A 57,671-nucleotide genomic window follows, 5' to 3' on the forward strand; every position below is an offset into this window, starting at 1 on the left:
GCAACCAAGGCCGTTGCCAACTAAGCGCGGCAACCGTCATGCGCCGCTGGGGAACTGAACGCATCGTTGGTCTGCATCACCCGCGGGTCAACGAGCATCATCTGGAATCGACGGGGCTCCCCGTGGACAGCCGTCTGCGTTTGCTCAGTTTCAATATCCAGGTCGGCATCAGTACCGAGCGATATCGGCACTATCTGACCCGCGGCTGGCAGCATCTGCTGCCACACACCGGGCGTGCCGACAATCTGCAAAAAATCGGTAATCTGCTGGGCGACTTCGATCTGGTCGCCTTGCAGGAAGCCGATGGCGGCAGCTTGCGATCAGGCTACGTCAATCAGGTTGAACACCTGGCGCAACTCGGCGCCTTCCCTTACTGGTATCAACAACTCAATCGCAATCTCGGTCGTCTCGGCCAGCACAGCAATGGCGTGCTCAGCCGCCTGCGCCCGTGGGCGATCGAGGATCATCCGCTGCCGGGGCCCAAGGGGCGCGGGGCCATTCTGGTGCGCTTCGGCGAAGGTCCGGAGGCGCTCGTGGTGGTGATGATGCACCTGGCGCTGGGTGCTCGGGCCCGCAGCATGCAACTGGCCTATATCCGCGAGTTGATCGGCGGCTATAAACACCAGGTGTTGATGGGCGACATGAATACCCATGCCAGTGACCTGCTGCAAAATTCCCCGTTGCGTGATTTGGGCCTGCTGGCGCCGCAACTGGAAGCCACCTTCCCCAGCTGGCGCCCACAGCGTTGCCTGGACCATATTCTGCTCAGCCCCACTCTGACCCTTGAAAAAGTCGAGGTGCTGGCACAACCCATTTCCGATCACCTGCCGGTCGCGGTAGAAATTCGTCTGCCGGGTTCGCTCACGGCCGATGTATTGCCCGCGTTGAGTCCTGCCTGAATGAGCGACGAAGCACAGCGCTGGAAAGAGAAATACCTCAAAAGCATCGAACAGCAGGAAAAGCTCGAACGTCGATGGGACGCCCGGCTCGACCTGCTGCGTCGCGGGCTGGTGCGCAGCACCTTGGCCGCAGAAGGCACCGATCGCGCCGTTGACCAATGCATGAAGGAAATGCGCGAAGTCGTACGTACCGATAACATGGACGCCGGTCTGGCCGCCTTGCTGCCGCGCCTGGAAAAAGCGGTGCTCGACTCCGAGCAACGCCGGGAAACCCGGGTCGATCAAGTCAGCGCCGCACTGACGGCGCTGGTCGCTCAGTTGCAAGCATTGCCGCTGCCCCGGGAAGTGAGCCGGCCACTGAAAAAATTCGCCAAACAGCTGGACGGGCGCGTAAGCCAGGCTCGCGAAATCCCGTTGCTGCTCAGCGAACTGAGCGGCTTGCAAGGCAAAGCCTTGAGCCTGCTGGAGAATCCTGTAGAGCCGGGTCGACCGGGTTTGCTGCATCGCCTGTTCGGTAAGGACGTGGATGGGCTCGCGCCGCAGATCGCGGCTTGCAAAGTGCAAATGCCTGCCCGGCAACCTGTCGAACCGGTTGCAGCACCGCCGACCAAGCCCCCACAAGCAACGGGCAATCTCGCGTCAGCTGCCGATAATCCGCATGTGGTGCGACCAATAGAAGCCGCCCTGCCCGCTGCCACCCTCCCTGAGCCACTGGAAATTCAGGCACCACCCACAATGGCGCTGGCACCTGCAGTCACGCCCGTCCTTGATCCAGAAACCACGAGCAGCCCGGCCCCAGAATCTCCAACCCGATCGAGCATCGAACAACCAAAAAAACCGGTTCCATCGATCGCTCTACCGGCCACTCAGGCTCCATCACCAATCAACCCCGATGAACTGACCCCGCAAGCCATCGATCCGGAGCCGTCCGGGCACGATATTGTGTATGCCCTGCCGGACTCACCGGAACCGTCCTACAGCTCTGTCGCCCAGCACATCGAAGACACACTGCTGGGGCTCCTCGACGACCTGACACTGCCCGAGCGCTATCGTCCGCAAGCCGAAGCAATGCGCAATCGCCTTCAAAACGGCTTGAATTGGTATGAATTGCTACCAATCCTCGACGATCTGGCAACATTGATGCTGGCGATCACCGACAGCGGCCAGCACGAATTCGAAGCCTATCTGCAGCAACTTAACGAGCGACTCGAGTCATTCCAGAGCAATCTGCAAGCAGCCAGCGAAGGCCACGCCGACAACCGCTCTGCCGCGCGGGAGATGGACACACAGATTCGCGAGCAAGTCGACGGCCTGCAGAGCAGCATGCAGGAGGCGGCGGATCTTGATGATCTCAAGCTCGTGCTGGAAAACCATCTCGAAGGCCTGCTTGGCACTATGGACCAGCACCAGAAGCAGCGCGACGAGCGTGAGCAGGAAGTAGCGGCTCGTCTGCAAAGCCTGGCCGAACGGGTTGCCCATATGGAACAGGAAGCGCTGGGTTACCGCGAGCATCTCGAAGAGCAGCGCCAGAAGGCCTTGATCGATCCATTGACCGGCCTGCCGAATCGAGCGGCCTGGAGCGAACGCCTGGAGCACGAAATCGGCCAATGGCAACAACGTGGCAATACCTTGTTATTGGCAATGCTGGACCTCGATCACTTCAAGCGCATCAACGATAACTACGGCCATCTGGCGGGCGACAAGGTGCTGAAAATTATCGCCAGCGTGCTGCGCAAACGTCTGCGCGGGACGGATTTCATTGCCAGGTTCGGCGGTGAGGAGTTTGTGCTGTTGATGCCGGCCACGGCGCCTATGGTCGGCGCGAAACTGCTGGAAACCTTGCGCGCATCGATCGAAGCCTGCCCGTTCCACTTCAAGGGCGAGCGAGTCACCATCACCATTTCAATGGGACTGACTGCATTCAGACCAGGAGAACATAGCGATCTTGTGCTTAAAAGAGCCGATGAGGCGCTATATCGTGCGAAAAATTCCGGCCGCAACCGGGTAGAACTGAACTGACAGGCAATTGTTCCATTTTGTTTAAAGGGGACGCTTTGGCCGTCGGCGCGCAAGGCAATACGTTACACTGTTGCATTATTTTCTCGCGTGCATTGCCTCCTGCCATGAAATTTTTTGCTCTTATTGCGTCACTGCTTCTATTAGCCGGTTGCGCCAGCGGTCCCCGGATTGACACCAGCCACCCTTCCGCCAATCACGACAGTCGTGTCCAGTTCGTAGTGATGCATTACACCTCCGCATCTCTGGAGGATTCGCTGCAATTGCTGACCCATGGCGAGGTCAGCAGCCATTACCTGATTGGCGACGACAAACGCGCCACTATTTATAAGCTGATGGATGAAAATCTCCGGGCCTGGCACGCAGGCGAAAGCGAATGGCAAGGCCGGACCTGGCTGAACTCCAGTTCCATTGGCATCGAAATCGTCAATCCGGGCTTCCAGGACACCCCGACCGGGCGCCTCTGGTATCCCTACAGCGAAGCCCAGGTTCAGTCGTTGATCTTCCTGCTCAAGGACATCAGCAAGCGACAAGGCATCAGCCCTCGCCACATCATCGGCCATAGCGACATCGCCCCCATGCGCAAGCTCGACCCCGGCCCGCTGTTCCCCTGGAAACGCCTGGCTGCCGAAGGCCTGGGGATCTGGCCAGACGAGCAGGTCGTGGCGCGGCAGCAAGCGCAGTTCGCCGTGCAATTACCCAGCATCAGTTGGTTTCAGGGGCAGCTTGCCCGCTTGGGCTATGCCACGCCGCAAACAGGCGAACTGGATGTAGAGACACGTAATGTACTGGCGGCCTTTCAGCTGCATTTTCGCCCTTCCCGTTTCGACGGTACGCCGGACGCACAAACCGCAGCGCTTCTGCAGGTGTTGAACCAGACAAAATAATGACGCCCGCCCGACGGTCAGGGCTTTTTCCCAATCAGCAGCTATAACTCATTGGTAATCCTTCGGATATTCCATGATGACGGCTGCTCGAGAGAGACTGCGTAGCTGGTTTTATCGCCCTTGGTTTTTGGCGACGCTGGCGGCTGCCTTGAGTGCCACACTGCTGATGACCGGCAGTCTGTTCGTGGCGATGCATCAGGTCGAGGACAACGAAAGCCAGGAAATGAACGCTCAGGGGGAGCGCTTCCTGGTCCGCCTGGAGCAGCTGTTCGGACAACTGCGCGAAAGCCTCGATGACCTGGAAGCCCAACCGCTGCGAGGCTGCGATGATGAAATGATCGCCACCTTGCAGCAGGTCAGCTTCAATTACCGCTTCGTTTACGAAGCCGCTTACATGGATGCTTCACGCATCTGCTCCAACCGCCCCCGCCAGGAAGGCCTATCGCTGATCCGGCCGCCGGACATCAAGGGCCCCACCTACAGCTATTGGCTGAACACCACCACCGAGCCCGATGAGAACCGCGCCGCACTGATGCTGGGGCGTGGCAATTTCCGGGTGGCGACGTCCCGCGGACACTTGACCGACATGGTTGATCTGTCGCCGGGAAGCAGCCTGTTGGTGGTACTCGACCACGACAGCCGGGCAATTCCCGTGCTCGGTGTCACGCAGGCCTGGCCCCCGACGGAACCCTGGCCTCCGAAAAACCGCGATGCGCTGCAAGTCACCCCTACCCGCCTGATTTACCGAATGGCGACCAACACCCCTGATTACCAACTGGTACTGATCACACCGCGCACCGGGATGCATGTACCAGCGGTATGGTGGTGGCTTCTGCCGGCCAGTCTGGCACTGAGCGCCAGCGTAGGCATTCTGGTGTTCCTGCTGGTGCGCCAGCGTCAATCGCTGGACGCCGAACTGCACGGCGCCATACAGCGAGGCGAGTTGCAGGTATTGTATCAACCGATCTTCGACCTCGACAGCCGCAACTGTGTCGGTGCCGAGGCCTTGCTGCGCTGGCGAAGGCCGGATGGCACCCTGACCAGCCCCGACCTGTTCATTCCGATGGCGGAAAACACCGGCCAGATCCGCCAGATGACTGACTTTGTATTGCAGCGACTGCTGGAACAGCTCGGGCAACTGTTGCGCGCCAATCCGCAGCTGTACATCTCGGTCAACCTCGCGGCCTGCGACGTCATGGTGCCGCGTATCGGCCAGGTGATTGCACGCCTGCTGAGCTTGCACCGGGTGGCGGCCAGGCAGATTGCCTTTGAGGTGACCGAGCGCGGCCTGGTGGATGTGTTGGTGGCCAGAGACAACCTGCAAGCCCTGCGCGATGTCGGGCATCAGGTGCTGATCGATGACTTTGGCACTGGCTATTGCAGTCTCGCCTACCTGCAAACCCTACCGGTGGACTGCCTGAAGATAGACAAGGCGTTTATCGACGCACTGGGCCATGACGCCGCCAGCAGCGGCGTGGCACCACATATCATTCGCATGGCCCAGGCCCTGCAACTCAAGGTGATTGCAGAAGGCATCGAACATGAATCCCAGGCGGAGTTTCTGAGCAGCGAAGGGGTGAAGTACGGTCAGGGCTGGCTGTTCGCCCACGCATTGAGCGCTGTGCAATTCATCGAATTGATTACCCGTGGCCGCCGACAGGCGACGCGGCGCCTGAATGACGATGCCTGAAATGGCGGCGGCTTAGATCGTCAGCGCCATGTAGAACTGCGTACCCTGCCCCGGCCGCGAGTAAACACCCATCCGCCCGCCGTGCAGTTGCACGATTTCCTTGCACAACGCCAGACCGAGCCCGGCCCCGCCCTTCTTGCGGCCGACCTGAACAAAGGGCTCGAAGATCCGTCCTTGCTGGCCGTAGGCAATGCCTTCGCCATTGTCCTCGACACTGATAATCATCCGCTCCCCATGGCGCCGGGCCTGTAAACGTATCAGTCCGTCGCGGGAGGTATGGCGCAAGGCGTTATCGATCAAGTTGTCGAGTACCCGTTCCAGTTGCGCCTGATCGGCTTGCAGCCGCGGCAACGGACCCTGCACTTCGATCCGCAGCTCAATACCCTTCTCCTGCGCCGGGCCGGCAAAACGTATCTGGGCCTGCTCCAGCAAATCCTCGATGGAGCATGGCGCCAGCGTGAGTTTTTGCAGGCCATTCTGATAGCGAGAGAAGTTCAGCAGGTCGTTGATCAACTGCATCAAGCGCTGCATTTCTTCATTCACGGTGTCCAGCAGGTCGGCTTCGCGGGAGTCCTCGGCAAAATGCGTCCGCTCGCGAAACAGGCCGAAGGCCATGTGCATCCCGGTGACCGGCGTGCGCAACTCATGGGAAGCACGCAAGACGAACTCGCTGCGCACCCGTTCGAAGGCACGCTGCTCCGTGACGTCATGCAACACCATCACGGCGCCGAGAATATGCCCCTGGGTATGGCTGACCGGCGTCAGGCTGAACGCCAACAGTCGCAACTCCCCATCGACCTCGATGCTCAAGTCGTCCGGCGCTCGTTCCAGCGTGCCGCCGCGCAGCACCAGTTGCAGCTGTTTATCCAGTTCGGGACGCTCAAGTGCCGTGCCCAGCCCTTGGCCGAGACGATCGGTGTCCCAGCCCAGCTGACGCTGAGCCACCGGGTTGAGGTGCTCGAGATGACCTTGGCGATCGATGATCAGCAAACCGTCGTCGATACTGTCGAGCACCGCTTGCAGCCGCTGCTGGCCAGCGAGCAGCTCATCGATATTGGTCGCCTGGTGTTCACGCAGGGCCTCGGCCATGACCCCGAAACGCCGGGTCAGCCGGTTCATTTCCACCGCCGAGGAAATCGGCAGGGTCACTTCGAAATTGCCCTGACCAATTTTGTCAGCCGCCGCGGCCAGCGCCTCGATCGGAGCCCCGAAACGCCGAGCGATCCCATGGGCGGTAAGGAACCCGATGAACAGCACCCCCACCCCGACCAGCCCAAGCAGGCCGGCAATCAGCAGTGCCCGTTCCCGGGCCAGGCGTTCGGTCTCGTTGACCCTATCCAGCGCGCGCTTCTGTTCGGCGATCAAACCGTTACGCAACACGTTGAATTTTTCCGTAAGATCCCCGCTGCCGCGCATTACCTGCGCCGGATCGCGGGAAAGATCGATGGCCTGCAGAAAGCTCAGATAATCAGCCTTGGCCCTTCTGAAACCGTACTCGGTACCCTCGCTGGACGGCTCGTGAGCAATGCCTTCGTCAAGCAACTCGAGGTAATGCTGCCTGGATGCCTCGAATGCCGCCGTATCAGGTTTTTCACCGAGCATGATGATCAGTTGATCGCCCAGGGTCTGGCGCAGTTTCAACTCCAGGTCCAGCCTGACGAAATTGTCACGGATCAGCGCCTCCTGCGTCCCTGCCATCTGCATCACGCTGACCAGCCCGAGCAGGAGCCCGAGCAGCGCCACCGTAATCAGCGCGGAAATACTCAGAAACAGCCGGGTGCGCAACGTCATCGCCAGTTTCATCGGGTACGGCTCACAGGTTGTACTGTTTGCGTTTGCGGTACAGGGTCGAGGCGTCGATACCCAGGGTCTTGGCCGCCTGATCCAGTGTGTCGGCGGTAGCGAGGACCGCACCGATGTGGGCTTTCTCAAGCTCATCCAGGCTCAACGCAGCGCCAATGCGCGGCGCGCTGGCGGTCGGGGTTTCAGCCATGCCCAGGTGACTGATCTCAACCCGCTCCTGCGGACAGATAATGCTCGCGCGCTCCACCACATTACGCAGCTCGCGGATATTGCCGGGCCAGCGATAACTGAGCAGCGCTTCGAGGGCCTCATCGCTGAAACATCGGGCCGGACGCGAGTACTCCTTGACGAAGCGCGCCAGGAAACGCTCGGCCAGGTTCAGAATGTCCTCCCTGCGTTCGCGAAGCGGTGGCAGGTGCAAGGTGATGACGTTCAGCCGATAGAGCAAGTCTTCACGAAAACGGCCGTCTCGGACCATGTCTTCAAGGTTGAGGTTGGTGGCTGCGAGGATTCGTACATCGGCGCGACGGGTCACCGGGTCACCTACGCGCTCGTATTCTTTATCCTGGATAAAACGCAGCAACTTGGGCTGCAAGGTCAAAGGAAAATCGCCGATTTCGTCGAGAAACAACGTTCCGCCGTCGGCCTGATTGACACGACCCAAAGTGTTTTCGCTGGCACCGGTGAACGCGCCACGGCTGTGGCCGAAGAGTTCGCTGTCCATTAATTCTGCTGTCAGGGAGGGGCAATTGATGGTGATGCAGGATTTCTTCTGGCGTTTGCTCCAACCGTGAATGGCCTGTGCCAGCTCACCTTTACCGGTGCCGGACTCTCCGAGAATCAGAATATTTGCGTCTGTACTGGCGACCTGGCGCGCGGTTTCAAGCACCACTTTCATGGCCGGGCTATGGGAATCCAGACCCTCCTTGGGTTTACGCACTTCCCCTTCGAGGGCTTCCAGGCGCGCCGAGAGTTGCCGCACTTCCAGTTGCTTGGCGGTAGCCAGACGCAGCTGGTCGGGGCTGCAAGGTTTGACCAGGTAGTCGGCGGCACCGGCCTGAATCGCGTCGACGGCAGTGTCCACGGCCGAGTGAGCGGTGACGATCACTACCCGCATCCAGGGCGCCTGAATACGCATCTGGGCCAACACATCGAGGCCGTTGTCTTCACCCAGGCGTAAATCGAGGAAGCACAGATCGAACACCTGACGCTGCAACAAGGCTTCGGCCTGAGCAGCGCTGGTCGCAGTGGCCACGCTGTAGCCTTCGTCTTCAAGGCAATAGCGAAAGGTTCGAAGGATGGCGGACTCATCGTCCACCAGCAGAATACGGCCTTGATGCTCAGCGGCTGATTCCATGTTCCTGCGCTCCTTGAGTTGATGACTTTGGTTAATCCCGGGAGAAATCGGGCAAGTTGCATGATTGATTCTGGTCGATTCCAGCCACAAGAGGGAAGCTATCTGCTAAGAACCCTACTAATTCGCTGATTTATTTGATTTTTTATTAATAGACCATTCTTTCGGCAATTGCCTGCGTCCCTTTCTGACATCTGCGCCCTCCCCTCAATTCAAAAATATTGAAAGTGGCCGGTGAACTCATCGTGCATTGCGCACGATCGCGGAGGGATCATCGTGCAGGATGCGTCCAAAACGATTTTCACCATCTCGGTAACTTATTGTTTTTAATAATATTTTTACTGATAAAAAACTGGCATGCAGGCTGCAACGGGTCTAAATGAACGGGCCATCAATAGAACCAGCGCCCGCCCAGGATCACGACCAGTATGGGAGGAGCTCCAGGATGAATCGCCAAGGTGCCGCCCGATTGCGTATCTCGTCACTGCATATCCAGCAAGGCTTGTTTGCCCTGCTGGCGCTGCTGATCACCTTGGTCGGTGGCCAGCAGCTCATGCGTTGGGAACAGAGTCAGCAGCCAGAACCTGTGCACCAGTCGATTCCACACGCCCCCCAAACCCACTTCAGCGCTTTGGGTGACAACCTGACTGACAGCGCCGCGATTCGAATGATGGATGTCGACCAGACCCAACCTGTGGATGAGACGCCTGCTCAGGAGCGTTGGGTGTTTTAAGCAAACGAAACTGGTGCGCTCGACGCGCCGGGAAAGGCATCACAAGCGAAATCTTTAAACAGACGCGTAAGGAGAATCACCATGTTGAGCTGGGCAATCACATTCCTGATCATTGCCATCATCGCTGCAGTATTGGGCTTTGGTGGTATCGCGGGCACCGCCACGGGTATCGCCAAGATTCTCTTTGTCGTATTCCTGGTGATGTTCATTGCTTCCTTCTTCTTTGGCCGTCGCGGTCCAGGTTAACTATCAGCGTTTCGAAGACACGAAAGAGGCCCAGCGCTTCTTTCCACAGCGCTACCCGAGGACGGTAGACGCATGACCAAGGGGTCGGGATGTTCTGACCGCTTCAGGGTCGGAGTGACCTACGGGTACAGGGAGTACCCGCGCAAGGGCCGGGTCAGGTAAAGCTGCGACGCAAGTTCGTCGACCCCCAGCGGCACGACGGACTTGCGGAGAGCTTCAATGTGCAAAACATTGATCTAGAGCATTCTGCTCATCTGCTCTTGCTTCATATTCCCCCGCAAACCATTTCGCGGTGTTTCTTCGTGACCGTATATCGAGAAAGCTCTGACTTTCACGAGAAGAAAAATCGCAGTCAAGCGTAGGCTTTTTCCTAAGTTTTCATCTGTTCAAAAACCATCAACCTGCGCTGAAATGGCCGGTTCACGGCACTTATGCTTGCCGAAATGTCGTATTCGAACCGGTTGGGACGCGGGTTTCAGTTAAAAGATCTCATGCCGATTCGGCATAGGGTAGGCGCTTACGGCATTAGACGGCGCTCCCCGGCATCGGAATAGTTGCGCCTTTTTTCGCTGCCTGAGAGCCGTAAATGCTCGCTCGCGGGGACCTTATACGGGGGCCGATGCAAAACTTTTTCGCCACTGAGCGTTCCAGTTCATGCATCAGCCTGAGTCAAACGCAAGTAAGGGATAAAGATATGAAGAAGGCAAAGCTTAGCCTCGCCTGGCAGATCCTCATCGGTCTGGTTCTGGGGATAGCAATAGGTGCACTGCTCAACCACTTCAGTGCCGAAAAAGCCTGGTGGATCAGCAACGTTCTGCAACCGGCAGGCGATATCTTTATCCGTCTGATCAAGATGATTGTGATCCCGATCGTGATTTCCTCGCTGATCGTCGGCATCGCTGGCGTTGGGGATGCGAAAAAACTCGGGCGTATCGGTCTCAAGACCATCATCTACTTCGAGATCGTCACCACCATCGCCATTCTGGTCGGTCTGGTGCTGGCCAACGTGGTCCATCCGGGCAGCGGCATCGACATGAGCACCCTGGGTACGGTGGATATTTCCAAGTACAAGGCCACTGCCGCCGAGGTTCAGCATGAACACGCATTCATCCAGACCATCCTCAACCTGATCCCGTCGAACATCTTTGCGGCCATGGCCCGCGGCGAGATGCTGCCGATCATCTTCTTCTCCGTGTTGTTCGGTCTCGGTCTGTCGAGCCTGCAATCGGACCTGCGCGAACCGCTGGTGAAGATGTTCCAGGGCGTGTCGGAAAGCATGTTCAAAGTCACCCACATGATCATGAACTACGCCCCGATCGGCGTGTTCGCACTGATCGCGGTGACCGTGGCCAACTTCGGCTTCGCCTCCCTGCTGCCGCTGGCCAAACTGGTCGTCCTGGTTTACTTCGCCGTCGCCTTCTTTGCCTTCGTGGTGTTGGGCCTGATCGCTCGCCTGTTCGGTTTCTCGGTGATCAAGCTGATGCGCATCTTCAAGGATGAGCTGGTACTGGCCTACTCCACCGCCAGCTCCGAAACCGTGCTGCCGCGCGTGATCGAGAAAATGGAAGCCTACGGCGCGCCGAAAGCCATTTGCAGCTTCGTGGTGCCGACCGGCTACTCGTTCAACCTCGACGGTTCGACCTTGTACCAGAGCATCGCGGCGATCTTCATTGCCCAGCTTTACGGCATCGACTTGTCCATCAGCCAGCAACTGCTGCTGGTGCTGACGTTGATGGTTACCTCAAAAGGTATCGCCGGTGTACCGGGCGTGTCCTTCGTGGTCCTGCTGGCCACCCTGGGCAGCGTCGGTATTCCGCTGGAAGGCCTGGCGTTCATCGCCGGTGTCGACCGCATCATGGACATGGCCCGTACCGCGCTGAACGTGATCGGCAACGCCCTCGCCGTGCTGGTCATCGCGCGCTGGGAAGGCATGTACGACGACGCCAAGGGCCAGCGCTACTGGAACTCCCTGCCGCACTGGCGCAGCAAGGAAAAGCTGCCGGTTGGCGAGATTTCCAGCAACTAATGCACAACCCTGTGGGGGCTTGTGGCTCACCACACAAGCCAGCTCCCACAAGAGCCCCAAACAAACCCCGGAGAAATCCGGGGTTTGTCGTTTCTGACTACCCCGCTATCATTCGCCGCATCTTCCGGGGGATTTGACTGATGCTTAACGGCCTGTGGCTTGGCTTCTTCATCGTGGCAGCCGTATCGGCGCTGGCGCAGTGGCTGATCGGCGGTAATGCCGGGATCTGGGCGGCGATGGTGGAAAGCATTTTCGCCATGGCCAAACTGTCGGTCGAGGTCATGGTCCTGCTGTTCGGCACCCTTACCCTCTGGCTGGGCTTTCTGCGGATCGCCGAGAAGGCCGGGATCGTCGAGTGGCTGGCCAAGGCGCTGGGCCCGCTGTTCCTGCGCCTGATGCCGGAAGTGCCGGCCGGGCATCCGGCCATCGGTCTGATCACCCTCAACTTCGCCGCCAATGGCCTGGGCCTGGACAACGCCGCCACGCCCATCGGCCTTAAAGCCATGAAGGCGCTGCAAGAGCTCAATCCCAGCGACACGATCGCCAGTAACGCGCAGATCCTCTTCCTGGTGCTCAACGCCTCCTCCCTGACCCTGCTGCCAGTGACGATCTTCATGTACCGCGCCCAGCAAGGCGCGCCCGATCCGACGCTGGTGTTCCTGCCGATTCTGCTTGCCACCAGTTGCTCGACCATGGTCGGCTTCCTGACCGTGGCGTTCATGCAACGCCTGCGCGTCTGGGACCCGGTGGTGCTGGCCTATCTGATTCCCGGTGCCCTCGCCCTCGGCGGCTTCATGGCGCTGCTGGCAACGCTCTCGGCGACCGCGCTGGCGAGCCTGTCATCGGTCCTCGGCAACGTGACACTGTTCGGCTTGATCATGCTGTTTCTGATCATCGGCGCGTTACGCAAGGTGAAGGTCTACGAGGCATTCGTCGAAGGTGCCAAAGAAGGTTTCGACGTTGCCAAGAACCTGCTGCCGTATTTGGTGGCGATGCTCTGCGCCGTGGGGGTACTGCGGGCGTCCGGGGCGCTGGACTTCGGTCTGGACGGGATTCGCCATCTGGTGGAATGGGCCGGTTGGGACACGCGCTTCGTCGATGCGCTGCCGACGGCCCTGGTCAAACCGTTTTCCGGCAGTGCCGCCCGGGCCATGCTGATCGAAACCATGAAGACCGAGGGGGTAGACAGCTTCCCGGCGCTGGTGGCGGCGACGATCCAGGGCAGTACCGAAACGACCTTCTATGTACTGGCGGTGTACTTCGGCTCCGTGGGCATCCAGCGCGCGCGGCATGCGGTGGGTTGCGCGCTGCTGGCGGAGCTTGGCGGGGTGCTGGGGGCCATCGGGGTTTGCTACTGGTTCTTCGGCTAGACCAAGAACCCCTGTAGGAGCGAGCTTGCTTGCGAACGCGGTGTGTGTCAGTCAGCATTTAAATCGACTGTCATACCGCCTTCGCGAGCAAGCTCGCTCCTACAGAGGTCAGCGGTGGCTTCAGGGTCTCTTCGGCGCGACTTTCTGACCTTGCTCCACCGTCCAGGCCACCACCTGCGCCGTCAACTGGTCGCTGGCCTGGCCAAAACCGGCGACAACCGCCGGCACCTTCACATCGCTCAATGGCTGACGCACTTCAAAGCGCCGACTGGCGAGGATGCGCTGGTCATATCCACGCACCAGCAAGGCATCCAGCCGCACGACCACACTCGCCGACGTGCCCTGATATTCCGTCTGGAACGCTTGCAGGTTGCCGCCCAGCTCCAGGTCCGCCTGGAGATTGCTGTCGTCAGTGCTGAGCAACGGCACCCGACCGTCACGCTGGAAACCATCGAGCAGACGATTGCGCAACAGCACCGGCGCCGGGTCGCTCCAGCGGGAAGCCTTGTAGCTGCTGATCAGGTCGCCCTGGGGGATCACGGCGATCTTCGGGTTGTTCAAGGCTTCGCTGGTCTGCGGCTTGGCCAGTCGCAACGACCAGTGCAGCGTCGTGCTGTGATTGGCCGGTGCGCCGCTCTGGGCCGAGGGCAACCGGTACACATCCGATGGCTCGGACTTGGGCAGAATCGAGCAAGCACTGGTCAGTGCAAAACCGGCAGCCAAGGCTAACGGGATCAGCTTCATGGCGTGAACTCCTTGTTCTTGTCACTGCCCAGCAGGTAACCACTGGGGTTGGCTTCAAGCCGCTGGGAAATGGTGCGCAGCGAACTCAAGGTATCGCGCAACTCACGCACCGCCGGTGCCAGGCCATTGAGGCCCTGCATGCCGTTGTTGAGGGAATCCTGATTGGTGGTGAGCAGTGTGTTGATCGTCGCGCTGCTCTGTTCCAGGGACTTCATGGCTTGTTCGGCACTGCCGAACATCTGCTTGCCCTGATCGTTGAGCAGGCCATTGGCGTTGCGCATCAGCGCAGCGGTTTGTTCAAGTGTGGCGGAGGCCTGTTTCCCGATCGACGCCAATTGCTGCATGGCTTGACCAATGTCGCTGCGCTGGTCGGCGATGGTGCCGGTGGTTTGCTCCAGATGCACAAGGGTCTTGCTGATGCGCTCGACGTTCTCCGACGAAAACATCTGATTAGCGTTGTGCATCAACACGTTCACGCCCGCCATCAGATCGTTACTGTCGCTCAGCAATTGGGCGATGGGCGAGGGCGATGCGACGATGGTCGGCAAATTTCCATCCTTGCCCTTGAGCGTCGGACTTTGCGGCGTGCCGCCACTGAGCTGGATGATCGAGGTGCCGGTGATCCCGGTCAGCGCCAGTTTGGCCTGGGTGTCTTCCTTGATCGGCGTGTCTCCGCCCAGGCGGATCCGCGCCAACACCCGGCGCGGGTCGTTCGGGTCCAGGCGCAGCATCACTACGTCGCCGACCTTGATCCCGCTGTACTGCACGGCACTGCCGTTGGACAAACCGCTGACCGCCTCGTTGAAGACGATTTCGTAATCCTTGAATTCGGTGTCGACGCTGGACTTGGCCAGCCACAGACCGAAGAGCAGGGCGCCTGTTACCACGATGACGGTGAACAGGCCGATCAATACGTGATGGGCTCGGGTTTCCATGTCAGACCTCATTAAGCTGGTTAGCGGCCGTCAGCGCCGCGCGGCCACGAGGGCCATGGAAGTATTCGTGAATCCACGCATCATCGGTTTCCGACACCTTATCGATGGCATCCGCCACCAACACTTTCTTCTGCGCCAGCACCGCCACCCGGTCGGTGATGGTGTAGAGCGTGTCGAGGTCGTGGGTCACCAGAAACACACTCAAACCCAACGCATCGCGCAGGGTCAGGATCAATTGATCGAACGCCGCCGCGCCAATCGGGTCGAGGCCGGCGGTGGGTTCGTCAAGAAACAGGATGTCCGGGTCCAGTGCCAGCGCCCGGGCCAGAGCGGCGCGTTTGATCATGCCGCCGGACAGCGAAGCAGGGTACTTGTCGGCCGCCGACAACGGCAGCCCGGCCAACGCCAGTTTCACCGCCGCCAGATGCTCGGCGTCGGTACGGCTCAGGCCGGCGTGTTCGATCAGGGGCAGGGCGACGTTCTCGGTCACGGTCAGCGAAGAGAACAGGGCGCCTTTCTGGAACAACACACCGAACCGTCGCTCGACCAGCGAACGCTCGTGCTCCGACAGGCTCGGCAAGTTCTTGCCGAAGACCTTCACCAGCCCTTCGCTGGGCTGGCGCAAGCCGACGATGCTGCGCAACAACACCGATTTGCCGCTGCCGGAACCACCGACCACGGCGAGGATTTCGCCCTTGTACAAGTCCAGGTCGAGGTTCTCGTGCACGCTCTGGCGACCAAAGCGGTTGCACAACCCGCGAACCTCAATCACCGCCTCGGAGGGCGCTCGGGGTAGACGACTCACCAGCCCATCTCCATGAAAAACAACGCGGCCATGGCGTCGAGCACGATCACCACGAAGATTGATTGCACCACACTCGACGTGGTGTGCGCGCCGACGGACTCGGCACTGCCGCTGACTTTGAAGCCTTCAAGGCAACCAATGGCGGCGATCAGGAACGCAAATATCGGCGCTTTGACGATCCCCACCAGGAAGTGCTGAACGCCAATGTCCGATTGCAGCAGCGACAGGAACATCGCCGGCGAGATATCCAGCGACAACGCACACACCACGCCACCGCCGACAATCCCCGACACCATCGCCAGAAAGGTCAGCATCGGCAGTGCCACCAGCAATGCCAATACTCGCGGCACCACCAGCAACTCCATCGGGTCGAGGCCGAGGGTGCGGATCGCGTCGATTTCTTCGTTGGCCTTCATCGAACCGATCTGCGCGGTGAATGCGCTGGCGGTGCGGCCGGCCATCAGGATCGCGGTGAGCAACACGCCGAACTCCCGCAGAAAAGAGAACGCCACCAGGTCCACGGTAAAAATGCTCGCGCCGAAGCTCGCCAGCACGGTCGCGCCGAGAAACGCTACCACGGCGCCCACCATAAAAGTCAGCAGGGCGACGATGGGGGCGGCATCGAGGCCGGTCTGCTCGATGTGGGCGACCATCGGCGTGAGGCGCCAGCGTTTGGGGCGCAGCAGTCCGCGTGCGATGGTTTCCAGGATCAGGCCGACGAAACCCAGCACCTGCAGGGTGTCCTGCCAGACCGCATCGACCGCGCGGCCGATACGGGTCAGCAGTTGAATGCCGACACTGATTTCCGGCTCTTTGATCGGCACGCAGAAATCGGTCAGTGAGCAGTACACCGTCTGCAGCAAGGCGCGATCGGCGGAGGAAAGGGTGCAATCAGGGTGTTCGGCGAACTTGCCCAGACGCTCGGAACCCAGCAACTCCACCAGCAGCGATGCACCCGCCGTGTCCAGGGCTCCGAGGCCGTTGAGGTCGATGGGGGTGTTGTTGTCGTATTGGCCACGGAGCTTTGCGCTCAGGTGGCTGAGATCGGCGTAATGGGCGAGCGTCCAGTCACCCGTGACCCGCAGCAGGGCTGGGATGTGTGAGGTGTCCAGTCGGGCACTGCCGGGCGTTGTGCTGCTGGTCATAAGCTCCTGCTTGTTCGGCAATTGCGCAGACCCGATTAATAGCACGAACCGCGTTACTTATCTTTGACGGGTGTGCTGTCTGTGATCTTGAAGCGCAGCACGCCGATCACCTGGCCGTCTTCGGTCAGTACCCGGACCTGCCATTTGCCCCCGGGGTTACCGGGGAAGTTCTGCTTGTGGGTCCAGGCGCGGTAGCCTTCCTTGCGCCCGCCGTGGATATCCAGCGGGATTCGGTCGACCTCTTTACCGTTGAACATCCACACGTGATAAATCCGCTCGTCCAGGCCTCGCGGGGCGTTGATCGCGGTGTAGGCGTACAAACCGTCGCCACGAATCTGCTCGGCGTTGACCTCTTCCAGACTCTTGCCGGGGGTACGGTCCTGCATTTGGGTGCTGATTGCCACATCAGTCATCCACAGGGTGGCCGGCGGAACCCAGGAACGCAGCACCCAACCGACAGCGCCGATGCCCACGGTGATGCTGAGGATCGCCAACGCATTGCGCACGGTCCGAATCGGGAAGATCGACGCCAGGCTCGGGAATGACAGCAACATCGCGATGCCCAGCGCCAGTTTGAAGCTCTGGGCGGTGGTCAGGTGCAGGATGACGGGCAGGGCGGTCAGCAGGGCCGCGAACAGGGTCAGAGTGTGCAGCGCCAGAAACGCCCAACGGCGCGGCGCCAGCCACTTGTAGTAGAGCGGGTCGATGATTGAAATCAGCGCCGCCATGCTCAACAACCCCGTGAACAACAGTTGGCCGCTGTTCCAGGTGGTGGTGATGAAAAAGAACGGCAGGACGAAGAACAGGCTTTCCTGATGGATCATCTGCGTCGCGTAACGCAGCAGGGGCTGGGGTATTTCGCGTTTGAAGACCTTGGCGAACAACTGGGTGAGGCTGTTTTCCAGCATCAGCCAGACCCAGCTGACCAGCATGATGGTGGTGATCCAGCTCGCCAGACCCTGTTGGCGATCCACCAGCATGAAACTGCCGACCCCGGAAATGAAACCGCCGAGCGCGATGACCCCGGGATAGCGCTTCATCAATTCCAGGATGCGCTGTACGTAGAGGGTCAGAGTCGGCATTCGGCGATTCACAATAGTCGTGGGAAAAATCCCCGACAGGGTACCGTTGGCCGCACGGTGTGGCGAGGGCCGTAGTCCGATTGCGAGTTTTTTTGTAGCAGCTGGCGCAGCCTGCGTTCGGCTGCGCAGCAGTCGCAAATCCGTAATGTCACATGTACCTGACGGACCGAGGTGAATGGTTTACGACTGCTTCGCAGCCGAACGCAGCCTTCGGCAGCTGCTACAGGGTTCTGTGGCGTAGGCGCCAACCCAGCAACATCAACACGATAAGCCCCAGCACCCCGGCAATCGCCCACATCAACTGGTCATAGCTCATCAACGGCTTCTCGATCCGCAAATACCCCGGCTGCAACAACAACGCACGCATCGCCTTGTTCGCCTCGGCCAGCGTCACTTCTTGCAGCGCCTCGGCCGGGTTGGTGAAATGGCCGTCCTCGTAGTCCCCAAGGGCGCTCCAGTAGTAATCCGCCAGCGCGCTGTTGCCTTGCACGGCCCAGGTCTGGCGAGCGATGGCGGCCTGCTTGAGGCGGGCGAAGGTGGTGGCGTCGAGGCCGTTCTTGAGCAGATTGGCCTTGAGCTCATCCAGCACCTGTTCTGCCGCAGGCACGTCCTCGCGTTCAAGGTCGGCGTTCAGGCTCATGAAGCCCACCCCGCCAAACACCTCGCGCTCGGCCGAGGGACCGTAGGACAGCCCATGGGCCAGGCGCAATTGGCGATAGAGCGCCCAGTCCAGATAGTCCTTGAGTACGTCGAAGGCTTCATCGTGCTGGTCTTCCAGCGCCGGTTCCGGCACCAGCCAGTGCAACTTGGCACCGCCACCGACGAAACCGTGGCTCAGCGTGCGCTCGTGGGCCGCGCTGGCCTGGATTTGCGGCAGGGGCAGGTGCTCCGTCGGCTCAACCGCTACGAGCGCGCCATAAGCCCGTTCCAGATAAGCCGGCAGCAGGCGATCGAGCTCGCCGACCACGATCAGGGTCATGTTGTTGGGCGCGTACCAGGCCTTGCGCACCTTATCCAGTTGCTCTCGGGTCAGGTGATCGACTTGTGCGCGCTCGGGGCATTTGAGGCCCAGTTCCACCGCCAACTGATTACTGGCGGTGTGGCCCAGGTCCTGGCGATCCAGCCAACGTTGCAAGTGCGAATAATGGCCGCCGTCTTCGCGCTCGACCACTTGCTTGGCGACGTTGATAGCGTTGTCGTCGATACGGGTCTGGGTCAGCAGCGCCAACAATAGATCGAGAACCTTGCGCTGGTTTTTTGCCGGGGCCTCGATGACGAAGGTCGTGTCGGCGTTGCTGGTGTAGGCATTCCACTCACCACCCAGAGCCTGCATGCGCTCTTCCAGACCGCCTTCACCGGTGGCGTCGATGCCGCTGAACAGCAAGTGTTCGAGCAGATGCGGCAGCTCCTTGTCGGCGCAACTGAAATCATCCAGACCCACGCCAACCACCAACCGGATCGCCACATGCCCACGCTCGGAGCCCGGCTTGAGGACCAATTGCAGGCCGTTGGGCAGCGTATAGCCCTCGACGTGAAAGCGATCCAGGGCAAATGAAGGCAGGGCGCCGAGCAACAGACAAGCGAACAACAGACAACGCATAACGAGTTTCCGTACGACCAGCGTAAGTACAACAGACTTCAGGCAACTGTGGACGTTCAGGGTGAATGAGTGATGTCAGCTACATCGTCGACCGCCAGAGCGCCGGTATCCGAAGTGCCCAACACCGCATAGGCACTGCCGCAAAACAGCGAATTGAGGCGCCTCATGTCAGCGATCAGCTCCAGATGCAGCGAACTGGTCTCGATGCTTTGCACAATCTTACGGTGCAAACGACTGACATGAGCGTGGGCCAGGCGGCGTTCCTGTGCGCGAAAGCGACGTTTCTCACGCAGCAACTGGCGAGCACTTTCCGGGTCGGAACTGAGGAATACCGACAACCCCAGGCGCAGGTTGGCAATCAGTTGGCTATGCAGCCCCGCCAACTCCTCCAGACCGACCTCGGAGAACGACCGCCGTTGCGAGGTTTTCTGCTCCTGGACCTTGCGCAGCATGCGTTCGATCAGGTCGCTGGCCAGTTTCAGGTTGATCGCCAGCTCGATGGTTTCCGCCCAACGCCGGCTGTCCTGTTCGCTGAGGTCTTCCCGGGGCATTTGCGCCAGATAGAGTTTGATGGCGCTGTAGAGCGCTTCGACATCATCGGTCAAGCGACGGATTTCCTGGGTGACGGCAGTCTGTTTGCCACGTAGCACGGCGAGCATGGCTTCGAGCATGCTGTCGACCAGATCGCCGATGCGCAGGGTTTCCCGGGCGGCATTGGCCAGCGCCAGGCTGGGGGTGACCAATGCCGTCGGGTCAAGATGCCGCGGTTTGGCCGTGCCGTTGATGTCTGGTCGCTCCGGCAGCAGCCATGCACAGAGCCTGGCCATCAGCCCGACGCTGGGCAACAGGATCAGGCAGCGCGTGGTGTTGTAGAGCAGGTGGAAGCCGATGACCATTTCCTGAGCACTGAAGTCGAAGCTGTCGATCCAGTGCGCCAGTGGATCGAGCACCGGAATGATCAGCAGCAGACCGATCAGTTTGTACAACAGGCTGCCAAGCGCCACCTGACGACCGGCCGCGTTCTGCATGCTGGTGCTGAGGAAGGCGAGAACGCCGCTGCCAATGTTGGCGCCGATCACCAGGCCGATGGCCACTGGCAGACTGATCACACTGGCACCGGCGAGGGTCGCGGTCAGCAACACGGCGGCGAGGCTGGAGTAGGAAATCATCGCGAACAGCGCGCCGACCAGGGCATCGAGCAGGATATCGCCGGTCAGGGAGGCGAAAATGACCTTCACCCCCTGAGCATGCGTGATCGGCGTGGCGGCCTCGACGATCAGTTGCAGCGCCAGAATGATCAGGCCCAGACCGATACCGACCCGGCCCATCTGCCCGACCCGGGTCTGCTTGCGCGACAGAAAGAAAATCACCCCAAGGAAAATCAGCAACGGCGACAACCACGACAGGTCGAGGGTCAGCACCCGTGCCATCAGTGCCGTACCGACGTCGGCACCGAGCATGGTCGCCAGGGCCGGTGTCAGCACCATCAGGCCCTGACCGACAAAAGAAGTGACGAGCATGGCGGTGGCGTTGCTGCTCTGGACCATGGCGGTCACCATGATCCCGGCGACAAACGCCAGCCAGCGCCTGGACATGTTCTGGGCGATCACGTGGCGCAGGTTGGAACCGTAGACACGCAGGATGCCGGTTCGGACGATGTGCGTGCCCCAGATCAACAAGGCCACGGCCGATAACAGATTGAGCAGGGTGAGCATACAGGCCCCCTGTGGTGGTAGCGCCCCAGTGGGGCAAGTTGACGGTGCCGCGCGTTTTTCTACGTTCTGTACTTAAGCTGTAGTTGGCTAACGGTCTGGACGCCAGCATCGCATAGCTAAAGAAACGATTGAAACAAAACTGTCACAGAAACAGTTTGCTGCACAACCGAACGCAGGCTTCGTCAGCTGCCACCTATTGCTTTAGGGCTTAACTGATAGGCAATAGTCCTATCAGCTGAGTTTTAATCCGATGTTTCAAACCTTGACGCGCGCCATGAACATCAGCCCGATCCGTTTTGTGCTTGGGAAGCATCCTTCTCCAACGCAAGAAATGGTCGGTGGTTGTGAGTACTAATTAAACACCCACGAAATGTATGGTCAGGCCGGGCTTTTGCGGGGTAGAGCGGGGAAGCGAATGCTTCAGGCGACGGTGTTGCCTTGCAGACGGTCGGAGCCATCGGCAGCGACTTCGTTGCCTTGCAAACGATCCGAACCATCAGCAGCAACAGCTCGTTTTTCAAGCAGGCGATCAGCGCCACCTTCAGCCACACGGCTTTCGATCAGACGATCCGAACCACCTTCAGTGACCATAGGCTGAGCAGAGGTCAAACTTTGACAGTGCTCTAAATTGGGATGGAGCGCTTCCGACGGTTACTGTGGCTCACCGTATTGAAACTGTCGATAAAGAGCGCGACGCATATTCAAAGTTGGTAGCTATAGCACTTTCGGTGCACGATCAGATAGGAAGTGCTTTTTCGAATAGCCCGGCTGGTGTGCGAAATGAAATAGAGGGGCGAATAAGTTCAGCTGTTGATACCCCCCCATTCAATAAGCTGGAAGGCGCCTTAAAAAAGAAATTTATTATTGTCGAGCTCCTGCAGCGAATTAGATTGAATAGGAGCTGGTATGAAGCGGATGCATTTTTTGGCATAGATGCATTATCGTTAGACAGTATGGAAAGTGCCGAGCTCTTCGCGGCTTATGTGGATTCAGTAGAACACGATGCAGAACGCCTAGGCCTTTATGAAAGCTTCCTGATATCTCTGACAGCCGCCTACGTTAAACGAATACTTGTCGAGGCTGTTCCCATTTTAGACGACGCATCTCTATCTACAGATGCTGAAATCCATTCTGCCTTGGCTAGAGGTGAAACTGCCTACAGCTTCAATTTAACCCTTAGTCAATCCGCACAGCTGGTAACTGTGGCGGGTGCCGCTACTCTCCAAAACGCGGACGGTTGGACCTTCGAGGCAGCAATCCGTAAAGGCATTCTGTTGTTGACAGGTTTGGGAGAAGCACTTCTCAGTCGAGCGACGGCGATTGGGATCGGGACTTTGCTCTATTCACCCGCTCTGGGTAACGGCGAGCGTTATCCTCAAACGGTTCTCAAACTATCTGGCAGTGCAGTCTTGCCAGATGCACCGACTAACCTGAATGAAATCGCCGCTGTCGAAGGAACCATCGATCTTCCCTATCGGATTTATGGTGACCTTGGCCAATACACACTCGTTGCAACACCGTCGGGAGGGAGCATTTCGCCAGCGGTGCCAGTTCGGGCGCTGGAGTTCGACCAGAAGACTAACAGCTACAGTTTCACCTCCGCCGACACACCGCCCATCACCCTCGGTTCTCCCATTATCCACTGGGATAACAGTTCGACAACTTCACCTGCTAGACCCGTGGAAGTACCGCATTACACTGGTGTTGAGCTGTTGCCACTACTCGTGCAGCCCGAACCATTGCCTGCGTTCGAGTCATCGGACTTCAGGGATTGTATTTACTGCTTTCCGATCAACAGCGGCTTGCCGCCGATTTACGTTGTTTTCAATAGCCCTTATGAAGGGGCTACCACGAGAGGAAAGTACAGCGGTCGATTTTTCAATCCTGCCAAAGCTGGAGGCCCAATCCTGGATCTGGATTGGACCAATGCTACCGTGACTCAAGCGGGCATTGACCTTGTTAAATTGCATACGGGTCGCTTCGACCCTTCGGACGCCAATGCCATCATGGTTGACCGATTGGAAAAAATTCTGCGGGGTGAATTGATACCTACGGCTATCGACAAGCGTTTCTATACTCATGAACTCAGAGAGCTTGAACGTTTCAGAGCATTAGGGGTGGCTGACGGCGTAAATCCGAAGGATGAAGGTGTCATTTGGAATAATACTCATGCCGCGACACTAGAAGACTACAAACTAAAGGGTGAATTTGAGTTGCTCTACACGCCTGAAGCTATAGAGGCAGATAACAAGCAGACAGATAGAGAATACAAACAATTGGGAGGGGCAAAGCAATGAGTGTCATAACAACCATCGTGCTCAACGAGAAACCTGAAGAGGTAATTCTATTTCTTACCAAAAATGAACTAGGTATCTCTCTTCCTCGGCTTGATGGGCTTTATAATCGGGCTAACTGGGCGCATGTGAAGGACAACATGGGATTATTGCATCTCGTTTGGAAAATGCGTGACGCCGGATTTATAAAATTGAGTGGAACCGGAATTAGGCGGGGCCCTAACTGGAGAGAACCTATATTTATGGTAGAGGGAAAATATACTTTGGATTGATATTGCTAAACGGCTGTCACCTTTAGGGGGCGATAAGCAATATCTATTGTTTGGAAGACGTCCGATTCCCTGATGCTGGTGATTTGATTCTGTCTAGTCTAGAGATAGGTTTACGATTGTTTCAGGGTTAGACAATTAACCAGAAGCGGGCGCTTGGCGTGATGCCAGTCAGTTAAGCTGACTGGCATTTTTATTTTTGATCGGATACTTCGGGATTTCAGCCGGATGGCCCGGGGATAAATGCGCTCCTCTCGTCGGTGAGGCAGGACATAGTGCGGGGCTGAGGCATGCAGCTCGGCCAGGTACTTGGGGATGTTCCCGGAGCGGTCGGCCGAAACACTGTTGATAAACCCTAAAATCGCCCAGGTACAGGCGCTAAAGCTCATTTCGCACGGATAAATACCTGGACAGTGGCGGCTCATTTCCACCATCTGGTAGCGCAATAAGTTATTGCCCGGCTACACGCCCCACAGTTCCTGCTCGATCATCTCGGACGTTTTGCTACGCAACGTATAGCTGCTGTTGAGCAGCGTCTGTTTCATCTTCAAAAGCACTGCCGATCAGCAAATGACTGGTTAATTCCATTTGGCAGACGATGTGTACCTGAGGAACACCGGTGTCGCCGTTCTGGTTGCTGGCCGAGTAGTAGCGCGCTCGATTTCGGCGGTGTCAGGCCTCACACACCAGGGCATCATTTGCAGCGGTAGACGGCGTTTGCACAACGTCGCTACGCCGGCCTGTTCGAGGGCTGTCGACCAATGAAGGATTGAGCAAGGAATCCAGTCCTTCGATTGAGTTTGGAGTGGAAGCAAAGTTGTGGGTCAGTTCCAGTGCCCGAGCGAGACGCATAAAAAAATCCGATGCCAGTACAGGCATCGGATTTTGATTTCTTGCGGCCAAAGGTCAAGCGAGAGGGCTTAACTGATCGGCATTAGGCCCGAAGGCCCCTTTGTCATGGCAGGGTGTTCGGGTTATTGGCCCGGAATATCCTTGCGCAGTTTCACTGGCTCTTGCTGTGTACGTTTTTTCGCAATCGCTGTGCGCATCCTGATGTTGATTGCTTCCACTGCCAGCGAGAACGCCATGGCGAAGTAGACGTAGCCTTTGGGCACATGCACATCAAAGGACTCGGCAATCAGCACGGTACCGACGATCAACAGGAAAGACAGCGCCAGCATTTTCAGTGACGGGTGCCTGTCGATGAACTCGCTGATGGTGCCAGAAGCCCACATCATCACCAGCACAGCAACGATGATTGCCGCGACCATGACCGGTACGTGGGACACCATACCAACGGCAGTGATGACAGAGTCCAGCGAGAACACAATGTCGATGATCGCGATCTGAACAATGGTGTAGAGGAAGTTGCCGCCCTTGCCACCTGGCTCGTCGCTGGTTTCATCCTCGCCTTCCAGCGCGTGGTACATCTCTTGCGAGCTCTTCCACAGCAGGAACAGACCACCGAAGAACAGGATCAGGTCACGCCCGGAAATACCCTGGCCGAACAGTACGAACAGGTCTGCGGTGAGGCGCATGACCCAGGTGATCGACAGCAGCAACAGGATCCGCGTGATCATGGCCAGCGCCAGGCCGAATATCCGGGTGCGCGCCTGCATGTGCTTGGGCATGCGGCTGACCAGGATCGAGATCATGATGATGTTGTCGATGCCCAGGACGATCTCCAGGGCAGTCAGGGTGAAGAAGGCAACCCAGATTTCAGGGTTGGTCAGCCATTCCATGTGTATTCCTTTGAGCGAGTGTTTAAACCACAAAGGGCCCAGGCTTCAAACAAAGCCTGGACCCCTTATGGTGAGTCTTGGGCTTATAGCGTGCTGAACAGCGGAAAAATCCCCATCAGCAATGCAGCGACCAGTATGCACAGGCAAACCAGCACTGCCCACTTCAAGGTGAACCGCTGATGGTCACCGAACTCGATACCGGCCAGGGCCACCAACAGGTAGGTCGATGGTACCAGCGGGCTCAACAAGTGGACGGGCTGACCGACGATCGAGGCACGTGCCATTTCTACCGCGGTTATACCGTAATGACTGGCGGCTTCGGCAAGCACTGGTAACACGCCGTAATAAAATGCATCGTTCGACATGAAGAACGTGAACGGCATGCTCACCAGCGCGGTGATCACGGCCAGGTACGGGCCGAGGAAATCCGGGATGACTGCCAGCAAGCTCTTGGACATGGCGTCGACCATGCCAGTGCCCGTCAGGATACCGGTGAAGATACCCGCGGCAAAGATCAAACCGACCACCGCCAGCACGCTACCGGCGTGGGCCGCAACGCGGTCCTTCTGCTGTTGCAGGCAAGGGTAGTTGACGATCATCGCGATACTGAACGCCACCATGAACAATACCGGCAGCGGCAACAGGCCGGCGATCAAGGTGCCCATCAGTGCCAGGGTCAGCGCGCCGTTGAACCAGATCAGCTTTGGACGACGGGCGTCCGGGAACTGCGAAACGCTGATTTCGCTGTGGTCGATTTCATCACCGACCAAATGCAACTCACCCAGACGTGCACGCTCGCGTTTACCGTAAAAGTAGGCAATCGCCAGAATCGCCACCACACCGGCCAGCATCGCCGGAATCATCGGTACGAAGATCGCGGACGGGTCCACATGCAGCGCACTGGCTGCACGAGCAGTCGGACCGCCCCAAGGGGTCATGTTCATCACGCCACCGGCGAGGATGATCAGACCGGCCATAATTCGCGGGCTCATGCCGATGCGGCTGTAGAGCGGCAGCATGGCGGCCACGCAGATCATGTAAGTGGTGGCGCCATCACCGTCCATGGACACGATCAAAGCCAGCACGGCGGTACCGACCGACACTTTCAACGGGTCGCCCTTGACCAGTTTGAGGATCTTGCGCACGGCCGGGTCAAACAGGCCGGAGTCGATCATCAGGGCGAAGTAAAGGATGGCGAACATCAGCATCACGCCGGTCGGCGCGAGCTTGGTGATGCCTTCGAGCATCATCGGGCCGATTTTCGGCGAGAAACCGCCGAACAGGGCGAAGATGATCGGGATGATGATCAGGGCGATCAGCGCGGACAGGCGCTTGGTCATGATCAGGAACATGAACGTGATGACCATGGCAAAGCCAAGGAAAGTCAGCATGGGAATACTCCAGGCGTAGCGTGGCTAGGGAATGGGCGAACCGGTGGGTCAGCGCAGAACGGGAGGCACGAAACGTACGGGCGGAGTTGCGGCGAAGAGGCGGACAGGAGCGGACATCAGAATCACCATTGTTGTTGTTAAATGGACCGGGCGAGCGATAAAACACTCGCGTTGGCCAACCGGTCTGTTGCCGGCAGTGAGGCGATCCTAATGGGGGAAGCTTTCAGCCAGCTTTCGCGGATGAAAGCATTGACCGAATGTACGACCGGTCGTCGGCCGGGTTTAGAGTCCGTAAACACGGGCTCAGGAGGAAAAAACATGGGCGAACTTCACACCGGCGGCTGCCACTGCGGACAAATTCGCTATCAGTTCAGCGGGCCATTGCATGACATCGCCCACTGCCATTGCTCGATTTGCCGACGGGTCAGCGGCGGGATCGTGACCACCTGGATCACCGTCCCTGCCTCGGCATTTGCCTGGGTGGTGGGTACGCCGACCCGGTACGACTCTTCATCCACTTGCGCGCGGTATTTCTGCCCCAACTGTGGGGCGCAGCTGGCGCTGGTGACCAAACTCAGCCCCGAAAGCATCGATGTGACCATCGCCACCCTCGACCACCCTGAGCAGGCGCCGGCCGAGCGGCATATCTGGACGGACAATCGGTTGCCCTGGCTGCATCTGGACGAACATTTGCCTGGCGAGGCAGAAGAACAACTCTGATCAGAAAACAGACAGATCCAGCGGCCGGATCGCCCCCATCCAGATCGCATGTTCGGTGTGATCGAGCAGATCGTTGCCGGTGTCCGGGTGCAGGAACACCACCAACCCCTTGCGATTGAGCGCCAGCCACGGCAACACCTCACCAATGTATTGCGGCTCGAAAGCCAATTGGCAGCTCCAGTCCGGGTGCGGGCCGACCGGGCGCTCATGCACGCGGCCCATCTTCAGTGGAAACAATTGCGCGGCCTGCTCACACAAGGCCCGGGCCTGCGGGAGGGTGTTGGCGTCGAAATAGACATGGGCGTGGTAGCCCTTGATCGGTTGCATCTGAAACCCCTTTTAACCTGGTCGAACCCACACCGTTCCCCGCAGGTCTTACGTTATATAGGCAGGACGTTCGGAGCACAGCCATGAAAAATGCCGAAACCCCGGTAGTCAAGGTAGTGCTTTATGGTGCCATGAGTAGCCTGGGCAGTGCGCTGATGGCTGAGATGCTGCGGCGTCAGCATGAAGTGATCGCGATTCTCGATGACCTGACAGCACTCGCGCCACGCCCCGGATTGCGCACCAAGACCGGCAACCTGTTCGATGCCAAGCGGGTCAAGCAAAGCGTGGCCGGCTGTTCGGCGGTGATCTGCCTACTGGATGCGCCGGGGTTGCCGATGAACAGCGAACACGTCGAAAAATCCATCGTGCCCGGCCCGGTCGAGCAGGTGCTGGCCGTGGATGCACTGATTGACGGCATGCAGGCCGCGGGCATCGCGCGGTTGTTTGTGGTGGGCGATTTCGAGGTGCTGGACGATCCGGAGATAGAAGACGAACTGCAACGCCACGCCGCCGAAGAAATCCGCGAAGCCCTGCAAAGCAGCACATTGCACTGGACCCTGGTGAATGCCCCGCGCGGCGTGCCCGGGCTGACCCTTGAGCATTTCAGCCACGTCAGCACGAGCCTGGAACCCGGCTTGGCCGAACCACTGGAACGGTTGAACCGCGTTGCCGTGGGGATTGCCGATGAGCTATGGCTGAATCTGCATGTCGGGGAACATGTGAATTTTGTCGCGACTTCGGAACCGTAAAACCCTCATACCGCAATGGATGGCAAAGGAAGACCATTAAGCGATTGCGCACTGCTGGCCTGTTCCGCCATCAACCACTCTACAAACGTTTGAATCAACGCCCCACGCCGTTTGCGCTGGGGCAGGACCACGTAATAACCCAGCCTGGAAATCACCGTGTCGGCAATCGGCCGACACAATAGGCCTTGCGCCAGCAAGTTATCCACAAGGTGTCGCCAACCGATCGCGACGCCCTGACCGCCAATCGCCGCCTGAATCAGCAAGGTGTAATTGTCGAAGCGCAGTTGCCCCGGCGCGGGTGCCGATGTAATCCCTAGCTCGCGAAACACACCGCTCCAGTCGAACCAGTTGCTGCTGTGTTCGCCCCGCAGGTGCAACAACGGAAACTCCAGCAATGACTGAGCCGGCAAGGGCAGGGGACGGTCCTTCAAGAGCAGCGGGCTGCACACCGGAAACACTTCTTCGCTGAACAGCCAGTGGCTCTCGCCTTGCTTGAACCGCCCATCGCCGAACAGCACCGCCACATCGATATCGGTGCGCAGCATGTTGTGGCTGCGCTCACTGGTGACCAGGCTGACGTCCACTTGAGGGTTGGCGGTATGGAAGCGGTGCAGCCGCGGCATCAGCCAATACGCGGCGAAGGCGAAGTCGGTGGCCACCTGCAACACTTCGTGTTGTTGCTGTGCGCTGATTGCGCTCAATCCGGCGTCGATATTCTGCAAACCTAGCTGAACTTGCTCAAACAGAATGGTTCCGGCCTCGGTCAGTTCGATACCGCGATAAATGCGGTCGAACAACCGTGTGGCGAGCTGTTCTTCCAAGCGCTTGATCTGCTGACTGATGGCCGGTTGCGTGGTGCCGAGCTCCACTGCAGCGGCAGTGAAACTGCGCTGCCGGGCCGCGGCTTCAAAGGCACGCAGCAGATCCAGAGACAAATCACCGAGGGCGTCATACATAAGCTGTGCTTATCCTAGTCATTGCCTGGCATGGGCTTTACCACAAATTTAATGGGTCGCATGCTCGATCACAGCACTCTCGCATAAATATCCACTATGGAATGCCGCGATCACATGAAGCGCAAAAATATTCTTTTCATCATGGCCGATCAAATGGCCGCGCCAATGTTGCCGTTCTACGGTCCTTCGCCCATCAAACTGCCGAATCTGAGTCGCCTCGCCGCCGAAGGCGTGGTATTCGACGCCGCGTACTGCAATAGCCCGCTCTGCGCACCGTCGCGTTTTACGTTGGTTAGCGGTCAGTTGCCGAGCAAGATCGGCGCCTACGACAACGCGGCCGATTTCCCCGCCGACGTACCGACCTATGCCCACTACCTGCGGCGCCTCGGTTACCGCACCGCGCTATCGGGCAAGATGCACTTCTGCGGTCCGGATCAGTTGCACGGCTATGAAGAACGCCTGACCAGTGACATTTACCCGGCCGACTACGGTTGGGCGGTGAACTGGGACGAGCCGGACGTGCGGCCGACCTGGTACCACAACATGTCGTCGGTCCTGCAAGCCGGGCCGTGCGTACGTACTAATCAGCTGGATTTCGACGAAGAGGTGGTGTTCAAGGCCCAGCAATACCTGTTCGATCACATCCGCGAGGATGGCGATCAGCCGTTCTGCCTGACCGTGTCGATGACTCACCCACACGACCCGTACACGATTCCCAAGGCTTTTTGGGATCTGTACGACGACGCCGACATCCCATTACCCGAAACACCCAGTCAGCAAGACCTCGATCCACACTCTAAGCGCCTGCTCAAAGTCTATGATCTTTGGGACAAGCCGCTGCCTGTGGATAAGATTCGCGACGCACGACGCGCCTACTTCGGTGCATGCAGCTATATCGATAGCAACGTCGGCAAACTCCTGCAAACACTCGAGGATACCGGGTTGATCGACGACACCATCATCGTGTTCTCCGGCGACCACGGCGACATGCTCGGCGAGCGCGGGCTCTGGTACAAAATGCACTGGTACGAAATGGCCGCCCGCGTGCCGCTGCTGATCAGTGCGCCGGGGCAATTCGGGGCCGGGCGGGTCAGCGCGGCGGTGTCCACCGCCGACCTGCTGCCGACCTTTGTGGAATTGGCCGGCGGCTCATTGGAGCCAGGCCTGCCGCTGGACGGCCGCTCGCTGGTTTCGCACCTGCAAGGGCAGGGCGGTCACGACGAAGTGTTCGGCGAATACATGGCCGAAGGCACCATCAGTCCGTTGATGATGATTCGTCGCGGCGCCTACAAGTTCATCTACAGCGAAGACGACCCTTGCCTGCTCTTCGACGTACACAACGATCCGCGTGAACAGGAAGAACTCAGCCATTCGCCGCAACATCGTCAGCTATTCGAGGATTTTCTCGCCGAAGCACGGGCCAAATGGAATATCCCGGCGATCCACCAACAGGTGCTCGCCAGCCAGCGACGCCGGCGTTTCGTCGCCGACGCCCTGACCATCGGCAAGCTCAAGAGCTGGGATCACCAGCCGCTGGTGGACGCCAGTCAGCAGTACATGCGCAACCACATCGACCTCGACGATCTGGAGCGTAAAGCCCGTTATCCACAACCCTGCCAAAACCAATAATGTTAAGGGGACGTCCATGCAAAAGTTATCCACATTACTGACAGTCGGGCTTCTGGCTCTGGGCAGCGCCTCGGCCTACGCCGAGCAAAGCTGCGAGACGGTGAAGATGGCCGACCCTGGCTGGAGCGACATCGCTGCAACCAACGCCATCACCGGGTTTCTGCTGGACGGCATGGGCTACAAGGCCAAGGTCGACACGCTGGCGGTGCCGATCACCTTTGGCGGTCTGAAGGATGGCCAGGTGGACGTCTTCCTCGGTAACTGGATGCCGGCACAACAAGGCTTCTACGACAAGTTCGTGGCCAACGGCGACGTGACTCAACTGGCGAAGAACCTCGACGGCACCGAGTTCACCTTGGCGGTCCCGGATTACGTTTGGGACGCGGGTGTGCATAACTTTAATGACTTGAATAAATTCGCCGACAAGTTCGACAAGAAAATTTATGGCATCGGCTCCGGCGCTCCGGCGAACATTTCGCTGCAAGAGATCATCAAGAAGAACGACTTCGACCTGGGCCAGTGGAAGCTGATCGAATCCAGCGAGCAGGCGATGCTGGCCGAAGTGTCTCGCGCGGTGAAGAAACAGAAGTTCGTAACCTTCCTCGGCTGGACACCACACCCGATGAACGTGCAGCTGAAAATGCATTACCTGAAGGGCGGTGAAAAGTACTTCGGTGACACCGGCAGCGTTTATACACTGACCCGCAAAGGTTATGCACAGGCCTGCCCCAACGTCGGCAAACTGCTCACCAACCTGAGTTTTACCCAGGACATGGAGAACAGCATCATGGCCGAGGTGGTGAACAAAAAGCTCAGCAATGCCGACGCGGCCAAAGCGTGGATCAAAGCCAACCCGGCGGTGCTGGATAAATGGCTGGAGGGCGTGAAGACCGTGGACGGCAAGGATGCGTTGCCGGCCGTGAAAGCCAAACTATAAGGTTCGATTGATCGTTCCCACGCTTCGCGTGGGAATGCATCCCGTGACGCTCCGCGTCACATATCCCGAAGGGGCGGCATTCCCACGCAGAGCGTGGGAACGATCAGCGTCGGTCCTGATACTCTTTCGTAAAACCCTGCCCGAGAGGACCCATGGCCTTCCCCAGCCGCCATTCACTCTTTCCCTTCCTGACCTGGTTGCCCCGGCAAACCCGCGCCAGCGTCGGTCGTGACCTGATCGTCGGCCTGAGCGGCGCGATTCTCGCGTTGCCACAATCGATTGCCTACGCGCTGATCGCCGGTCTCCCACCGGAATATGGTTTGTACGCCGCCATCATCCCGGTGCTGATCGCCTGCCTCTGGGGGTCGTCATGGCATTTGATCTGCGGTCCCACGGCGGCCATTTCCATTGTCCTGTACGCCAGCGTCAGTCCTCTGGCCGTCCCCGCGTCGCAGGACTACGTCACGCTGATCCTGCTTCTGACACTCCTGGCGGGCATTTTCCAGTGGTTGTTGGGTTTGCTGCGTTTCGGCGCCTTGGTGAATTTCGTCTCGCACTCGGTGGTATTGGGTTTCACCCTTGGCGCGGCGGTGGTGATTGCCATCGGGCAACTGCCGAACCTGCTGGGGCTGGATGTGCCCAACCAGGCCACGGCACTGAACAGCCTGATGCTGCTGTTCAGTCACCTCGGCGAAGTGGACAAACCCTCGCTGCTGCTGGGCCTGGCAACGGTCGTGGTGGGCATCGTGCTGAAACTGCTGGTGCCGCGCTGGCCGACGCTGTTGATCGCTCTGGCCCTGAGCGGTTTGCTGGTGTGGTTGTGGCCAGCGATGTTCGGCCATGTGAAGTTGGTCAGCGCGTTTGTCGGGCGGCTGCCGCCCTTCAGTGCGCTGCCGCTGGATCTGGACCTGATATTGCGCCTGCTGCCCAGTGCGGTGGCGGTCGGCATGCTCGGGCTGGTGACGAGCCTGTCGATTGCCCGCGCCTTGTCGGCTCGCTCGCAGCAGTTGCTCGACGCCAATCAGGAAGTCCGTGCCCAGGGTTTCTCGAACATGGTCGGTGCGTTTTTTTCCGGCTCACTGTCAGCCGGCTCCTTCACCCGCTCGGCCCTGAGCTACGACGCCGGTGCCTGCTCACCGCTGGCCGGCGTTTTTTCGGCGTTGTGGGTGGCGCTGTTCGCGATCTTCGGTGCGGCGTTGATCGCGCACATCCCGATCCCGGCCATGGCCGGCAGCATTTTGTTGATCGCCTGGGGACTGGTGGATCATCGCGGCATTCGCGCCTTGTTGCGAGTCAGCCGTGCCGAGTTTCTGGTCATGGCGCTGACCTGTGTCGCCACACTGTTGCTGGAGCTGCAAACGGCGATCTACGCCGGGGTGCTGGCGTCGCTGTTCTTCTACCTCAAACGCACCTCGCAGCCACGGGTGCAGCACTGGCGTGATGGCGATGAAGACATTCTGAAGGTCGGAGGATCGATCTTTTTCGGCGCCAGCCATTACCTGCAAGTGCGCTTGCAACGGATGCAAGGCCCGCGAGTGGTGATCGAGGCGCAGCAGATCAACTTCATCGACTATTCGGGTGTGGAAATGCTGCACCAGGAGGCCCGACGGCTGCTGCGCCAGGATCGCAGCCTGACCCTGCGCCGGGCACGGCCGCAGGTGGTGGAGGAATTGAGGAAGCTCGAAGGTGCGGAGAAATGCCCGATCCGTTTTGAGGATTGAAACATTGCTTTGTAGGAGCGAGGCTTGCCCGCGAAGAACGATGACGCGGTATGCCTGAATCACCGTGGCGCTCCCTTCGCGGGCAAGCCTCGCTCCTACAGGAGATTACAGCGCCAGCTGCCGGCGAAGTTCGGCCAGCACAGGCGCCGTATCCGGGCGCACACCGCGCCACAGATAGAAAGCTTCCGCCGCCTGCTCGGCCAACATCCCCAAGCCATCCATCGCCACCGCAGCCCCATGTTCACTGGCCCAGCGGCAGAACGAAGTCGGGTCCTTGCCGTACATCATGTCGTAGCAAACCGTCTTGCCCGGTTCGATCAAACTGCTGGCAATCGGCGGTACATCGCCTGACAGACTGGCGGACGTGGCGTTGATGATCAGGTCCACCGGTTCGCGCAACCAGTCGAAACCACTGGCCGACACCGGCCCCAGATCGGCAAACAACTGCGCCAGCAACTCGGCTTTTTCCACGGTGCGGTTGGCGATGATCACCGACGTCGGTTGCTCCGCCAGCAGCGGCTCCAGCGCACCACGCACCGCACCGCCGGCTCCCAGCAGCAGGATGCGTTTGCCCGCGAGGCTCAATCCGGCATTGACCGTCAGGTCCCGCACCAGCCCGGCGCCATCGGTGTTGTCACCCAGCAGATTGCCATCGGCCAGTTTGCTCAGGGTATTCACCGCGCCGGCCCGCTGGGCCCGCTGGGTCAAGCTGTTCGCCAGGCGATAGGCGTCTTCCTTGAACGGCACGGTCACATTCGCCCCACGGCCTTCGCGGAAAAATTCCAGCGCACAGCCGGAAAAATCGTCGAGGGGCGCCAGCAAAGTGCTGTAGTCCAGTTTCTGGCCGGTCTGCTCGGCAAACAGACGATGAATCAGCGGCGACTTGCTGTGGCCAATCGGGTTACCGAATACGACATAACGGTCCATCTGAATTCCTCGTTCAGGCCTTGGCCAACCAATCGCGGTCTTGCAGGAAATATTCGGTCAGGCGCGCTTCTTCACTGCCCGGCTCGGGCTTCCAGTCGTAGGCCCAGCGCACTTGCGGCGGCAGCGACATCAGAATCGACTCGGTACGCCCGCCCGATTGCAGGCCGAACAGCGTGCCGCGGTCATAGACCAGGTTGAATTCGACGTAACGGCCGCGGCGAAATTCCTGGAACTCACGCTGTTTGGCGGTGAACGCATCGTTTTTGCGGCGCTGCATGATCGGCAGGTACGCGTCGATATACGCGTCGCCGATGGCACGCATGAAAGCGAAGCTGGTGTCGAAGTCCCACTCGTTCAAGTCATCGAAAAACAGGCCGCCGATGCCACGCGGCTCGTGGCGATGCTTGATGTGAAAGTAACTGTCGCACCAGGCCTTGTAGCGCGGGTAGACGTCCGGACCGAACGGCGCGCAGGCCTGTTCGGCAACGCGGTGCCAGTGCACGCAGTCTTCTTCGTTGCCGTAATAAGGCGTCAGGTCGAAGCCGCCACCGAACCACCAGACCGGCTCTTCACCTTCTTTTTCAGCGATGAAAAAACGCACGTTGGCGTGGGACGTCGGTACATGGGGGTTGTGTGGGTGAATCACCAAAGACACGCCCAGGGCTTCGAAGCCTCGACCGGCCAGTTCCGGCCGATGAGCACTGGCGGACGGTGGAAGACCGCTGCCAAAGACGTGGGAAAAGTTGACGCCGCCCTTTTCGATGACCGCGCCGTTTTCGATCACCCGGGTGCGACCGCCACCGCCAGCAGGCCGGGTCCAGGCGTCTTCAACGAAAAGCGCGCCGCCGTCTTCGGCTTCCAGGGCAGCGCAAATGCGGTCTTGCAGGTCGAGCAGGTAGGCTTTTACGGCCTCGGTGCGGGTAGTCATGGCATCACCTTGAATCGGGCAAAGCTACGCGGCGCTCCATCGGAGCGGGGGGCCGGCGCAAATGGGCCCGTAGCATAACATCGCAGGCGAGCCTGCCGCAGTTGACGAAGATCAAGCTTGGGAGTTCGATAGGGCGCTTGGCGCTACAACTCTAGAAGCCAAGCCCCAGGAGAGTTCAGATGGCAAAGCGTATCCAGTTCCGCGTCCATGGCGGTCCCGAAGTGCTCGAACATGTAGATTACCAACCCGCCGAACCCGGCCCGCAACAGGTACGCGTGACCAACAAGGCCATCGGCCTGAATTTCATCGACACCTATTACCGTAGCGGTCTCTACGCACCTCCGGCCCTGCCCTCGGGTCTGGGTGCTGAAGGCGCGGGCGTGGTCGAAGCAATCGGTAGCGAAGTCACTCGCTTCAAGGTTGGTGATCGTGTGGCTTACGGCAGCGGCCCGTTGGGCGCCTACAGCTATATTCATGTATTGCCGGAAGCCAATCTGGTGCACCTGCCGGATGCCATCAGCTTCGAGCAAGCCGCAGGCGTGATGCTCAAAGGCCTGACCGTGCAGTACCTGCTGCGACAGACGTATGAACTCAAGGGTGGCGAAACCATTCTGTTCCACGCCGCAGCCGGCGGCGTCGGTTCCCTGGCCTGCCAATGGGCCAAGGCCTTGGGCGTGAAGCTGATCGGCACGGTCAGCTCACCGGAAAAAGCTGCCCTGGCGAAAGCCAATGGTGCCTGGGCGACCATCGATTACAGCCATGAAAACGTCGCACAACGCGTGCTGGAATTGACTGACGGTAAAAAAGTCCCGGTGGTGTACGACGGTGTAGGCAAAGATACCTGGCTGACGTCGCTCGACAGCGTCGCGCCTCGGGGGCTGGTGGTGAGTTTCGGTAACGCTTCCGGCGCAGTCGATGGCGTGAATCTGGGGATTCTCGCGGGGAAGGGTTCGCTGTACGTGACGCGGCCGACGCTGGCGACCTACGCCAACAATGCGGAAAACCTGCAACGCATGGCTGATGAGCTGTTCGAGATGATCATCAGCGGCAAGCTGAAGGTGGACATCAGCCAGCGGTTTCCACTGGCTGAAGCGGCTAAGGCGCAGACCGAGTTGTCGGCGCGGCGTACGACTGGCTCGACGATTCTGTTGCCTTGAGGGTCCCTTCGCGGGCAAGCCTCGCTCCACAGATACCACCGTCCGTAGGAGCGAGGCTTGCCCGTGAAGAACGATGACGCAGTCTCAATCCGGGCGCACAACGTGTCCGGTCGCCAAATCACGAATCACGCTCGGATTCTTGCGCCCACCCAGATTGCCACCGAGCACCAGATCAACCTGCCCCCGGAAATACTGCTCCACGCGAATCCGCGTCCGTGCCGCCGGCCGCCCTTGAGGGTTGGCCGAGGTCGACACCAACGGGCCGACCACCGCACACAAGTCCCGCACCAGAGGGTGATCGCTGACCCGCAACGCCACTGTTTCATGTACACCGGTAATCCACTGGGGCAACAGGTTCTGATGCGGCACCAACCAAGTGTTGGGGCCCGGCCAGGTGCTGGCCATGCGGTCCATCCACAATTGCGGGAAGTCTTCGAAGAGGAAGTCGAACTGACGAATATTGTCGGCCACCAGAATCAGGCCCTTATCCACAGACCGCCCCTTGATTAGCAACAGACGATCCACCGCCTCTTCGTTCCACGGGTCGCAACCCAGGCCCCAGACAGCTTCGGTTGGGTAGGCAATCACCGCCCCGGCGCGAATTTCTCGTGCGGCTTGTTGCACACGCCAACTGTTAACCATGAAAAACTCTCCGGAATAAGGCTCTACGCAGTTTACCGATCTTCCTTATAAAACCTAGTTTACCCGCGCAAACCATCGGCCGCTTTCGCAGACCGCCCGGCCGTCCATTTCCAGTTCAGTCAACGCTGCCAGCACTTTCGACAAGGCCCAGCCGCTGCTGACCGCCAAGGCTTCACTGGTATGGGGCGCCGCGTGGAGCAATCTGAGCAGCGGATGAGTCACTGTCGCCAGCGGCGCCTCTGTGGATAACGGCAGCCGTTGCCAGCCGCGCAAGGCCTCAAGGATGTGCTCGATGGTTTCCACCAGCACCGCACCGTCGCGGATCAGCTGATGACAACCCTTTGCGCCAGGGTGGTGGATCGATCCTGGAATCGCATACACCTCGCGCCCCTGTTCCGCCGCCAGCCTCGCGGTGATCAACGAACCACTGGCAACACTTGCCTCGACCACCAGCACGCCGAGAGACAAACCGCTGATGATTCGATTGCGCCGGGGGAAATTGCCGGGGGAAGGGCCGGCATCCAGCGGGAACTCCGAAAGTACCGCGCTTCCCGAAGCGATCATGGCGTCCGCCAGTCGTCGATTGCGCTGTGGATAAAAATTTTCCAGCCCCGTGCCAAGCACCCCGACCGTCTGCCCGCCAACGTCCAGGGCCGCCTGATGCGCGGCAGCATCGATGCCCAGGGCCAGACCGCTGGTGATGACAAAACCGGCGCCGGCCAGACTGCGGGAAAACGCGGCGGCGGTGTCCATGCCCGGTCGCGACGCGCGACGGCTGCCGACCATCGCCAACTGCGGTTTTTCCAGAATGCCTGGATCCCCCGCGGCGAATAACAGCGGTGGCGCATCACTGATTTGTGCCAGCAGCGCAGGGTAGTCAGGTTGGTCCCACATCAGTAAATGCTGGCCTTGGCCCTCTAACCAGGCCAATGCATGGCTGGCACCCTCACGGATTTCACTGGCGCGCCGGGCCTGCGCGCAAGCGAAGGGCAGACCCAACGCACGCCAGGCGCTGGCCGGGGCACTGATGGCTTTGGAAGCAGAACCAAAAGCCTCAAGCAACTTCTTGAAACGTGCAGGACCGAGTTCCGGCAAACGGTGCAGGCGTAAACGGGCTTCCAGTTCCGCAGGGGAAACGGACGTACAGGCAGACAGCGACATGGATCATCCTTGATCGTTATAAAGTCCCTTCGAATAGGGAATAAGCTGTGGATAACTCTGTTGGTAACTTGTGGAGCAGGTTTAAGGATTTCGCACCTTGTCCATCACGGCCAGGGAGCGCGATGCGTTAAGGACCAGCCCATAGCTGAGCTTGTCGTAGGTGCGGAAAACCATCAGCAGCCCAGCCCGTTCGTCGGGGATTTTCAAGGGCTGACCGGTGATCCGGTCACGCACGGTTTCGCCGGTTTTCATCACCACCAGTACATTGCCCTCGGCCAGGCCATCGCGCTGCCCCTTGTTCAGTGTGACAACATCCAGTGCGCCAATCTGTGTGACCCCACGCGGCACATCGATGATCAGGCCGTTGATGTCGGTGGTTGGCGCACTGGGCATGAAGGTCGAATTGATCGAGCGTTCTTCACTGCTGAACAGCCGGTCGCCGAGTCGCACTTCCTGCGTTGTACGTTGCAGGGCCAGGGTGGCGACGTCGCCTTCAGTGGCAATGATCTCGCCGCCGCCGATGTCGTCGGCGTTGATCCCCAGAAACTCCTTGCTCTGCGGATCGGTGTAGACCTTGCCCTGACGGAAGATGCCGTACATCGGTTGTGCCGAGTCGAAATGGCCACGGGCGAATATTCGATCACCGGTGCCGCTGAGCACCCGTTCCGCATCGCCGGCGACAATGTAGGGCGCCTTATCGAAATCCTCGACCTTGTTGACGATGCGATTGCTCAGCAGAAAGCTGTTGATCGATTTCAGCGCAATGCTCGGGATGGCGTCGGCCACCGGCGAGCTGCGAATGCGTGGCGACAGCTTGATGGTGCCCCGGGAAGCGCCGCGAGTGAGGGTCAGGCGCGGCTGACCGTTGACGTAGACCAGCGACAGCGTATCGCCGGGATAGATGAGATTGGGGTTGTCGATCTGTGGATTGGCCTGCCACAGCTGCGGCCACTGCCACGGCTCACGCAGGTATTTGGCGGAAATGTCCCAGAGTGTGTCCCCTGCCACCACGGTGTATTGCTGTGGAAAACCTTCCCTGAGTTGCACTTGCCCGTGCGCAAAACCGGCCGAGGCCAGAAGGAGCAAGGCGAGTAGTGATTTCCTCATGCGGTGAATCCCTTTATTATGTACGTTCGCGTGAAACGCCAGAGCCCTCGTGGCTCGCTTCCTGCTCATTTTGAAAAGCCGGAAGCTACGTTCACAACGGTAGCCTGCATCTTCGGACCCGCCAGGCCATCGACCCGACTTTACCTCACACGTGCAGCAATTAAGCTTATGGCCATTTTAGACATCCTCGAATTCCCTGATTCGCGCCTGCGCACTATCGCCAAACCAGTGGCCGTAGTGGACGACGAAGTGCGTCAGTTGGTCGATGACATGTTTGAAACAATGTATGAAGCGCCAGGCATCGGCCTCGCCGCTACCCAGGTCAACGTGCACAAACGTATCGTCGTGATGGACCTCTCCGAAGACCGCAGCGAACCGCGGGTGTTCATTAACCCCGAGTTCGAAACCCTGACCGATGAGATGGGCCAATATCAGGAAGGCTGCCTCTCGGTACCGGGCTTCTACGAAAACGTCGATCGCCCGCAAAAGGTCAAGATCAAGGCCCTGGACCGTGACGGCCAGCCTTACGAACTGATCGCCGAAGGCCTGCTCGCCGTGTGCATCCAGCATGAATGCGACCACCTGAACGGCAAGTTGTTCGTCGATTACCTGTCCACGCTCAAACGCGACCGGATCAAGAAGAAACTGGAAAAGCTCCATCGCCAGAACGCTTGATGCCCTTCTTTCAAAGGCTTGCTGCGGCAAGCCTTTTTCGTTTCAAGATGCTTTGCAATTGAGAGCTTCCATGACTGAGCCACTGCGCATTGTCTTTGCCGGCACCCCGGAATTCGCCGCCGAACACCTCAAGGCCCTGCTGGGCAGTCCATACGAGATCGTTGCGGTCTACACCCAACCGGACCGTCCGGCAGGCCGTGGGCAGAAGCTGATGCCGAGCCCGGTCAAGCAGTTGGCATTGGAAAACAATATCCCGGTGTTGCAGCCGCCAACCCTGCGCAACGAAGACGCTCAGGCGGAACTGGCCGCGCTGCAACCGGATTTGATGGTGGTGGTCGCCTACGGCCTGATCCTGCCGCAAGTGGTGCTGGATATTCCGCGCCTGGGCTGCATCAACAGTCACGCGTCCTTGCTGCCGCGCTGGCGCGGTGCGGCGCCGATCCAGCGTGCCGTTGAAGCGGGCGACAATGAAAGCGGCGTGACGGTGATGCGCATGGAAGCCGGCCTCGATACCGGGCCGATGCTGCTCAAGGTCATCACGCCGATCAGCGCCGAAGACACTGGCGGTAGCCTCCACGATCGCCTCGCGGAAATGGGCCCACCGGCCGTGGTTCAGGCGATTGCCGGCCTGGCTGCGGGCACTCTGCAAGGCGAAGTGCAGGACGACAGCCTCGCCACCTATGCACACAAATTGAACAAGGACGAAGCGCGCATCGACTGGAACCGCCCGGCGGTTGAGCTGGAGCGTCTGGTTCGCGCCTTCAATCCCTGGCCGATCTGCCACAGCACGCTGAACGGCGAAGCGCTGAAAGTGTTGGCCGCAAGCCTGGCCGAAGGGCAGGGCGCGCCGGGTGAAATCCTCAGCGCCAGCAAGGACGGCTTGATCGTCGCCTGCGGTGAACAGGCGTTGTGTCTGACCCGTCTGCAATTACCCGGCGGCAAAGCACTGAACTTCAGCGACTTGTTCAACAGCCGTCGTGAGAAATTCGCCGTTGGCACCGTCCTCGGTCAAACGGCGGATACTCAATGAATCCACGTCTGGCCGCCGCCAAGGCACTGGCTGCAGTTCTTAACGGAAAAGCCTCACTCAACAGTTCTCTGCCGACGCAAATGGACAAGGTCGAAGACCGTGATCGCGGCTTCACTCAGGACCTGGCATTCGGCACGGCTCGCTGGCAGCCGCGTTTGTCGGCGCTGGCGGCCAAATTGCTGCAAAAGCCATTCAAGGCAGCGGATGCCGATGTCGAGGCGCTGTTGCTGGTGGGGCTTTATCAACTGCTCTATACCCGCGTCCCGCCCCACGCCGCCATTGGCGAAACCGTCGGTTGCGCCGACAAACTGAAAAAGCCATGGGCCAAAGCCTTGCTCAACGCCGTACTGCGCCGCGCCCAACGGGAAAGCGAAGCACTACTGGCCGGGTTGGAACACGATCCCGTGGTGCGCACTGCCCACCCACGCTGGCTGCAAAAATCCCTCAAGGCCTTCTGGCCTGAGCAGTGGGAAGCCATTTGCGCGGCAAACAACGCTCACCCGCCGATGATTCTGCGGGTCAACCGTCGTCATCACACTCGCGACGCTTACCTCGGCTTGCTGAGCGACGCCGGCGTAGCCGCCAAACCCTGCGTTTACAGCCGCGACGGCATCATCCTCGACGCGGCCGCCGACGTGCGCAGCCTGCCGGGTTTCGCCGAAGGCTGGATCAGCGTGCAGGACGAAGCCGCGCAACTGGCCGCCGATCTGCTGGACCTGGCGCCGGGTCAACGGGTGCTGGACGCCTGCTGCGCACCGGGCGGTAAAACCTGCCACATCCTTGAGGCCGAGCCCAAACTGGCCGGCGTGGTGGCCGTGGATCTGGAAGCCAAGCGTCTGGTGCGGGTGCGGGAAAACCTCGCACGCCTGGGCCTGAGCGCCGAACTGATCGCCGCCGACGGTCGCGACACCGCCACCTGGTGGGACGGCAAGCCATTCCAGCGCATTCTGCTGGACGCGCCCTGCTCGGCCACCGGCGTGATCCGCCGTCACCCGGATATCAAACTGACCCGCCAACCGGACGACATCGCCGCACTGGCGGTGCTTCAGGGCGAGCTGCTCGACGCCATGTGGATAACTCTGGAAGTGGGCGGCATTCTGCTTTACGCCACCTGTTCCACGCTGCCGACCGAAAACACCGAAGTCATCGAAGCGTTCCTCGCCCGCACGCCGGGCGCCCGTGAACTGGACCTCGCCACGACGGCCGGCATCAAGCAGCCCCATGGTCGCCAGTTGCTGGCCCAGGAAGGCGGCCACGACGGGTTCTACTACGCCAAGCTGATCAAGATTGCCGCCGCGCGCGGTTAACCGGGTTTAAGGGAGTGACTGGATGAAAATCATCATCCTGGGCGCAGGGCAGGTCGGCGGTTCGCTGGCAGAACACTTGGCCAGCGAGGCCAATGACATCACCGTGGTCGACACCGATGGCGAACGCCTGCGTGACCTTGGCGACCGACTGGACATCCGCACCGTGCAGGGCCGCGGCTCACTGCCGACCATACTGCGACAGGCCGGTGCCGACGACGCTGACATGCTGGTGGCGGTGACCAACAGTGACGAAACCAACATGGTGGCCTGTCAGGTCGCCCACACGTTGTTTCACACGCCGACCAAGATCGCCCGGGTCCGCGAAGCCGCGTACCTGACCCGTACCGAACTGTTCGATAACGAAGCGATTCCGGTCGACGTGCTGATCAGTCCGGAGCAAGTCGTTACCAACTACATCAAGCGTTTGATCCAGCATCCAGGCGCGTTGCAGGTGATCGACTTCGCCGAAGGCAAGGCGCAACTGGTGGCGGTCAAGGCGTACTACGGCGGGCCGCTGGTGGGCCAGCAACTAAGGCAGTTGCGCGAACACATGCCGAATGTCGAAACCCGTGTGGCGGCGATTTTCCGTCGTGACCGGCCGATCCTGCCCCAGGGCGATACGGTGATCGAAGCCGACGACGAAGTGTTTTTCATCGCCGCCAAAGCGAATATTCGCGCGGTGATGAGCGAAATGCGCCGCCTCGATGAAAGCTACAAACGCATCGTCATCGCCGGTGGCGGGCAGATCGGTGAACGCCTGGCCGAGGCCATCGAAAGCCGTTATCAAGTGAAGATCATCGAGATGAACCCGGCCCGCTGCCGCTACCTCTCGGACAACCTCGACAGTACCGTGGTGTTGCAGGGCAGCGCTTCGGACCGGGATCTGCTGCTGGAAGAAAACATCGCCGACGCCGATATTTTCCTGGCCCTGACCAACGACGACGAAGCCAACATCATGTCGTCGCTGCTGGCCAAGCGCCTGGGTGCGAAGAAGGTGATGACGATCATCAACAACCCGGCCTACGTCGACCTGATCCAGGGCGGCGATATCGACATCGCCATCAGCCCGCAACTGGCGACCATCGGCACCTTGCTGGCTCACGTGCGGCGCGGTGATATCGTCAGCGTGCACTCATTGCGCCGGGGCGCGGCGGAAGCCATCGAGGCGATTGCCCACGGTGATGCGAAGTCGAGCAAGGTGATCGGCAAGGCCATCGAAAACATCGGCCTGCCGCCGGGCACCACCATCGGCGCGATCATCCGCGACGAAGAGGTGATCATCGCCCACGACGACACCGTGATCGAAGCCGGCGACCATGTGATTCTGTTCCTTGTGGATAAAAAGCATATTCGGGATGTGGAGAAGCTGTTTCATGTGGGGCTGAGCTTCTTCTGATGATCGTTCCCACGCTCTGCGTGGGAAGGCCTCAACGGACGCTCCGCGTTCGGCTTTGAATGGGACGCAGAGCGTCCCGGGCTGCATTCCCACGCAGAGCGTGGGGAACGATCACTGACGGAGGAAGTACCGATGATCGAATCCCTGGAAAAAATGCTCGCCAAGGGTGTGGATAACTCATTGCTGCGCTTCGGCCTGGGCAAGGGTTATCTGGATCTTGGGGAGAATGCCAAGGCTGCCGAGCATTTCCAACGCTGCGTCGAGTTCGATCCGAAGTATTCGGCGGCCTGGAAGCTCTTGGGCAAGGCTCATCTGGCGCTGGCGGATTACGCTGCGGCGCGGCAGGCCTGGGAACAGGGCCTGGAAGCCGCCCGCGTCCATGGCGACAAGCAGGCGGAGAAGGAGATGACGGTGTTTCTGAAGAAACTGGAGCGTCAGGCGCACTGATCCCAAGATCAAAAGATCGCAGCCTGCGGCAGCTCCTACGGGATGTATGCCGCGCCCTTGTAGGAGCTGGCGAAGCCTGCGATNGTATGCCGCGCCCTTGTAGGAGCTGGCGAAGCCTGCGATCTTTTTATCCACAGCATCAATACCAGCGAGCTTCGCCCGGCGGACGCTTCTTGAAGCGCTTCATGCTCCACATGTACTGGCTCGGATAAGCCCGCACATAGCGTTCGACCACCTGGCTCATGGCCGCACAAGAGGTTTCGGTATCGGTGCTGTACATGGCCTCGGGCGCGGCTTCGAGGATCACTTTGTATCCCGAACCGTCCGGCAGGCGCAGGGCATGCAGGAACACGCCGACCGCTTTGCCGCCGGCCAGCATGTTCGGGACGAATTTGCTGGTCAGGGCCTGAGTGGCGAAGAACGGCACGAAGATCCCGGCGGATTCGGCCGGTTCCGGGTCAGCCGGAATACCCACAGCCCCTCCTTTGCGCACTTCCTTGATCACGCTGAGGATGCCTTCCTTGGTGGAAGCCGCCACCCGGTTACCCAATTGCACCCGCTGCTTGCGCAGCAACTCATCCACCGCTTTCAGTTTTGGCGGGCGGTAGAAAATGATCGGTTTGCACTGGCTGCAATAGAAGTGGTTCAACACTTCCCAGTTGCCCAGGTGGCTGGTGATGCCGACCACACCTTTGCCGGACGCCAAAGCCTCTTTCAAAACGTCGAGGCCTTCGACTTCGCGCACCAGTTCAATGGAACGCTGGGCTGGCCAGATCCACGCGCAGGCGCTTTCAGTCAGAGACTTACCGATGTCTTTCAGGCTTTGCCCCACCAGACGCTCACGCTCGGCCGGGTCCATCTGCGGGAAGCACTTGGAAAGATTGATCCGCACCACGTCGCGGGAACGGTTGGGGGTTTTCCACATGATCCAGCCAATCGCCGAACCCACCGACTGCACTGCCCACCACGGAAGCAGGGCAAACAACCGCAGAGCGCCTACCAGCAAGGCGCCTTTCAACTTATCCACAGGTCACTCCTGATCTTGTGCTGTGCGCGAGGCGGCTATTCTAACCGCCGTTCGCCAGGCTGGCGTAACGATCGCAATCGCGGGTGTGGTCCATGACCATGCCCGAGGCCTGCATCAGCGCGTAACAAATGGTCGGGCCGACGAACGTGAAACCGGCTTTTTTCAGGCCTTTGCTCATTTCGATGGCGGCCGGTGTCACCGCCGGGACTTCACTGCGATCCTTGAAATGATTGATCACCGGCGTACCGCCGACGAACGACCAGAGAAACGCCACCGGATCCTCCAGCGCCAGCCAGGCCTGGGCATTGCGCCGGGCGGCGTTGAGTTTGAGACGATTGCGGATGATCCCCGGATCGAGCATCAATTCATCGATTTCCGCGTCGCTCATCTGCGCCACGCGTTGAACGTCGAAGCCGAACAGCACCTCGCGATAACGCTCTCGCTTGCGCAATACAGTGATCCAGGAAAGCCCGGCCTGGAACCCTTCGAGCAAAAGCAACTCGAACAAACCCTGCGCATCGCGTAGCGGCGTGCCCCACTCCTGATCGTGATAAGCCATGTACAGCGGATCTTCGGTACACCAAAAGCAGCGTGGCATAAGGCTCCAGGGGGCGTGCGCAGGTTCGAATCGGGTATACTCCCGCTCTTTAAATCGCAGCCCAAGAAACAGGTGAATTTCGTGAGCCAGCCTACGCCAGCCGTGCGTACCTTCCAAGACTTGATCCTCGCCCTCCAGCAATACTGGGCCGAGCAAGGTTGTGTGGTACTTCAGCCCTACGATATGGAAGTAGGCGCCGGCACTTTCCACACTGCCACGTTTCTGCGCGCCATTGGCCCGGAAACCTGGAACGCCGCTTATGTGCAGCCCAGTCGTCGCCCGACTGACGGCCGCTACGGCGAAAACCCGAACCGTCTGCAGCACTACTACCAGTTCCAGGTAGTCCTGAAGCCGAACCCGGACAACTTCCAGGAACTGTACCTGGGCTCCCTCAAGCACGTGGGTCTGGACCCGCTGGTGCACGACATCCGTTTCGTCGAAGACAACTGGGAGTCGCCAACGCTGGGCGCCTGGGGTCTGGGCTGGGAAGTCTGGCTCAACGGCATGGAAGTGACGCAGTTCACTTACTTCCAGCAAGCGGGCGGCATCGAGTGCTACCCAGTGACCGGCGAGATCACTTACGGTCTGGAGCGTCTGGCCATGTACCTGCAAGGCGTGGACTCGGTCTACGACCTGGTCTGGGCTGACGGTCCGTTCGGCAAGGTGACCTACGGCGACGTGTTCCACCAGAACGAAGTGGAGCAATCGACCTACAACTTCGAACACGCCAACGTCGAGAAGCTGTTCGAACTGTTCGACTTCTATGAAAGCGAAGCCAAGCGCCTGATCGAACTCGACCAGCCGCTGCCGTTGCCGAGCTACGAAATGGTGTTGAAGGCCTCGCACACCTTCAACCTGCTGGATGCGCGCCGGGCGATCTCGGTGACCGCGCGTCAGCAATACATTCTGCGTGTCCGCACCCTGGCGCGTTCCGTTGCACAAGCCTACCTGCTGGCTCGCGCCAAGCTCGGCTTTCCAATGGCGACCCCGGACCTGCGTGACGAAGTACTGGCCAAGCTGGAGGCTGCACAATGAGTGCTCAAGATTTTCTGGTTGAACTGGGCACCGAAGAACTGCCACCCAAAGCCCTGAACACCCTGGCCGAGGCATTCCTGGCCGGTATCGACAAAGGCCTGCAAGCCGCTGGTCTGAGCTACGAGAGCAAAACCGTTTACGCTGCGCCGCGTCGTCTGGCCGTGCTGATCACCGCGCTGGCGACCCAGCAGCCGGATCGCAGCATCAACCTCGACGGTCCGCCACGCCAGGCTGCGTTCGATGCCGAAGGCAACCCGACTCAAGCGGCCCTGGGCTTCGCCAAGAAATGCGGTGTAGAGCTGAGCGAAATCGATCAGAGCGGCCCGAAGCTGCGCTACAGCCAAAACATCGCCGGCAAGCCGACCGCGAGCCTGATGCCGACCATCATTGAGGACTCCCTGAACGACCTGCCGATCCCCAAGCGCATGCGCTGGGGTGCCCGCAAGGAAGAATTCGTTCGCCCGACCCAATGGCTGGTGATGCTGCTCGGTGACCACGTCATCGATTGCACCATCCTCGCCCAAAAGGCCGGCCGCGATTCCCGTGGTCACCGCTTCCACCACCCGGAAAGCGTGCGCATCACCTCGCCGGCCAACTACCTGAACGATCTGCGTGCCGCTTATGTACTGGCCGATGCCAACGAGCGTCGCGAGCTGATCAGCAAGCGCACCGAAGAACTGGCGACACTGCAGGAAGGTACAGCGATCGTTCCGCAAGCCTTGCTCGACGAAGTGACTGCGCTGGTTGAATGGCCGGTGCCGCTGGTGTGCTCGTTCGAAGAGCGTTTTCTCGACGTGCCGCAAGAAGCGCTGATCACCACCATGCAGGACAACCAGAAGTACTTCTGCCTGCTGGATGCCGACGGCAAGTTGCTGCCTCGTTTCATTACCGTGGCCAACATCGAAAGCAAGGATGCGCAGCAGATCATCGCCGGTAACGAGAAAGTGGTTCGCCCACGCCTGACCGACGCCGAGTTCTTCTTCAAGCAAGACAAGAAGCAAAAACTCGAAGATTTCAATCTGCGTCTGCAGAACGTGGTGTTCCAGGAAAAACTCGGCAGCGTCTACGACAAGGCCGAGCGCGTGTCGAAGCTGGCGGCCTACATTGCTGCTCGCATCGGCGGTAACGCTTCCTGGGCGGCGCGTGCCGGCCTGCTGTCCAAATGCGATCTGGCGACCGAAATGGTCGGTGAGTTCCCGGAAATGCAAGGTGTCGCCGGTTACTACTACGCCCTAAACGACGGCGAGCCGGAAGATGTCGCCCTGGCGCTGAACGAGCAGTACATGCCGCGCGGCGCCGGCGCTGAACTGCCGACCACCCTGACCGGTGCGGCCGTGGCCATTGCCGACAAGCTCGACACCCTGGTGGGTATCTTCGGTATCGGCATGCTGCCGACCGGTAGCAAGGACCCGTATGCCCTGCGCCGTGCCGCGTTGGGTGTGTTGCGGATCCTGATCGACAAGAAGCTCGACCTCGACCTGAACGACGCCGTGGCCTTCGCCGTGAATGCGTTCGGTGCCAAGGTCAAGGCTGCCGGCCTGAACGAGTCGGTGTTGGAGTTCATCTTCGACCGTCTGCGTGCCCGTTATGAAGACGAAGGCGTGGATGTCGCGACTTACCTGTCGGTACGTGCCTTGAAGCCGGGTTCGGCCCTGGACTTCGACCAGCGCGTACAAGCGGTAGAAGCGTTCCGCAAATTGCCGGAAGCCGCAGCCCTTGCCGCGGTGAACAAGCGCGTTTCGAACCTGCTGAGCAAAATCGAAGGCTCCGTGCCGACAGTCGTTGAAGCCAAGTACTTCGACAACGCCAACGAGTTCTCGTTGTATTCGGCGATCCAGCAGGCGGACCAGGCTGTGCAGCCAATGGCGGTGGCCCGTCAATACAGCGAATCGCTGGCGCGCCTGGCTGCGTTGCGCGAGCCGGTGGATGCGTTCTTCGAAGCCGTGATGGTCAACGCCGAAGACGCCAAGGTGCGAGCCAACCGCTACGCGCTGCTGGCGCGTCTGCGTGGGCTGTTCCTCGGCGTCGCCGACATTTCGCTGCTGGGCTGAGGGGCTGCTGTTGAAACTGCTGATTCTCGATCGGGACGGGGTGATCAATTACGACTCCGACGCGTACATCAAGTCGGTGGAGGAGTGGATTCCGCTCCCCGGTTCGATCGAAGCGATCGCGCAGTTGAGCAAGGCCGGCTGGACGGTGGCGGTCGCCACCAACCAGTCCGGTATCGCTCGCGGCTATTACGACATCGCCACCCTGGAATCCATGCACGCTCGCTTGCGCGAGTTGGTGGCAGAGCAGGGCGGCGAAGTCGGGCTGATCGTCTATTGCCCGCACGGGCCGGACGATGGCTGCGATTGCCGCAAGCCAAAACCCGGGATGCTGAAAACCATCGCCGCGCATTACAACGTTTCGCTGACGAATCTATGGTTCGTCGGCGATACTCTCGGTGACCTGGAAGCCGCCAGAGCCGTCGACTGTCAGCCAGTTTTGGTAAAGACCGGGAAAGGCGAAAAGACGCAGGGCTTGACCCTACCGGCGGGCATCTTGATTTTTGACGATCTGGCGGCGATTGCCGCGGAACTTATCCACAACTAAGGCTCTTCTGACATCCTGGCCAAGGACTGATCGGGAGTGCGCTTGAATAGGCGGGCAATGCCCGCAACGGTAAATGTCGCCATGTCGATACTGCAGGCCATCAGAACGTTCCTCTTTTACCTGCTGCTGGGCACCAGCTCGTTGCTCTGGTGCACCCTGAGCTTTTTTATCGCGCCGTTTCTGCCATTCAAGGCGCGTTATCGCTTTATCAACGTGTACTGGTGCCGCTGCGCCTTGTGGCTGAGCAAGGTTTTTCTGGGCATTCGCTACGAAGTGAAGGGTGCCGAGAACGTACCTGAGCAGCCCTGCGTGATTCAATCGAACCACCAGAGCACCTGGGAGACGTTCTTTCTCTCGGCGTACTTCGAGCCGCTGAGCCAGGTGCTCAAGCGCGAACTGCTCTACGTGCCGTTCTTCGGCTGGGCCATGGCCATGCTGCGGCCGATCGCCATTGACCGCGACAACCCGAAAGCCGCGCTCAAGCATGTGGCGAAGAAGGGCGATGAATTGCTCAAGGACAATGTCTGGGTGCTGATCTTCCCTGAAGGAACTCGCGTTCCCTACGGCACCATTGGCAAGTTCTCCCGAGGCGGCACCGCATTGGCCGTCAATGCGTCGTTACCAGTGCTGCCGATTGCACACAATGCCGGCAAGTTCTGGCCAAAAACCGGGTGGGCCAAGCAGCAGGGCGTGATCACCGTTATCATCGGTGCGCCGATGTACGCCGAGGGTAGCGGGCCGCGGGCCATTGCCGACCTGAATGACCGGGTTCAGGCCTGGAACGAACAGATGCAGCGCGAAATGGGTTCGCTGCCAGCAGCCCCGGCGGCACCAAGTGCGACCGATCAAATGACTGCCTGAGATTCTGTGGATAACCTGTGTGCCGTTTTGTTGAAAATCACTGCATTTGGTTTTTAAGTTTATGATTTACATACATATTTCTTAAGCAAATAAAACTTCGGAAAACGTGCATAAGTTTTTTTCGGACGTAAAAAACCGGCTGATATAGCCGGTTTTTTTATGCCTGTGAAAAGCGTCTGGCTCACTCGCTCAATAGCGGCAACTGGACACTGAACGTCGTACCTTGTCCCACCACGCTATGACAGAAAATCCCCCCGCCGTGACGATCCACCACGGCCTTGACCATGGACAACCCCAGCCCCAGGCCATCACTGCCGTGAGCCGAGGTAAAACGCCGATACTGACTGAACAACTCCGGGAGTTCTTCGACGGCAATCCCTCGGCCCTGATCGGCGATCTCGCATATCAACCAGCCCTCGGTACAACTCACCCGCACAGTGATCCGCGAACCCGCCGGACTGTACTTGATGGCGTTTTCCAGCAGGTTGAACAGTGCCCGCGTCAGTAACGACTGATCGGCCAGGACCAGCGCTTCAGCGTCTTCGTCCAGGTCATGCAGCAATTGAATGTTCTTCAGATGAGCGATGCTCGAGGCCTGATCGAAGGTATCGAGCAGCAGCATCGCGAACATGCTCGGCTGAAACTGATAAGCCTCGGATTCAGCCTTGGCCAACTGCACAAAGGCCTCGGTCAGGTTCAGTGCCTTGCGCACTTGTAACTCGATCTGACTGAACACTTGAGTGTCGCCGGACACCTGATGCCGCTGAACGTCGAGCAAGGCCAGAATTGCCGAGTGGGGCGCCCTAAGGTCATGGGACAGAAAGCGCAGCAGCACGGCTCGCTGTTCCTCGGCGTCCCGCTCGACGCTCAAGTCAGTAAGGCTCAGTAACCAGCCAATCACGGCATCACCTTCGGCCGGCAGCAGCGGCGCCAGGTCCAGACGCAGGCTACGTGCCTGGGTGTCACGAAACTCCAGGGGATCAAGGCTCGACAACGCAGAAGGGGTTCCGTCGGACGGCACCGGATAACCCAGGTCGCTCAGTTGCTCGAGCATGTCCTCGCCCACCAGGCCGTGGGAAAACACGTCTCGAGCCTTGCGGTTGGCCAGCAGAATGCGCCCGTTCGGATCGCTGATCAGCGTCGCCACCGGCAGGTACTCAAGGCCATCGGCAATGAAACGCCGGGTGTCGCGGGTCCGGCTCATGGCCTGCTCCAACGCGACGATTTGCCCTTGCAGCACATCGCCGGCCGGGGCCTGGGTGCGGCGCCGTTCCGGAAAGACTTTCGGCTCGCTGTCCAGGCGCGCCAGTTCCCAGCCGAAATAGGCGAGCACCGCATTCAGCCTGCGCCAATTCCAGATCAGGTAACCCAGCAGCATACCCAGCAGGCTCGCGGCCGGTGACCACCACCAGCCAAGGCGCAACAGCAGGCTCGAACCCAACAGCGCGGCCGCCATTGCCCCCAGGGTCAGCCATAGCGCGCGACGCGGACGCACCAACATCAACCCCAGCAACTCACCGACAATCACCACCGATAACAACGCCGCCAAACGCTCATCGAGCTCCACGATGTTGCGCTGTTGCAGCAGCCCGTTGAGGATATTCGCCTGAATCTCGATGCCCGGCGTGGTGCCGATGCTCGCCGATTGCGGTGTCACATAACGATCCCCCAGACCTGGAGCGGTGGCGCCGATCAGGATCAAGCGATCGCGCAACAGCTCGGGCGGGACTTCGCCGCGCAATACGCTGACGTAGGGCACACTGGGAAAACCCGCGTCGGAACGGATGAAAGGAATCCGTATTTCGTGGGCTCGTTGCCAACCTTGCACCGACGGCATAGCCGGGGTGCTGGGCATCGGTACATTTCCCTTGTCGGCAAGGGTCTCTTCGTACAGCAGCCAGGCCAGTTGCGCGCGTGTTTTTTGTGCCGGTCCTTCGCTTAAATACACACTGCGCACGATCCCGTCGGCATCCGCTTCGGCATTGATGTGCCCGATGCCTTTGGCGCAATGGCTCAGCGCAGGCACCGGTTCAATTTCCCCCAAGGGCCGCCCATAACGCGCGACGCCTTCGCGCAGCAACGGCACGAAGACATTCCCGGCCCGGCAGGCCGCTTCGGCCAGACGCTGGTCGTTGTCGGGATGGCTATCGGGCTCGCTGAAGATCACGTCGAACAGAATGCCTTTGGCGTTTGCGGCGCTGAGCCGATCAAGCAACTGCGCGTGTGTGGCCCGCGGCCATGGCCATTGGCCAAGTTGCTGCAAGCTGTAGTCATCGATCGTGACGACGAGTATTCGTGGGTCCACCGGCAGGGGGCTTAGCCGGCGCAGGTTGTCGTACAGCAGATTGCTCAAGGCCAGACCCTGGCTCAAGGACAGCACTGCCGTCAGCGGTAACAGGATCAGGCTGACCCACAACCACTCGCGGACCATTCGCCGAAACAGCCGCTGAGCCTGGGTCGGCTCGCGACCGTCCTTCCTTGGGCGGCCCTTCATCGGTCGTCGGCCAGGGCGCTATTGGACACGCGTGATCCTGGGGTAATAGAAAATGTCATACACCCCGACTTCTCCCTCTAATCCCTGAGCGTCATATGCCGACAGGCGCACATGGTAGAAAAACGCTTTCAACCCGCTGAACCTGACCTCAGGCGTGCTGGAAAACTGCTCTTGCTTGATGTCCAGAAAGGCTGCGTCGGTGGCTACTTGCGCCCGATAACGCGTGGCGCCTTCAATGGGCTTCATGATCAATTGCCAGACAGGCACATTACCCGTCTGACCGGCCTGCCCCAACAAACGCGGCGCGGGTAACAAGTCGACTGGGGTCAAGGCGCCTTGTTTCTGAATACGCAAACCCTGACGGGCCATGACCTGAACTTCGTCATCCTCTGGGCCTTGAATCCGTTTGGCAGCGGACCGGGCAGGGCGGGGCGACAATGGTTCCTCATCACGGTTGACCGCCACCTGTCCGTTCAGCACTTCCAGCAGTGCGTGGCCACCGTCATCGTTGTGCGCCCGGAAATGCGTGCCCCGTACGCCCAGTACACCGACCGGCGTGACAATCTGAAAACGGTCATGGTCGCTGGCACGTTTGATCACATACGACTCGACCTGCCCCTGCTCAAGGATGACCTGAGGGATTGAATGTTCTTCATTGAGGTGCAGCGTGATGCGTGAGCTGGAAGGTAGCACCACCCGCGAGCCATCGCCCAGGGACAGGCTGACAAACGCCGAGGGCGAGGTCATGACGCCTTCCTGCTCGTCGATCGACATACCTTCCTGCAGGGGCGTCTGCTTGCCTTTGGCGTCCAGCTTCCAGGCTTCGCCGGTCAAATGCTCGACAGTCGCAGGAAGCGGTTGACCGCGGCATTGTTGATTGTCATCGATATAGGGCGGGCGTTTTACCAGAGCGATAGCCGCCGTTGCACTCTGGGTGAGCAATCCCATCACACCGACAACCAGTAAAAGATAGACGCCAGAACGGCGTGGGAACAATAAGGTCATGGGGTTCATGGATTGGCTTTTTATGCTCTTGTGAAAGTCATGCCGGGTATACGCACGCGCTTGCCGCACGATACCTGAGCGAACGCTCTGGCAGATAGCCATAAGTGCAACGGACATGAGATGACACATCCCTGTGTCAGCACCGAGCAGGCACTCCGTGTGTTTTCCCCTGAACTGCGGACCGCCGAAAACCGGCAATCGATGGTCCTGCCAGTTCACGTTGACGCTCCCTGCGTCGGGGCACATCCCGATGCCCCTGTGCCGCTCAGCGACAACGAATCTACGGCATAAGGAACCTCGCGAGATCATTCTCAATATTTGTTCAGAATTGACTGAAGGTGCCTGAAACACCCAACGTTGTCGCGCCGAGGGAATTTCGCAGCGATTCACCGCAATTGTTCAGATTCAATCAATCAGCCTAAAATCCCGCAGGAATTTTCTTTGCACTTACGAGATGAAGGAAGCACTCGGCATGCGTGTCGCCATACTGGATGACGAACCCGCCGAACTCCGCCGGGTGGAACAGACACTGCGACAAATCTCCGTCACGGGAGAGCAGGCGTGGAGGTTGCACAGCTTCGAGCGGGGAGAGGATCTGTTACGGCAACTTCGGCGGGAAACCTTCGACCTGCTGATTCTCGACTGGCAACTGCCCGATATCAGCGGCCTGTCGTTGTTGCGCTGGACCCGTGAACACATGGACGCACCACCAGCCGCGATCATGCTCACCAGCCGCGATACCGAAAGCGATATCGTCCAGGCCTTGAACGCCGGAGCCGACGATTACGTGAGCAAACCGTTTCGCCCCAATGAGCTGATGGCTCGGGTTAATGCGGTGCTGCGTCGACATGGACTGCAACGCACAGCATCCACCGAAATACTGACCTTCAATGACCTCGAATTCGACGACGCCGAACTCACCGTCACTCGCGCCTCCAATCCCATCAACCTGACTGAACGGGAATACCGTCTCGCCCGCTGCCTGTTCGCCAATCTGGGCCGCCCTTTGTCCCGTGAATACTTGTATGAGCGCTTTTGGAGCCATGAAGAAATAGTGTCCTCCCGCCCGCTGGACACTCATATTTATCGCCTGCGCAACAAGCTGGGCCTGACGGCGGATCGCGGTTGGCAACTGCTGACGATTTACGGGTATGGGTATCGGCTTGAGAGCGTAGCGACTGCTGGCGAATGAAGAGCGGTTACATTTCTGCGATCAATAAAAAAGGCCAACGCTAAGCGTTGGCCTTTTCGTTTTCGCGGCGCCGGATCAGAAGTCCAGGTTGGAAACCGCCAGGGCGTTGCTTTCGATGAAGTCACGGCGCGGTTCGACCGCATCACCCATCAGGGTGTTGAAGATCTGGTCGGCGCCGATGGCGTCTTCGATGGTCACTTTCAGCATACGGCGCGAGCCCGGATCCATGGTGGTTTCCCACAGTTGATCAGGGTTCATCTCGCCCAGACCTTTGTATCGCTGGATGGTGTGGCGCTTGGTGCTTTCAGCCATCAGCCATTCAAGGGCTTCCTTGAATTCGGTGACCGCTTTCCTGCGCTCGCCGCGCTGGATGTACGCACCGTCATCCAGCAAGGTGCTCAGTTGAGCGCCCAGGGAGACGACGGTCTTGTAATCGTTGCTGCCGAAGAAGTCGCGGTTGAAGGTGACGTAGTTCGACAGGCCGTGGGAGATCAGTTCGACCTCTGGCAGCCAGACGTTACGCTCACGGTCTTCACGCAGGCTGGCTTTGTAAACCAGACCGGATTTCTCGACGGTGCGCAGGCGAACTTCATACTGAGCCAGCCAATCCTGCATCGCTGCGTGATCGGACAGTTGCTCCATGCTGACGGCTGGCAGGTAGATGAAGTGCTCGGTCAGTTCCTGTGGGTACAGACGCGACAGACGCTTGAGGGTCTTCATCACCAGACGGAAGTCATTCACCAGACGCTCAAGGGCTTCACCGGAGATACCCGGGGCTTCCTCGTTCAGGTGCAGGCTCGCATCTTCCAGGGCCGACTGCGTCATGTACTCTTCCATGGCGTCGTCGTCTTTGATGTATTGCTCTTGCTTGCCTTTTTTGACCTTGTACAGCGGTGGCTGAGCGATGTAGATGTAGCCACGCTCGATCAGTTCCGGCAACTGGCGGAAGAAGAAGGTCAGCAGCAGGGTACGGATGTGCGATCCGTCGACGTCAGCATCGGTCATGATGATGATGTTGTGGTAACGCAGCTTGTCGATATTGTATTCGTCGCGACCGATGCCGCAGCCCAGCGCGGTGATCAAGGTGCCCACTTCTTGCGAAGAGATCATCTTGTCGAAGCGCGCCTTTTCGACGTTCAGGATCTTGCCCTTCAGCGGCAGGATGGCTTGGGTCTTGCGGTTGCGTCCCTGCTTGGCGGAGCCGCCAGCAGAGTCACCTTCCACGAGGTACAGTTCGGAAAGGGCAGGGTCTTTTTCCTGGCAGTCTGCCAGTTTGCCCGGCAGACCGGCGATGTCCAGCGCGCCTTTGCGACGGGTCATCTCACGGGCTTTACGCGCAGCTTCACGGGCACGCGCCGCGTCGATCATCTTGCCGACGACCAGCTTGGCTTCGTTCGGATTCTCGAGCAGGAAGTCGGAGAAGTACTTGCCCATCTCCTGTTCGACCGCGGTCTTCACTTCGGAAGACACCAGCTTGTCTTTGGTCTGGGAGCTGAACTTCGGATCCGGTACCTTCACCGAAATGATCGCCGTCAGGCCTTCACGAGCATCGTCACCAGTGGTGGCGACTTTGTGCTTCTTCGCCAGGCCTTCAGCTTCGATGTAGGTGTTCAGGTTACGCGTCAGTGCCGAACGGAAACCCACCAGGTGAGTACCGCCATCGCGTTGCGGAATGTTGTTAGTGAAGCACAACAGGTTCTCGTTGAAGCTGTCGTTCCACTGCAGGGCGATTTCCACGCCGATGCCGTCTTCACGCTGGACGTTGAAGTGGAACACCTGATTGACCGGGGTCTTGTTGGTGTTCAGGTATTCAACGAACGCACGCAGACCACCTTCGTATTTGAACAACTCTTCCTTGCCACTGCGCTCGTCCTTGAGGACGATGCCGACACCGGAGTTGAGGAAGGACAGTTCGCGAATACGCTTGGCCAGGATGTCCCAGCTGAAGTGGATGTTCTTGAAGGTTTCGCTGGAAGCCTTGAAGTGGATCTGGGTACCGGTGGTTTCGCTGTCGCCGACGATTTTCATTGGCTCTTGCGGAACACCATGGACATAGGTCTGTTCCCAGATCTTGCCGCTACGGCGAACAGTCAGGACCAACTCTTCGGACAGGGCGTTCACAACAGACACACCTACGCCGTGCAGACCGCCGGATACCTTGTAGGAGTTGTCGTCGAACTTACCGCCAGCGTGGAGGACGGTCATGATGACCTCGGCGGCGGAAACGCCTTCCTCTTTGTGCACGTCTACCGGGATGCCACGGCCGTTGTCGCGAACGGTGATGGACTCATCCGGGTGGATA

The 57,671-nt window shown here is 59.4% G+C and carries 50 protein-coding genes (2 of these 50 running past the window's edge); 26 read left to right on the plus strand and 24 right to left on the minus strand.

From position 1 onward, the window contains the following. The 5 genes from HCU66_RS13425 to HCU66_RS13445 form a co-directional block, all read left to right on the plus strand. Positions 1 to 24, plus strand: the end of a protein-coding gene (locus HCU66_RS13425) for a thiol:disulfide interchange protein DsbA/DsbL (RefSeq protein ID WP_205888942.1). It extends 618 nt beyond the left edge of the window; 24 of the gene's 642 nt are visible here — the last part of the coding sequence; its start codon lies beyond the left edge, outside the window; the stop codon is at positions 22 to 24. Positions 25 to 38: 14 nt separating this feature from the next. Then, positions 39 to 899: an endonuclease/exonuclease/phosphatase family protein gene (locus HCU66_RS13430; protein WP_205888943.1), complete on the plus strand. Its 861-nt coding sequence runs from the start codon at positions 39 to 41 to the stop codon at positions 897 to 899. Then, on the plus strand, positions 900 to 2,918 hold the full coding sequence (locus HCU66_RS13435; protein ID WP_205888944.1) for a diguanylate cyclase: 2,019 nt from the start codon (positions 900 to 902) through the stop codon (positions 2,916 to 2,918). 104 nt (positions 2,919 to 3,022) lie between these two features. Continuing rightward, positions 3,023 to 3,802 (plus strand): N-acetylmuramoyl-L-alanine amidase, encoded by a 780-nt coding sequence (locus HCU66_RS13440; protein WP_205888945.1) that lies wholly within the window; start codon positions 3,023 to 3,025, stop codon positions 3,800 to 3,802. Between the two features lie 73 nt (positions 3,803 to 3,875). Then, positions 3,876 to 5,492, plus strand: coding sequence for an EAL domain-containing protein (locus tag HCU66_RS13445; RefSeq protein ID WP_205888946.1), 1,617 nt, complete (start codon positions 3,876 to 3,878; stop codon positions 5,490 to 5,492). Between the two features lie 12 nt (positions 5,493 to 5,504). Here the strand turns inward: HCU66_RS13445 and HCU66_RS13450 are convergent, their stop codons facing one another. Both HCU66_RS13450 and algB read right to left on the minus strand, forming a co-directional pair. Then, positions 5,505 to 7,295: an ATP-binding protein gene (locus HCU66_RS13450; RefSeq protein ID WP_205888947.1), complete on the minus strand. Its 1,791-nt coding sequence runs from the start codon at positions 7,293 to 7,295 to the stop codon at positions 5,505 to 5,507. A 10-nt stretch (positions 7,296 to 7,305) separates the two neighbouring features. Then, entirely contained in the window at positions 7,306 to 8,652 is a 1,347-nt protein-coding gene (gene algB, locus HCU66_RS13455) for a sigma-54-dependent response regulator transcription factor AlgB (RefSeq protein WP_205888948.1), read from the minus strand. Positions 8,653 to 9,094: 442 nt separating this feature from the next. On the opposite strand from algB, the gene HCU66_RS13460 reads away from it, so the two are divergent. From HCU66_RS13460 to HCU66_RS13475, 4 genes are all read left to right on the plus strand, one after another. Next, positions 9,095 to 9,382 (plus strand): hypothetical protein, encoded by a 288-nt coding sequence (locus HCU66_RS13460; RefSeq protein WP_205888949.1) that lies wholly within the window; start codon positions 9,095 to 9,097, stop codon positions 9,380 to 9,382. Between the two features lie 81 nt (positions 9,383 to 9,463). Further along, the gene (locus tag HCU66_RS13465; protein ID WP_205888950.1) at positions 9,464 to 9,628 is read left to right on the plus strand and encodes a DUF1328 domain-containing protein; all 165 of its coding nucleotides are present in this window, start codon (positions 9,464 to 9,466) and stop codon (positions 9,626 to 9,628) included. Positions 9,629 to 10,322: 694 nt separating this feature from the next. After that, complete coding sequence (gene gltP / locus HCU66_RS13470; RefSeq protein ID WP_205888951.1) at positions 10,323 to 11,654, plus strand: glutamate/aspartate:proton symporter GltP; 1,332 nt, start codon at positions 10,323 to 10,325, stop codon at positions 11,652 to 11,654. Between the two features lie 140 nt (positions 11,655 to 11,794). After that, the gene (locus HCU66_RS13475) at positions 11,795 to 13,024 is read left to right on the plus strand and encodes a nucleoside recognition domain-containing protein (RefSeq protein WP_205888952.1); all 1,230 of its coding nucleotides are present in this window, start codon (positions 11,795 to 11,797) and stop codon (positions 13,022 to 13,024) included. Positions 13,025 to 13,144: 120 nt separating this feature from the next. Here the strand turns inward: HCU66_RS13475 and HCU66_RS13480 are convergent, their stop codons facing one another. The 8 genes from HCU66_RS13480 to HCU66_RS13515 form a co-directional block, all read right to left on the minus strand. Then, complete coding sequence (locus HCU66_RS13480; protein ID WP_205888953.1) at positions 13,145 to 13,768, minus strand: ABC-type transport auxiliary lipoprotein family protein; 624 nt, start codon at positions 13,766 to 13,768, stop codon at positions 13,145 to 13,147. Next, positions 13,765 to 14,703: an MlaD family protein gene (locus HCU66_RS13485; RefSeq protein WP_205888954.1), complete on the minus strand. Its 939-nt coding sequence runs from the start codon at positions 14,701 to 14,703 to the stop codon at positions 13,765 to 13,767. The genes HCU66_RS13480 and HCU66_RS13485 overlap by 4 nt, the downstream gene beginning before the upstream one ends. A 1-nt stretch (position 14,704) precedes the next feature. Next, positions 14,705 to 15,508 (minus strand): ABC transporter ATP-binding protein, encoded by an 804-nt coding sequence (locus HCU66_RS13490; RefSeq protein WP_018927288.1) that lies wholly within the window; start codon positions 15,506 to 15,508, stop codon positions 14,705 to 14,707. Next, a complete protein-coding gene (locus tag HCU66_RS13495) occupies positions 15,505 to 16,653 on the minus strand; it encodes an MlaE family ABC transporter permease (protein ID WP_205888955.1) in 1,149 nt (382 codons plus the stop codon). Before HCU66_RS13495 ends, HCU66_RS13490 begins: the two co-directional genes overlap by 4 nt. Before the next feature lie 53 nt (positions 16,654 to 16,706). Further along, positions 16,707 to 17,735, minus strand: a complete 1,029-nt coding sequence (locus HCU66_RS13500; protein ID WP_205888956.1) for a DUF5924 family protein — start codon at positions 17,733 to 17,735, stop codon at positions 16,707 to 16,709. 220 nt (positions 17,736 to 17,955) lie between these two features. Further along, a complete protein-coding gene (locus tag HCU66_RS13505) occupies positions 17,956 to 19,335 on the minus strand; it encodes a M16 family metallopeptidase (protein ID WP_205888957.1) in 1,380 nt (459 codons plus the stop codon). Positions 19,336 to 19,391: 56 nt separating this feature from the next. Further along, a complete protein-coding gene (locus HCU66_RS13510; RefSeq protein WP_205888958.1) occupies positions 19,392 to 21,050 on the minus strand; it encodes a Na/Pi cotransporter family protein in 1,659 nt (552 codons plus the stop codon). A gap of 420 nt (positions 21,051 to 21,470) precedes the next feature. Then, on the minus strand, positions 21,471 to 21,641 hold the full coding sequence (locus HCU66_RS13515; protein WP_241015479.1) for a hypothetical protein: 171 nt from the start codon (positions 21,639 to 21,641) through the stop codon (positions 21,471 to 21,473). A 65-nt stretch (positions 21,642 to 21,706) separates the two neighbouring features. On the opposite strand from HCU66_RS13515, the gene HCU66_RS13520 reads away from it, so the two are divergent. After that, positions 21,707 to 23,347 carry an S-type pyocin domain-containing protein gene (locus HCU66_RS13520; protein ID WP_205888960.1) on the plus strand — a complete coding sequence of 547 codons (1,641 nt, stop codon included), beginning with the start codon at positions 21,707 to 21,709 and terminating at the stop codon, positions 23,345 to 23,347. 1,240 nt (positions 23,348 to 24,587) lie between these two features. Here HCU66_RS13520 and HCU66_RS13525 read toward each other — a convergent pair. Further along, positions 24,588 to 25,355, minus strand: coding sequence for a TerC family protein (locus HCU66_RS13525; protein WP_205888961.1), 768 nt, complete (start codon positions 25,353 to 25,355; stop codon positions 24,588 to 24,590). An 83-nt stretch (positions 25,356 to 25,438) separates the two neighbouring features. Next, positions 25,439 to 26,746, minus strand: a complete 1,308-nt coding sequence (locus HCU66_RS13530; RefSeq protein WP_205888962.1) for a CitMHS family transporter — start codon at positions 26,744 to 26,746, stop codon at positions 25,439 to 25,441. 318 nt (positions 26,747 to 27,064) lie between these two features. Between HCU66_RS13530 and HCU66_RS13535 the strand changes: the two genes are divergently transcribed. Then, positions 27,065 to 27,466 (plus strand): GFA family protein, encoded by a 402-nt coding sequence (locus tag HCU66_RS13535; RefSeq protein ID WP_205888963.1) that lies wholly within the window; start codon positions 27,065 to 27,067, stop codon positions 27,464 to 27,466. Here HCU66_RS13535 and HCU66_RS13540 read toward each other — a convergent pair whose 3' ends face one another. Beyond that, positions 27,467 to 27,793 (minus strand): DOPA 4,5-dioxygenase family protein, encoded by a 327-nt coding sequence (locus tag HCU66_RS13540; RefSeq protein WP_205888964.1) that lies wholly within the window; start codon positions 27,791 to 27,793, stop codon positions 27,467 to 27,469. Between the two features lie 83 nt (positions 27,794 to 27,876). On the opposite strand from HCU66_RS13540, the gene HCU66_RS13545 reads away from it, so the two are divergent. After that, positions 27,877 to 28,542 carry an NAD(P)-dependent oxidoreductase gene (locus HCU66_RS13545; protein ID WP_205888965.1) on the plus strand — a complete coding sequence of 222 codons (666 nt, stop codon included), beginning with the start codon at positions 27,877 to 27,879 and terminating at the stop codon, positions 28,540 to 28,542. A gap of 5 nt (positions 28,543 to 28,547) precedes the next feature. Here the strand turns inward: HCU66_RS13545 and HCU66_RS13550 are convergent, their stop codons facing one another. Continuing rightward, the gene (locus tag HCU66_RS13550) at positions 28,548 to 29,498 is read right to left on the minus strand and encodes a choline sulfate utilization transcriptional regulator (protein WP_205888966.1); all 951 of its coding nucleotides are present in this window, start codon (positions 29,496 to 29,498) and stop codon (positions 28,548 to 28,550) included. Positions 29,499 to 29,612: 114 nt separating this feature from the next. Between HCU66_RS13550 and betC the strand changes: the two genes are divergently transcribed. The 3 genes from betC (at position 29,613) to HCU66_RS13565 (ending at position 33,785) form a co-directional block, all read left to right on the plus strand. Then, positions 29,613 to 31,127 (plus strand): choline-sulfatase, encoded by a 1,515-nt coding sequence (gene betC, locus HCU66_RS13555; RefSeq protein WP_205888967.1) that lies wholly within the window; start codon positions 29,613 to 29,615, stop codon positions 31,125 to 31,127. A gap of 16 nt (positions 31,128 to 31,143) precedes the next feature. After that, entirely contained in the window at positions 31,144 to 32,064 is a 921-nt protein-coding gene (gene choX / locus HCU66_RS13560; RefSeq protein ID WP_205888968.1) for a choline ABC transporter substrate-binding protein, read from the plus strand. Positions 32,065 to 32,216: 152 nt separating this feature from the next. Further along, positions 32,217 to 33,785, plus strand: coding sequence for a SulP family inorganic anion transporter (locus HCU66_RS13565; protein WP_205888969.1), 1,569 nt, complete (start codon positions 32,217 to 32,219; stop codon positions 33,783 to 33,785). Positions 33,786 to 33,890: 105 nt separating this feature from the next. On the opposite strand, the gene aroE is transcribed toward HCU66_RS13565, so the two are convergent. Next, the gene (aroE, locus tag HCU66_RS13570) at positions 33,891 to 34,712 is read right to left on the minus strand and encodes a shikimate dehydrogenase (protein ID WP_205888970.1); all 822 of its coding nucleotides are present in this window, start codon (positions 34,710 to 34,712) and stop codon (positions 33,891 to 33,893) included. A 13-nt stretch (positions 34,713 to 34,725) separates the two neighbouring features. Further along, the gene (hemF, locus tag HCU66_RS13575) at positions 34,726 to 35,640 is read right to left on the minus strand and encodes an oxygen-dependent coproporphyrinogen oxidase (protein ID WP_205888971.1); all 915 of its coding nucleotides are present in this window, start codon (positions 35,638 to 35,640) and stop codon (positions 34,726 to 34,728) included. 179 nt (positions 35,641 to 35,819) lie between these two features. Here hemF and HCU66_RS13580 point away from each other — a divergent pair, with 179 nt between their 5' ends. Beyond that, entirely contained in the window at positions 35,820 to 36,797 is a 978-nt protein-coding gene (locus HCU66_RS13580) for an NADPH:quinone reductase (RefSeq protein WP_205888972.1), read from the plus strand. 84 nt (positions 36,798 to 36,881) lie between these two features. On the opposite strand, the gene tsaC is transcribed toward HCU66_RS13580, so the two are convergent. From tsaC to HCU66_RS13595, 3 genes are all read right to left on the minus strand, one after another. Next, the gene (gene tsaC, locus HCU66_RS13585) at positions 36,882 to 37,439 is read right to left on the minus strand and encodes an L-threonylcarbamoyladenylate synthase type 1 TsaC (protein ID WP_205888973.1); all 558 of its coding nucleotides are present in this window, start codon (positions 37,437 to 37,439) and stop codon (positions 36,882 to 36,884) included. Between the two features lie 54 nt (positions 37,440 to 37,493). Further along, positions 37,494 to 38,600: a DNA-processing protein DprA gene (gene dprA, locus HCU66_RS13590; protein WP_205888974.1), complete on the minus strand. Its 1,107-nt coding sequence runs from the start codon at positions 38,598 to 38,600 to the stop codon at positions 37,494 to 37,496. A gap of 81 nt (positions 38,601 to 38,681) precedes the next feature. Beyond that, a complete protein-coding gene (locus HCU66_RS13595; RefSeq protein WP_205888975.1) occupies positions 38,682 to 39,707 on the minus strand; it encodes a LysM peptidoglycan-binding domain-containing protein in 1,026 nt (341 codons plus the stop codon). 168 nt (positions 39,708 to 39,875) lie between these two features. Between HCU66_RS13595 and def the strand changes: the two genes are divergently transcribed. From def to HCU66_RS13620, 5 genes are all read left to right on the plus strand, one after another. After that, positions 39,876 to 40,382 (plus strand): peptide deformylase, encoded by a 507-nt coding sequence (gene def, locus HCU66_RS13600; protein WP_007941507.1) that lies wholly within the window; start codon positions 39,876 to 39,878, stop codon positions 40,380 to 40,382. A gap of 70 nt (positions 40,383 to 40,452) precedes the next feature. After that, the gene (fmt, locus tag HCU66_RS13605; RefSeq protein WP_205888976.1) at positions 40,453 to 41,412 is read left to right on the plus strand and encodes a methionyl-tRNA formyltransferase; all 960 of its coding nucleotides are present in this window, start codon (positions 40,453 to 40,455) and stop codon (positions 41,410 to 41,412) included. Next, complete coding sequence (gene rsmB, locus HCU66_RS13610; RefSeq protein ID WP_205888977.1) at positions 41,409 to 42,719, plus strand: 16S rRNA (cytosine(967)-C(5))-methyltransferase RsmB; 1,311 nt, start codon at positions 41,409 to 41,411, stop codon at positions 42,717 to 42,719. The genes fmt and rsmB overlap by 4 nt, the downstream gene beginning before the upstream one ends. Before the next feature lie 22 nt (positions 42,720 to 42,741). Next, positions 42,742 to 44,115, plus strand: a complete 1,374-nt coding sequence (trkA, locus tag HCU66_RS13615) for a Trk system potassium transporter TrkA (protein ID WP_205888978.1) — start codon at positions 42,742 to 42,744, stop codon at positions 44,113 to 44,115. A gap of 132 nt (positions 44,116 to 44,247) precedes the next feature. After that, positions 44,248 to 44,562, plus strand: a complete 315-nt coding sequence (locus tag HCU66_RS13620; RefSeq protein ID WP_205888979.1) for a tetratricopeptide repeat protein — start codon at positions 44,248 to 44,250, stop codon at positions 44,560 to 44,562. Between the two features lie 139 nt (positions 44,563 to 44,701). Here the strand turns inward: HCU66_RS13620 and HCU66_RS13625 are convergent, their stop codons facing one another. Both HCU66_RS13625 and tag read right to left on the minus strand, forming a co-directional pair. Then, positions 44,702 to 45,589 carry a lysophospholipid acyltransferase gene (locus HCU66_RS13625; protein ID WP_205888980.1) on the minus strand — a complete coding sequence of 296 codons (888 nt, stop codon included), beginning with the start codon at positions 45,587 to 45,589 and terminating at the stop codon, positions 44,702 to 44,704. Between the two features lie 40 nt (positions 45,590 to 45,629). Next, positions 45,630 to 46,187, minus strand: a complete 558-nt coding sequence (tag, locus tag HCU66_RS13630; protein WP_205888981.1) for a DNA-3-methyladenine glycosylase I — start codon at positions 46,185 to 46,187, stop codon at positions 45,630 to 45,632. 81 nt (positions 46,188 to 46,268) lie between these two features. Between tag and glyQ the strand changes: the two genes are divergently transcribed. From glyQ to HCU66_RS13650, 4 genes are all read left to right on the plus strand, one after another. Then, on the plus strand, positions 46,269 to 47,222 hold the full coding sequence (gene glyQ, locus HCU66_RS13635) for a glycine--tRNA ligase subunit alpha (protein ID WP_003213601.1): 954 nt from the start codon (positions 46,269 to 46,271) through the stop codon (positions 47,220 to 47,222). Then, positions 47,219 to 49,273, plus strand: a complete 2,055-nt coding sequence (gene glyS, locus HCU66_RS13640; protein ID WP_205888982.1) for a glycine--tRNA ligase subunit beta — start codon at positions 47,219 to 47,221, stop codon at positions 49,271 to 49,273. Before glyQ ends, glyS begins: the two co-directional genes overlap by 4 nt. A 4-nt stretch (positions 49,274 to 49,277) precedes the next feature. Further along, the gene (gene gmhB, locus HCU66_RS13645; protein WP_205888989.1) at positions 49,278 to 49,817 is read left to right on the plus strand and encodes a D-glycero-beta-D-manno-heptose 1,7-bisphosphate 7-phosphatase; all 540 of its coding nucleotides are present in this window, start codon (positions 49,278 to 49,280) and stop codon (positions 49,815 to 49,817) included. An 81-nt stretch (positions 49,818 to 49,898) separates the two neighbouring features. Beyond that, a complete protein-coding gene (locus tag HCU66_RS13650; RefSeq protein ID WP_205888983.1) occupies positions 49,899 to 50,678 on the plus strand; it encodes a lysophospholipid acyltransferase family protein in 780 nt (259 codons plus the stop codon). Positions 50,679 to 50,859: 181 nt separating this feature from the next. Here the strand turns inward: HCU66_RS13650 and HCU66_RS13655 are convergent, their stop codons facing one another. Further along, entirely contained in the window at positions 50,860 to 53,172 is a 2,313-nt protein-coding gene (locus tag HCU66_RS13655) for a CHASE2 domain-containing protein (protein WP_205888984.1), read from the minus strand. Between the two features lie 18 nt (positions 53,173 to 53,190). Continuing rightward, positions 53,191 to 54,120, minus strand: a complete 930-nt coding sequence (locus tag HCU66_RS13660; protein ID WP_241015486.1) for a FecR family protein — start codon at positions 54,118 to 54,120, stop codon at positions 53,191 to 53,193. A gap of 529 nt (positions 54,121 to 54,649) precedes the next feature. Between HCU66_RS13660 and HCU66_RS13665 the strand changes: the two genes are divergently transcribed. Next, positions 54,650 to 55,369: a response regulator transcription factor gene (locus tag HCU66_RS13665; RefSeq protein WP_205888985.1), complete on the plus strand. Its 720-nt coding sequence runs from the start codon at positions 54,650 to 54,652 to the stop codon at positions 55,367 to 55,369. A gap of 75 nt (positions 55,370 to 55,444) precedes the next feature. Here HCU66_RS13665 and gyrB read toward each other — a convergent pair whose 3' ends face one another. Beyond that, on the minus strand, positions 55,445 to 57,671 hold the 3' portion of the coding sequence (gene gyrB / locus HCU66_RS13670) for a DNA topoisomerase (ATP-hydrolyzing) subunit B (RefSeq protein ID WP_205888986.1). It continues 191 nt past the right edge of the window; 2,227 of the gene's 2,418 nt are visible here — the last part of the coding sequence; its start codon lies off the right edge, out of view — the gene reads right to left on this strand; it ends in the stop codon at positions 55,445 to 55,447.

Origin of the sequence: Pseudomonas frederiksbergensis, assembly GCF_017114915.1 — a bacterium.
GTDB classification, from domain to species: domain Bacteria; phylum Pseudomonadota; class Gammaproteobacteria; order Pseudomonadales; family Pseudomonadaceae; genus Aquipseudomonas; species Aquipseudomonas frederiksbergensis_I.

What these genes read in the sequence shown, in the direction of transcription:
- HCU66_RS13430 (WP_205888943.1), top strand. Translation starts at nt 39, where the DNA reads ATGCGCCGCTGGGGAACTGAACGCATCGTTGGTCTGCATCACCCGCGG.
- HCU66_RS13435 (WP_205888944.1), top strand. Translation starts at nt 900, where the DNA reads ATGAGCGACGAAGCACAGCGCTGGAAAGAGAAATACCTCAAAAGCATC.
- HCU66_RS13440 (WP_205888945.1), top strand. Translation starts at nt 3,023, where the DNA reads ATGAAATTTTTTGCTCTTATTGCGTCACTGCTTCTATTAGCCGGTTGC.
- HCU66_RS13445 (WP_205888946.1), top strand. Translation starts at nt 3,876, where the DNA reads ATGATGACGGCTGCTCGAGAGAGACTGCGTAGCTGGTTTTATCGCCCT.
- HCU66_RS13450 (WP_205888947.1), bottom strand. Translation starts at nt 7,295, where the DNA reads ATGAAACTGGCGATGACGTTGCGCACCCGGCTGTTTCTGAGTATTTCC.
- algB (WP_205888948.1), bottom strand. Translation starts at nt 8,652, where the DNA reads ATGGAATCAGCCGCTGAGCATCAAGGCCGTATTCTGCTGGTGGACGAT.
- HCU66_RS13460 (WP_205888949.1), top strand. Translation starts at nt 9,095, where the DNA reads ATGAATCGCCAAGGTGCCGCCCGATTGCGTATCTCGTCACTGCATATC.
- HCU66_RS13465 (WP_205888950.1), top strand. Translation starts at nt 9,464, where the DNA reads ATGTTGAGCTGGGCAATCACATTCCTGATCATTGCCATCATCGCTGCA.
- gltP (WP_205888951.1), top strand. Translation starts at nt 10,323, where the DNA reads ATGAAGAAGGCAAAGCTTAGCCTCGCCTGGCAGATCCTCATCGGTCTG.
- HCU66_RS13475 (WP_205888952.1), top strand. Translation starts at nt 11,795, where the DNA reads ATGCTTAACGGCCTGTGGCTTGGCTTCTTCATCGTGGCAGCCGTATCG.
- HCU66_RS13480 (WP_205888953.1), bottom strand. Translation starts at nt 13,768, where the DNA reads ATGAAGCTGATCCCGTTAGCCTTGGCTGCCGGTTTTGCACTGACCAGT.
- HCU66_RS13485 (WP_205888954.1), bottom strand. Translation starts at nt 14,703, where the DNA reads ATGGAAACCCGAGCCCATCACGTATTGATCGGCCTGTTCACCGTCATC.
- HCU66_RS13495 (WP_205888955.1), bottom strand. Translation starts at nt 16,653, where the DNA reads ATGACCAGCAGCACAACGCCCGGCAGTGCCCGACTGGACACCTCACAC.
- HCU66_RS13500 (WP_205888956.1), bottom strand. Translation starts at nt 17,735, where the DNA reads ATGCCGACTCTGACCCTCTACGTACAGCGCATCCTGGAATTGATGAAG.
- HCU66_RS13505 (WP_205888957.1), bottom strand. Translation starts at nt 19,335, where the DNA reads ATGCGTTGTCTGTTGTTCGCTTGTCTGTTGCTCGGCGCCCTGCCTTCA.
- HCU66_RS13510 (WP_205888958.1), bottom strand. Translation starts at nt 21,050, where the DNA reads ATGCTCACCCTGCTCAATCTGTTATCGGCCGTGGCCTTGTTGATCTGG.
- HCU66_RS13515 (WP_241015479.1), bottom strand. Translation starts at nt 21,641, where the DNA reads ATGGTCACTGAAGGTGGTTCGGATCGTCTGATCGAAAGCCGTGTGGCT.
- HCU66_RS13525 (WP_205888961.1), bottom strand. Translation starts at nt 25,355, where the DNA reads ATGGAATGGCTGACCAACCCTGAAATCTGGGTTGCCTTCTTCACCCTG.
- HCU66_RS13530 (WP_205888962.1), bottom strand. Translation starts at nt 26,746, where the DNA reads ATGCTGACTTTCCTTGGCTTTGCCATGGTCATCACGTTCATGTTCCTG.
- HCU66_RS13535 (WP_205888963.1), top strand. Translation starts at nt 27,065, where the DNA reads ATGGGCGAACTTCACACCGGCGGCTGCCACTGCGGACAAATTCGCTAT.
- HCU66_RS13540 (WP_205888964.1), bottom strand. Translation starts at nt 27,793, where the DNA reads ATGCAACCGATCAAGGGCTACCACGCCCATGTCTATTTCGACGCCAAC.
- HCU66_RS13545 (WP_205888965.1), top strand. Translation starts at nt 27,877, where the DNA reads ATGAAAAATGCCGAAACCCCGGTAGTCAAGGTAGTGCTTTATGGTGCC.
- HCU66_RS13550 (WP_205888966.1), bottom strand. Translation starts at nt 29,498, where the DNA reads ATGTATGACGCCCTCGGTGATTTGTCTCTGGATCTGCTGCGTGCCTTT.
- betC (WP_205888967.1), top strand. Translation starts at nt 29,613, where the DNA reads ATGAAGCGCAAAAATATTCTTTTCATCATGGCCGATCAAATGGCCGCG.
- choX (WP_205888968.1), top strand. Translation starts at nt 31,144, where the DNA reads ATGCAAAAGTTATCCACATTACTGACAGTCGGGCTTCTGGCTCTGGGC.
- HCU66_RS13565 (WP_205888969.1), top strand. Translation starts at nt 32,217, where the DNA reads ATGGCCTTCCCCAGCCGCCATTCACTCTTTCCCTTCCTGACCTGGTTG.
- aroE (WP_205888970.1), bottom strand. Translation starts at nt 34,712, where the DNA reads ATGGACCGTTATGTCGTATTCGGTAACCCGATTGGCCACAGCAAGTCG.
- hemF (WP_205888971.1), bottom strand. Translation starts at nt 35,640, where the DNA reads ATGACTACCCGCACCGAGGCCGTAAAAGCCTACCTGCTCGACCTGCAA.
- HCU66_RS13580 (WP_205888972.1), top strand. Translation starts at nt 35,820, where the DNA reads ATGGCAAAGCGTATCCAGTTCCGCGTCCATGGCGGTCCCGAAGTGCTC.
- tsaC (WP_205888973.1), bottom strand. Translation starts at nt 37,439, where the DNA reads ATGGTTAACAGTTGGCGTGTGCAACAAGCCGCACGAGAAATTCGCGCC.
- dprA (WP_205888974.1), bottom strand. Translation starts at nt 38,600, where the DNA reads ATGTCGCTGTCTGCCTGTACGTCCGTTTCCCCTGCGGAACTGGAAGCC.
- HCU66_RS13595 (WP_205888975.1), bottom strand. Translation starts at nt 39,707, where the DNA reads ATGAGGAAATCACTACTCGCCTTGCTCCTTCTGGCCTCGGCCGGTTTT.
- def (WP_007941507.1), top strand. Translation starts at nt 39,876, where the DNA reads ATGGCCATTTTAGACATCCTCGAATTCCCTGATTCGCGCCTGCGCACT.
- fmt (WP_205888976.1), top strand. Translation starts at nt 40,453, where the DNA reads ATGACTGAGCCACTGCGCATTGTCTTTGCCGGCACCCCGGAATTCGCC.
- rsmB (WP_205888977.1), top strand. Translation starts at nt 41,409, where the DNA reads ATGAATCCACGTCTGGCCGCCGCCAAGGCACTGGCTGCAGTTCTTAAC.
- trkA (WP_205888978.1), top strand. Translation starts at nt 42,742, where the DNA reads ATGAAAATCATCATCCTGGGCGCAGGGCAGGTCGGCGGTTCGCTGGCA.
- HCU66_RS13620 (WP_205888979.1), top strand. Translation starts at nt 44,248, where the DNA reads ATGATCGAATCCCTGGAAAAAATGCTCGCCAAGGGTGTGGATAACTCA.
- tag (WP_205888981.1), bottom strand. Translation starts at nt 46,187, where the DNA reads ATGCCACGCTGCTTTTGGTGTACCGAAGATCCGCTGTACATGGCTTAT.
- glyS (WP_205888982.1), top strand. Translation starts at nt 47,219, where the DNA reads ATGAGTGCTCAAGATTTTCTGGTTGAACTGGGCACCGAAGAACTGCCA.
- HCU66_RS13650 (WP_205888983.1), top strand. Translation starts at nt 49,899, where the DNA reads ATGTCGATACTGCAGGCCATCAGAACGTTCCTCTTTTACCTGCTGCTG.
- HCU66_RS13655 (WP_205888984.1), bottom strand. Translation starts at nt 53,172, where the DNA reads ATGAAGGGCCGCCCAAGGAAGGACGGTCGCGAGCCGACCCAGGCTCAG.
- HCU66_RS13660 (WP_241015486.1), bottom strand. Translation starts at nt 54,120, where the DNA reads ATGGGATTGCTCACCCAGAGTGCAACGGCGGCTATCGCTCTGGTAAAA.
- HCU66_RS13665 (WP_205888985.1), top strand. Translation starts at nt 54,650, where the DNA reads ATGCGTGTCGCCATACTGGATGACGAACCCGCCGAACTCCGCCGGGTG.